The organism is Wolbachia endosymbiont (group A) of Portevinia maculata (assembly GCF_964028525.1).
Classification (GTDB): domain Bacteria; phylum Pseudomonadota; class Alphaproteobacteria; order Rickettsiales; family Anaplasmataceae; genus Wolbachia.
In genome coordinates this window covers 692,059-749,729 of sequence record NZ_OZ034786.1, presented here as the reverse complement: position 1 = coordinate 749,729, position 57,671 = coordinate 692,059, and the positions used below count along the sequence as shown (strand labels likewise).

Annotated in this window: 47 protein-coding genes, 1 tRNA gene, 2 pseudogenes and 1 riboswitch (1 of these 51 running past the window's edge); of the genes and pseudogenes, 26 read left to right on the top strand and 24 right to left on the bottom strand. The window is 35.7% G+C overall.

Features of this window, described 5'->3' with window-relative positions; translation table 11 throughout:
- The first annotated feature begins 15 nt into the window (after positions 1-15).
- A complete protein-coding gene (locus tag ABWU36_RS03785) occupies positions 16-1,467 on the top strand; it encodes a replicative DNA helicase (protein WP_253309169.1) in 1,452 nt (483 codons plus the stop codon).
- 124 nt (positions 1,468-1,591) lie between these two features.
- Entirely contained in the window at positions 1,592-3,076 is a 1,485-nt protein-coding gene (locus tag ABWU36_RS03780; protein WP_265016661.1) for a hypothetical protein, read from the top strand.
- Here ABWU36_RS03780 and metG read toward each other — a convergent pair.
- Positions 3,073-4,650 (bottom strand): methionine--tRNA ligase, encoded by a 1,578-nt coding sequence (gene metG, locus ABWU36_RS03775; protein ID WP_264687937.1) that lies wholly within the window; start codon positions 4,648-4,650, stop codon positions 3,073-3,075. The two genes, ABWU36_RS03780 and metG, sit on opposite strands and share 4 nt — an antisense overlap.
- Positions 4,651-4,789: 139 nt before the next feature.
- Between metG and ABWU36_RS03770 the strand changes: the two genes are divergently transcribed.
- Positions 4,790-5,260: a TrbC/VirB2 family protein gene (locus ABWU36_RS03770; RefSeq protein WP_264687938.1), complete on the top strand. Its 471-nt coding sequence runs from the start codon at positions 4,790-4,792 to the stop codon at positions 5,258-5,260.
- A gap of 25 nt (positions 5,261-5,285) precedes the next feature.
- Here ABWU36_RS03770 and ubiG read toward each other — a convergent pair whose 3' ends face one another.
- Complete coding sequence (gene ubiG, locus ABWU36_RS03765) at positions 5,286-6,455, bottom strand: bifunctional 2-polyprenyl-6-hydroxyphenol methylase/3-demethylubiquinol 3-O-methyltransferase UbiG (RefSeq protein ID WP_253309173.1); 1,170 nt, start codon at positions 6,453-6,455, stop codon at positions 5,286-5,288.
- Positions 6,456-6,630: 175 nt separating this feature from the next.
- Between ubiG and dnaG the strand changes: the two genes are divergently transcribed.
- Both dnaG and ABWU36_RS03755 read left to right on the top strand, forming a co-directional pair.
- The gene (gene dnaG / locus ABWU36_RS03760) at positions 6,631-8,379 is read left to right on the top strand and encodes a DNA primase (protein WP_264735691.1); all 1,749 of its coding nucleotides are present in this window, start codon (positions 6,631-6,633) and stop codon (positions 8,377-8,379) included.
- A gap of 184 nt (positions 8,380-8,563) precedes the next feature.
- Positions 8,564-9,646: an efflux RND transporter periplasmic adaptor subunit gene (locus ABWU36_RS03755; protein WP_264687940.1), complete on the top strand. Its 1,083-nt coding sequence runs from the start codon at positions 8,564-8,566 to the stop codon at positions 9,644-9,646.
- Between the two features lie 73 nt (positions 9,647-9,719).
- Here the strand turns inward: ABWU36_RS03755 and grxD are convergent, their stop codons facing one another.
- From grxD to ABWU36_RS03740, 3 genes are all read right to left on the bottom strand, one after another.
- Positions 9,720-10,043 (bottom strand): Grx4 family monothiol glutaredoxin, encoded by a 324-nt coding sequence (gene grxD / locus ABWU36_RS03750; RefSeq protein ID WP_164224629.1) that lies wholly within the window; start codon positions 10,041-10,043, stop codon positions 9,720-9,722.
- 15 nt (positions 10,044-10,058) lie between these two features.
- Positions 10,059-10,277 (bottom strand): BolA/IbaG family iron-sulfur metabolism protein, encoded by a 219-nt coding sequence (locus ABWU36_RS03745; RefSeq protein WP_253309175.1) that lies wholly within the window; start codon positions 10,275-10,277, stop codon positions 10,059-10,061.
- Positions 10,278-10,355: 78 nt separating this feature from the next.
- Complete coding sequence (locus tag ABWU36_RS03740; RefSeq protein ID WP_353273018.1) at positions 10,356-11,678, bottom strand: malic enzyme-like NAD(P)-binding protein; 1,323 nt, start codon at positions 11,676-11,678, stop codon at positions 10,356-10,358.
- A 126-nt stretch (positions 11,679-11,804) separates the two neighbouring features.
- On the opposite strand from ABWU36_RS03740, the gene pgsA reads away from it, so the two are divergent.
- The 12 genes from pgsA (at position 11,805) to ABWU36_RS03680 (ending at position 24,071) form a co-directional block, all read left to right on the top strand.
- Positions 11,805-12,347, top strand: coding sequence for a CDP-diacylglycerol--glycerol-3-phosphate 3-phosphatidyltransferase (gene pgsA, locus ABWU36_RS03735; RefSeq protein ID WP_253309177.1), 543 nt, complete (start codon positions 11,805-11,807; stop codon positions 12,345-12,347).
- Positions 12,348-12,447: 100 nt separating this feature from the next.
- Positions 12,448-13,224: a hypothetical protein gene (locus tag ABWU36_RS03730; protein WP_353273017.1), complete on the top strand. Its 777-nt coding sequence runs from the start codon at positions 12,448-12,450 to the stop codon at positions 13,222-13,224.
- Positions 13,225-13,454: 230 nt separating this feature from the next.
- The gene (locus tag ABWU36_RS03725; protein ID WP_353273016.1) at positions 13,455-13,727 is read left to right on the top strand and encodes a hypothetical protein; all 273 of its coding nucleotides are present in this window, start codon (positions 13,455-13,457) and stop codon (positions 13,725-13,727) included.
- Between the two features lie 60 nt (positions 13,728-13,787).
- Complete coding sequence (locus tag ABWU36_RS03720) at positions 13,788-14,495, top strand: outer membrane protein assembly factor BamD (RefSeq protein ID WP_253309179.1); 708 nt, start codon at positions 13,788-13,790, stop codon at positions 14,493-14,495.
- A gap of 59 nt (positions 14,496-14,554) precedes the next feature.
- On the top strand, positions 14,555-15,295 hold the full coding sequence (locus ABWU36_RS03715; protein ID WP_253309949.1) for a YebC/PmpR family DNA-binding transcriptional regulator: 741 nt from the start codon (positions 14,555-14,557) through the stop codon (positions 15,293-15,295).
- A complete protein-coding gene (locus tag ABWU36_RS03710) occupies positions 15,292-16,230 on the top strand; it encodes a M23 family metallopeptidase (protein WP_353273015.1) in 939 nt (312 codons plus the stop codon). Before ABWU36_RS03715 ends, ABWU36_RS03710 begins: the two co-directional genes overlap by 4 nt.
- A 7-nt stretch (positions 16,231-16,237) precedes the next feature.
- Positions 16,238-17,083, top strand: a complete 846-nt coding sequence (locus ABWU36_RS03705) for an SPFH domain-containing protein (protein ID WP_264688468.1) — start codon at positions 16,238-16,240, stop codon at positions 17,081-17,083.
- 76 nt (positions 17,084-17,159) lie between these two features.
- A riboswitch (TPP riboswitch) is annotated at positions 17,160-17,262 on the top strand.
- Positions 17,251-17,493 (top strand): SemiSWEET family sugar transporter, encoded by a 243-nt coding sequence (locus ABWU36_RS03700; RefSeq protein WP_253309181.1) that lies wholly within the window; start codon positions 17,251-17,253, stop codon positions 17,491-17,493. Its footprint overlaps the riboswitch before it by 12 nt.
- A gap of 13 nt (positions 17,494-17,506) precedes the next feature.
- Entirely contained in the window at positions 17,507-18,196 is a 690-nt protein-coding gene (locus ABWU36_RS03695; protein ID WP_353273014.1) for a thiamine diphosphokinase, read from the top strand.
- A gap of 1,173 nt (positions 18,197-19,369) precedes the next feature.
- Entirely contained in the window at positions 19,370-20,773 is a 1,404-nt protein-coding gene (locus tag ABWU36_RS03690) for a malonyl-CoA decarboxylase (RefSeq protein WP_264687944.1), read from the top strand.
- A gap of 79 nt (positions 20,774-20,852) precedes the next feature.
- Positions 20,853-22,649, top strand: a complete 1,797-nt coding sequence (lepA, locus tag ABWU36_RS03685; protein WP_353273013.1) for a translation elongation factor 4 — start codon at positions 20,853-20,855, stop codon at positions 22,647-22,649.
- Positions 22,650-23,729: 1,080 nt separating this feature from the next.
- Positions 23,730-24,071, top strand: a complete 342-nt coding sequence (locus tag ABWU36_RS03680; RefSeq protein ID WP_353273012.1) for a TrbC/VirB2 family protein — start codon at positions 23,730-23,732, stop codon at positions 24,069-24,071.
- Between the two features lie 43 nt (positions 24,072-24,114).
- Here ABWU36_RS03680 and ABWU36_RS03675 read toward each other — a convergent pair whose 3' ends face one another.
- The 3 genes from ABWU36_RS03675 to ABWU36_RS03665 all read right to left on the bottom strand — a co-directional run bounded on the left by ABWU36_RS03675 (position 24,115) and on the right by ABWU36_RS03665 (position 25,552).
- Positions 24,115-25,128 carry a pyruvate dehydrogenase complex E1 component subunit beta gene (locus tag ABWU36_RS03675; RefSeq protein ID WP_253309186.1) on the bottom strand — a complete coding sequence of 338 codons (1,014 nt, stop codon included), beginning with the start codon at positions 25,126-25,128 and terminating at the stop codon, positions 24,115-24,117.
- Positions 25,129-25,190: 62 nt separating this feature from the next.
- Entirely contained in the window at positions 25,191-25,358 is a 168-nt protein-coding gene (locus tag ABWU36_RS03670; protein ID WP_341816363.1) for a hypothetical protein, read from the bottom strand.
- Positions 25,359-25,429: 71 nt separating this feature from the next.
- On the bottom strand, positions 25,430-25,552 hold the full coding sequence (locus ABWU36_RS03665) for a hypothetical protein (protein ID WP_264687946.1): 123 nt from the start codon (positions 25,550-25,552) through the stop codon (positions 25,430-25,432).
- Positions 25,553-25,844: 292 nt separating this feature from the next.
- On the opposite strand from ABWU36_RS03665, the gene topA reads away from it, so the two are divergent.
- Positions 25,845-28,295 (top strand): type I DNA topoisomerase, encoded by a 2,451-nt coding sequence (gene topA / locus ABWU36_RS03660; RefSeq protein WP_353273011.1) that lies wholly within the window; start codon positions 25,845-25,847, stop codon positions 28,293-28,295.
- Between the two features lie 164 nt (positions 28,296-28,459).
- Here topA and ABWU36_RS03655 read toward each other — a convergent pair whose 3' ends face one another.
- On the bottom strand, positions 28,460-29,287 hold the full coding sequence (locus ABWU36_RS03655) for a rhodanese-related sulfurtransferase (RefSeq protein WP_353273010.1): 828 nt from the start codon (positions 29,285-29,287) through the stop codon (positions 28,460-28,462).
- A 129-nt stretch (positions 29,288-29,416) separates the two neighbouring features.
- On the opposite strand from ABWU36_RS03655, the gene ABWU36_RS03650 reads away from it, so the two are divergent.
- Entirely contained in the window at positions 29,417-31,015 is a 1,599-nt protein-coding gene (locus tag ABWU36_RS03650; protein ID WP_264687949.1) for an ABC transporter permease, read from the top strand.
- Positions 31,016-31,025: 10 nt separating this feature from the next.
- Here the strand turns inward: ABWU36_RS03650 and ABWU36_RS03645 are convergent, their stop codons facing one another.
- A complete protein-coding gene (locus ABWU36_RS03645) occupies positions 31,026-31,907 on the bottom strand; it encodes an Rpn family recombination-promoting nuclease/putative transposase (RefSeq protein WP_353273009.1) in 882 nt (293 codons plus the stop codon).
- Positions 31,908-32,248: 341 nt separating this feature from the next.
- Positions 32,249-32,650, bottom strand: coding sequence for a Co2+/Mg2+ efflux protein ApaG (gene apaG / locus ABWU36_RS03640; protein ID WP_253307374.1), 402 nt, complete (start codon positions 32,648-32,650; stop codon positions 32,249-32,251).
- Positions 32,651-32,746: 96 nt separating this feature from the next.
- On the opposite strand from apaG, the gene ABWU36_RS03635 reads away from it, so the two are divergent.
- On the top strand, positions 32,747-33,811 hold the full coding sequence (locus ABWU36_RS03635) for a 5-(carboxyamino)imidazole ribonucleotide synthase (RefSeq protein ID WP_253309191.1): 1,065 nt from the start codon (positions 32,747-32,749) through the stop codon (positions 33,809-33,811).
- A 512-nt stretch (positions 33,812-34,323) separates the two neighbouring features.
- On the opposite strand, the pseudogene ABWU36_RS03630 reads toward ABWU36_RS03635, so the two are convergent.
- The 5 genes and pseudogenes from ABWU36_RS03630 to ABWU36_RS03610 form a co-directional block, all read right to left on the bottom strand.
- Positions 34,324-34,536, bottom strand: a pseudogene (locus tag ABWU36_RS03630) (toprim domain-containing protein); the annotation flags it as partial.
- 87 nt (positions 34,537-34,623) lie between these two features.
- On the bottom strand, positions 34,624-36,639 hold the full coding sequence (locus ABWU36_RS03625) for a hypothetical protein (protein ID WP_410541970.1): 2,016 nt from the start codon (positions 36,637-36,639) through the stop codon (positions 34,624-34,626).
- A gap of 72 nt (positions 36,640-36,711) precedes the next feature.
- Positions 36,712-36,996 (bottom strand): annotated as a pseudogene (locus ABWU36_RS06825) (DnaJ domain-containing protein); the annotation flags it as partial.
- Positions 36,997-37,118: 122 nt separating this feature from the next.
- Positions 37,119-37,283: a hypothetical protein gene (locus tag ABWU36_RS03615; RefSeq protein WP_353273008.1), complete on the bottom strand. Its 165-nt coding sequence runs from the start codon at positions 37,281-37,283 to the stop codon at positions 37,119-37,121.
- Positions 37,284-38,045: 762 nt separating this feature from the next.
- Positions 38,046-39,080, bottom strand: coding sequence for an aspartate-semialdehyde dehydrogenase (locus tag ABWU36_RS03610; RefSeq protein ID WP_253307369.1), 1,035 nt, complete (start codon positions 39,078-39,080; stop codon positions 38,046-38,048).
- A gap of 140 nt (positions 39,081-39,220) precedes the next feature.
- On the opposite strand from ABWU36_RS03610, the gene ABWU36_RS03605 reads away from it, so the two are divergent.
- Positions 39,221-39,667, top strand: coding sequence for a hypothetical protein (locus tag ABWU36_RS03605; RefSeq protein ID WP_253307368.1), 447 nt, complete (start codon positions 39,221-39,223; stop codon positions 39,665-39,667).
- An 8-nt stretch (positions 39,668-39,675) separates the two neighbouring features.
- Here the strand turns inward: ABWU36_RS03605 and ABWU36_RS03600 are convergent, their stop codons facing one another.
- Positions 39,676-40,953 carry an APC family permease gene (locus ABWU36_RS03600; protein ID WP_253307367.1) on the bottom strand — a complete coding sequence of 426 codons (1,278 nt, stop codon included), beginning with the start codon at positions 40,951-40,953 and terminating at the stop codon, positions 39,676-39,678.
- A gap of 122 nt (positions 40,954-41,075) precedes the next feature.
- Between ABWU36_RS03600 and ABWU36_RS03595 the strand changes: the two genes are divergently transcribed.
- Positions 41,076-42,494, top strand: a complete 1,419-nt coding sequence (locus ABWU36_RS03595) for a hypothetical protein (protein WP_265017439.1) — start codon at positions 41,076-41,078, stop codon at positions 42,492-42,494.
- A 1,136-nt stretch (positions 42,495-43,630) separates the two neighbouring features.
- On the opposite strand, the gene ubiA is transcribed toward ABWU36_RS03595, so the two are convergent.
- The 5 genes from ubiA to ABWU36_RS03570 form a co-directional block, all read right to left on the bottom strand.
- The gene (gene ubiA / locus ABWU36_RS03590; protein WP_353273007.1) at positions 43,631-44,488 is read right to left on the bottom strand and encodes a 4-hydroxybenzoate octaprenyltransferase; all 858 of its coding nucleotides are present in this window, start codon (positions 44,486-44,488) and stop codon (positions 43,631-43,633) included.
- Positions 44,489-44,491: 3 nt separating this feature from the next.
- On the bottom strand, positions 44,492-44,908 hold the full coding sequence (locus ABWU36_RS03585; protein ID WP_164225054.1) for a ribosome-binding factor A: 417 nt from the start codon (positions 44,906-44,908) through the stop codon (positions 44,492-44,494).
- A gap of 9 nt (positions 44,909-44,917) precedes the next feature.
- A complete protein-coding gene (gene infB, locus ABWU36_RS03580; protein ID WP_353273006.1) occupies positions 44,918-47,242 on the bottom strand; it encodes a translation initiation factor IF-2 in 2,325 nt (774 codons plus the stop codon).
- Between the two features lie 9 nt (positions 47,243-47,251).
- Entirely contained in the window at positions 47,252-48,814 is a 1,563-nt protein-coding gene (nusA, locus tag ABWU36_RS03575; protein WP_264731488.1) for a transcription termination factor NusA, read from the bottom strand.
- Between the two features lie 88 nt (positions 48,815-48,902).
- The gene (locus tag ABWU36_RS03570) at positions 48,903-51,977 is read right to left on the bottom strand and encodes an efflux RND transporter permease subunit (RefSeq protein WP_264687957.1); all 3,075 of its coding nucleotides are present in this window, start codon (positions 51,975-51,977) and stop codon (positions 48,903-48,905) included.
- A 175-nt stretch (positions 51,978-52,152) separates the two neighbouring features.
- On the opposite strand from ABWU36_RS03570, the gene ABWU36_RS03565 reads away from it, so the two are divergent.
- Positions 52,153-52,716: a hypothetical protein gene (locus ABWU36_RS03565; RefSeq protein WP_253309365.1), complete on the top strand. Its 564-nt coding sequence runs from the start codon at positions 52,153-52,155 to the stop codon at positions 52,714-52,716.
- Between the two features lie 3 nt (positions 52,717-52,719).
- On the opposite strand, the gene ABWU36_RS03560 is transcribed toward ABWU36_RS03565, so the two are convergent.
- Positions 52,720-53,457 (bottom strand): glutamine synthetase, encoded by a 738-nt coding sequence (locus tag ABWU36_RS03560; RefSeq protein ID WP_353273005.1) that lies wholly within the window; start codon positions 53,455-53,457, stop codon positions 52,720-52,722.
- Positions 53,458-53,783: 326 nt separating this feature from the next.
- On the opposite strand from ABWU36_RS03560, the gene dnaA reads away from it, so the two are divergent.
- Positions 53,784-55,166 (top strand): chromosomal replication initiator protein DnaA, encoded by a 1,383-nt coding sequence (gene dnaA, locus ABWU36_RS03555; RefSeq protein ID WP_253309363.1) that lies wholly within the window; start codon positions 53,784-53,786, stop codon positions 55,164-55,166.
- 27 nt (positions 55,167-55,193) lie between these two features.
- Here the strand turns inward: dnaA and ABWU36_RS03550 are convergent, their stop codons facing one another.
- Positions 55,194-56,459, bottom strand: a complete 1,266-nt coding sequence (locus tag ABWU36_RS03550) for a metallophosphoesterase family protein (RefSeq protein ID WP_253309362.1) — start codon at positions 56,457-56,459, stop codon at positions 55,194-55,196.
- A gap of 190 nt (positions 56,460-56,649) precedes the next feature.
- On the opposite strand from ABWU36_RS03550, the gene ABWU36_RS03545 reads away from it, so the two are divergent.
- Both ABWU36_RS03545 and ABWU36_RS03540 read left to right on the top strand, forming a co-directional pair.
- A tRNA-Leu gene (locus ABWU36_RS03545) sits at positions 56,650-56,737 on the top strand.
- Positions 56,738-56,768: 31 nt separating this feature from the next.
- Positions 56,769-57,671, top strand: partial view of a GTP cyclohydrolase II gene (locus ABWU36_RS03540; protein WP_253309361.1) — the 5' portion only. It continues 180 nt past the right edge of the window; 903 of the gene's 1,083 nt are visible here — the first part of the coding sequence; it begins with the start codon at positions 56,769-56,771; its stop codon lies beyond the right edge, outside the window.

Sequence of the window (57,671 nt, the reverse complement as noted above, 5' to 3'; positions counted from 1 at the left end):
CTCTCAAAACTTAAAATGAATGAATTAGCTAGTCTCCTCAGTTCAAGAAGTGTAGATAAGGAAATATGTAAATTACCGCATAATTTAGAAGCTGAACAGATGCTTATTGGTGCAATGATTCGTGATAATAGAATCTGTGATGCAGTTGAAGACACAATCACAGCAGAAAATTTCTATGATCCATTACATCAAAGTATTTTTACGCAGATATCCAAAACCAGGAAACACGGTATAGTTGCCAATGAACTAAGCCTCAAAATGTTTTTTGAGAACGACCAAGCGTTTACCGAGTGTGGTGGGGTAGAGTACTTAGCAAAGCTTGCAGCAAAGGCAAGTATTGCACTTGATATCTATAGTTTGACTAGAATAATCCGTGATACTTACTTAAGGAGATGTTTAATTAAGCTCGGGCAAGAAATAGTTGGTGATAGCTACAACTACGATATTGAAAATCCTGCACAGGCGCAAATTGAACAAGCAATGACAAAATTGTTCAACTTAGCAGTAAAAAAACAAGGTGAGAAAACATATATAAAACTTGCAAGTTCAATTAAAGACGTAGTTGAGAAGATCAGCACACTGAAAAATAATCCAGAAGCGCTGGGCGTTACAACCGGACTTCAAGATCTAAATCAGCTTCTTGGTGGCCTACAAAAATCTGATTTATTAATTTTAGCTGCAAGGCCTTCTATGGGTAAAACAGCACTGGCGCTAAACATCGCACTTAATGCTTGTAAGATGTTGCAAAAAAGAGCAGATAAACAACATTATGTAGCGTTTTTCTCACTTGAAATGTCAGCAGAACAATTAACCGCAAGGCTGATCACTATAGATTCAGGGATTAGTTATTATAAGGCATTAACCGGGAGAATTAGTGATTTTGAATTGCATGAATTTATCAATGCTAGTACAGAATTATCTGAACTGCCTTTCATCATAGATGACACCCCTGCGCTATCAATTAGTGCCCTTCGCACCAGAATACGCTTGCTGTATCAATTATATAATGTAGAAGTGGTATTCATTGATTATTTGCAGCTAATCAGAGGAACAACAAAAAGAAGTAATGAAAATAGAGTACAAGAAATCTCGGAAGTGACGCAGGGTTTGAAAGCAATTGCAAAAGAGCTGAATATTCCCGTTGTTGCACTATCTCAGCTCTCTCGTTCTGTTGAGCAGAGAGACGACAAAAAACCACAACTTTCTGATTTGCGTGATTCAGGAAGCATAGAGCAGGATGCAGATATAGTGATGTTCCTCTATAGAGAGGAATATTATGAATTGAGAAAGCAACCAAGTGAAGGAAGCAATAAACATCGAGAGTGGCAAGAAAAAATGGAAAAAATTAGAAATATTGCAGAGCTTGTTATTGCAAAGCAGAGAAATGGGCCAATTGGCAGTGTGAAGCTATATTTTGACTCTAACAGAGGTTCATTTAAAGATTACACGGAGAGGCATAGTGTGTAGCTTGGCAGCAATCTTCTTGTTCCCAAGTTCATCAATTGTTTTTTTATGTAAAAAGTTAGCTTGACAACTTCCTTTAAATCCTTTTATATGGTATTATATTTTACAATATGTGAGGAATAATCATATGAGTAAAAACAATTTACCCTATTATATAGCTGGAACTCTGGCTGCTTTAACTTTATTAGCATCTGGAGTGTTTGCTGCAGCTCCTTATATTGGTTTCTTAGCTCCTGTTGCAGCATTAAGTGTTGGCCTGCCATTTATTATTGGTGGTGCTGTATTTTCTGCTGTAGCTATGGCACTTTCGTATAAAGCAATTAGTAAGAATAAAACTATTTCTGAGAAAGATGTTCAACTGACTGAGAAAGTAGAAGAAATATCTAAAAAAGATGCTCAACTAGCTAAAGAAGAAGATAAAGTACAGGCTCAAAAGCAAACAATTTCTGGGCAAAATGACCAACTGACTAAAAAAGAAGCGGAAGTAAAAGCTAAAGAGGAGGAAAATTCTAAGCAAAAAATTGAAATTAATAAAAAAAATGAGGAGATTGATAATCAAAAAAAAGAAATAGAAGAACTTAAACACAAGAAAACTTTTGTTCCGCAAGCAATGAAGAATATCAAAGAAGCATCTCAAGAAGTATTTGCATATGTAGCAGAAGCCTACAGTAGTGGGCGCGTTCATAGTACTATTAAGCAGCGCCGTAGTGATGTTGCGAATGACTTAAAAAATGTCGTAGGTAGTGCGAAAAATGCTTATGGCACATCAGTTGAGTATGTAAAAGGGAAATTTAATAGTGCTGGAAATAAATTAAAAAATGTTTATGGTACATCAGTTGAGTATACAAAAGGAGCACTTAACAGCGTTGGAAGCAGCTTGTACAGTAGATTTCATGGTACTAAGGTTTCTAGTTCGGAAGAGCAGTTTAAGCGTGAAGATGGATCTAAACCTAGTATGCAAGAACTAACTAGTTTGGATTACTTAGATCTTGCAGTTTCTTCCAGTGAGCAAAAGCAACGAGCTAATAGTTTGGATTATTTAAATATTGATAACGACGTTCCTAAGCAACCTGATCATTTAAGTATTGATGCTGCTAAAAGGTATTTAATGAGTCTTTCTGAGGATCAGGAGATATTTTATGATGCAGAATCTGGTGGTGAAAAAGATACTGAGACTTCTAGCCTGAAAGAGCAGTTAGATGAAAACAGTAAAGCAAAAGTTCCGTCAAGAATTTCTGATTTATGTGAGTCAGTAAAAGGAAAGTTTACCAGCTTTTGGAGTGGGGTACAAAGTATTTATAGTAAGAATGTTTATAATAGTTGTGCACTAGGTACTGATCTGTTGCATGCTCAACATAAAAACACCTTGGCTAATGTACCACAAGAAGAGGTTGTAAATAAAGAAGCTCAAAAGCCAGAAGAGCAAGCAGACCAAAAGCCAAATCTTCAAAGGGACAACAGCATAAACAATACGGAAGAAGGCGGTAAAAATAAAAGGAGTGGAGCCGCAAGAAGAAAAAGAAAACAAGCACGAGTAGAACAACCTATAGTGTATACAGTTACAACAAGTAATAAATATGATGTGTTGCTACCTGAATGCTTCCTTAGTTAAACATCAACCCTCAAAAAAACCGGCGTAGGTTTAGGCAGCGTAATGCCTGAACTTACGCACGTATCGCACAAAGATTTTAAACCTCGTTGCTCTTTCGGAATTTGCAATTGATCGAGTATCATTTCCGCTGACCTCGGGACAATTGGCTGCAATAAAGTGCCAATTATCCTGATGTATTCCAGTAGCTTATAAATTACTAAGTTCATGCGCTCTCTGTCAGTTTTGCTTAGTGTCCAGGGTGCACTTTTATCTATATAAGCATTGGCTTCAGAAGAGATGTTGATGATTAGAAGTATGATATGGTTAAACTCATACTTTGATAGGTGATTCATCACCTGATCGAGTATAGCTTTGCAACCTGGAAGACTTTCTTCACCTTTAAGTAGGCTTTGATCGATTGTTGGTACAATTCCAGAACATTGCTTGTGTAAAAATGAAATTGTTCTTTGTACTAAATTGCCTATATTGTTTGCAAGTTCTGAGTTTATGCGGCTGATCATGTTTTTCTTACTAAAGTTGCCATCCTGGCCAAAACTTGCTTCTCGAAGGAGAAAATAGCGTAGTTGATCAACACCAAACTCTTGAGCGAGGCCAATTGGATCTATGACATTACCAAGAGACTTGGATATTTTTTCTCCTTCGTTTAGCCACCAACCATGAACTGCAATTTGTTTTGGCAGTGGCAAATCTGCTGCAAGGAGAATCGCTGGCCAATACACAGCATGAAAGCGCAATATGTCTTTGCCGATTACATGAACGTTGAAAGAGTTGTCAGCTAGGTTTGCAGTGCTTGACACTGGAATCTGTATTTCTGGTTCTGCCCAAAACTTCTTATATTCTTCACCTTCAGTACTAGGGAAACCTATTGATGTAAGATAATTGGTTAATGCATCTATCCAGACATAGATTACGTGTTTGTCATTACCTGGTACTTTTATTCCCCAGTTAAAACTAGTGCGAGAGATTGAGAGGTCAATGAGCCCTGATCTTACAAACGATACCACTTCATTTTTTCTGCTCTCAGGAAAGATAAAATTTGGCTGATTTTCATATAGTTCTAGTAATTTATCCTGCCAATTCGACAAACGAAAAAAGTAGCTCTCTTCTTTTACCCATTCAACCTCAGCACCTGTTGGTGCTTTGCCATCTATCAGCTCTGATTCCTGATAAAATGCTTCATCACGAACTGAATACCAACCCGAATAGGAATCCAAATATATTTGTCCTCTCTCTTCAAGCCTATTCCATAAAGCTACCACTGCTTTTTCATGACGTTCCTCCGTAGTGCGAATAAAATCGTCATACTCAAAATTCATGAACTTAGCTAATTCTTTAAATGAAACACTCACTTCATCTGTAAATTCTTTTGGCTGCATTTCCTTTGCTTTAGCTGCTTTTTCTATTTTTTGTCCATGTTCATCTGTACCGGTGGTAAATTTGACATTTTTCCCAGCTAGTTTCATGAACCTTGCCACCACGTCACACAAGAGAGAAGTGTATGCATGACCGATATGCGGCTTATCGTTTACGTAATATATTGGCGTGGTGATGTAAAAACTCTCAAATCGATCCATGGTTTAGCATTTTGATAAAAATCAACTGAGTTAATTATAGTATTAAAAAGGCAGTAATAAATAAATATTGATTGGGTTAAGCATAATTTTTGAAAAAAGCTATTTACTGAAATTTTATTAAAATAAGAAACAATCAGGTATGATTATTGAAAGAACAATGGGAAATTTTCTTGTAATTCTATTTATAGTTTTCTATGCATTTGATGCACACGCTGATGGAGCAACAGATGTAATGTGTAATGTAATAGGTTACGTTCATGGAATAGGTGGACCAATGATTACAGTAGTAGTAATTGGTACAAGCTTACTTGCAATATTTGGAAGAATGCCTTGGCCTTCACTTTTCTCACTTGGTATGTTTGTTGCTGTGTTTTTTGGTGCACCTAAAATTGCAACAGCGATAACAGAAAAAAACGTTTGTAATTTTCTTGAAGATCAAATGCCGGTTCGTTGTCCTTATAAAGGTCAAACGTTGGTTCAAGGAAAGTGTGTTGCTGCTCCTGGATATGAACGTGTAGGTACAAGTTATTCTTGTCGTCGCGGTTGGGCGCTAACTAATAAAGGCTACTGTATAAAAGCTGGCCAAGATCCTTCAAAGTATTGGAAGTGAAAATGGTGCTTTTATAGAGTTAAATCTAACTACTCATCAAACCACAAAGTATATAATTAATATCCACACCTTTAGTTAAATTCCACTCACGCTTTATTACGTTGTACTCCATGCCAGCCATGTTTTGCAGCGTTACATTATTTTCTCTTAAGTGATTTGCAATTTCTGACGGCTTGAGAAATTTATTCCAATTATGCGTACCCTTAGGCAGCCAATTTAATATGTACTCTGCGCCGACTATTGCAAGACAGAAGGATTTGATAGTTCTATTTATTGTGGATATAAAGATTAGCCCTTCTGGTTTCAGCAATTCTATTGCTCTTCTCATAAAGAATTCTAAATTATCTACATGCTCGACTACTTCCATCAGCAGAACCACGTCGTACTTCTTGTCATTGCTTAGCTCTTCAATGCTGGTGTGCATATATTCTACATTAAGCCCTACTTTTTTCGCATGTGACTGTGCCACTTTGATGTTTTCTTCACATACATCTATTCCCACAACGTTAATGCCAACGCGTGCCATTGACTCTGACAAAATGCCACCACCGCATCCAACATCAAGCAATGATAATTCTTTCAAATTGCATTTTTTTAACTCTTTTATTTTCTCAATAATGTAAGATACTCTAACAGGATTCATCATGTGCAATGGTTTGAATTTGCCGTTCTCATCCCACCACTGGCCTGCCATTTTAGCGAATTTTGATATTTCATCTTCGTTATAAGTTTTTGTTTTTTTTTTCTTAGAGGTTATATTACTGAGTTTATCAAGGCGTTTTTTATGTCTGCTTTCTTTTGAAAATTCTGTTTCGAGGAATTGTTTGACTATGTCTTTTGCTAATCCACTCGCAGTAAACCCTGCACCAAGACACAGTACATTTGCGTTGCCATGCTCGCGAGCTAATTTTGCGATCTCAACACTGTTACATAAAGCAGCGTAGATTCCTTCAAAACGATTTGCCACAGTACTCATGCCCAAACCTGTACCACAAATTAATATCCCATAATTTGCTTTTTTGCTTGTTATATCTTCTACAACTTTAACAGCATAGTCTGGGTAATCTACACACTTTTGCTTAGCAGTGCAGCCTTGATCTACCGCTGTGTAACCCAGGGTTTCCAGGTAGGATTTTATTTCTGATTTTAATTCATAACCAGCATGATCTGAGGCAATTGATATTATATCTGACATATAAAAAGTTGATCTTGCATAACTTAAGGATATTTATATGGGTAATTTATTTTGATCTTTCTGTCAAGCCGTTTTAATACTCCTGATCTTTCGGGAGTCCTAAAGCTTGAAATAAATTTCGAGTCAGATGTGTATAAATTCTATATAATTTTTATCCTACTACTAATTCAATAAGATGGATCACATAGATATTATAAAATCAAAATTATTATTATCTGACATAGTAGGTAAAAAAGTCAGGCTAATAAAAAGAGGAGATAGTTTTGTTGGGCTCTGTCCATTTCATAACGAAAAAACCCCATCTTTTTCGGTGAGCAATACTAAGGGGTTATATTACTGTTTTGGTTGTTCAGCTAGTGGTGATGCATTTGAATTTATTTCACAAACTGAAGGATTAAGCTTTAAAGAAGCATTGGAAAGATTAGCATCGGTTACAGGTGTTGAACTGCCCAAAAGTCTTAGTATTACAAAAGGGGACAATAAACTATTTTTAGCGCTTGATTTAGCTGCAAATTGGTTTGCACAAAAAAATCAGGGCATTGTAGATTATTTAAAGCAGCGCAAGATTTTACCTGAAATCATAGATAAATTTAAGATAGGTTATGCACCAAGCTCTGGTTTGAAAGAGTATTTAAACTCTTCAGGTATTGAAGACAAAATTTTAATTGATATTGGATTAGTAAACAAAAATTTTCATGATTATTTTTATGACCGGCTGATATTTCCTATATACAACATTGCAGGAAGAGTTATTGGTTTTGGCGGACGTGCGCTGAGTTCTGAGCAACAGCCAAAATATTTAAATAGCCCAGAGAGTCAGCTCTTCAAGAAGAGGGAGAATTTATACGGATTAAACTTTGCTTTAAGCGAAATACGTAAAAAACAGCACATATTTGTTGTTGAAGGATATATGGACACTATAGCGCTACATCAAGCGGGAATTAGTAATGCAGTTGCTCCACTTGGTACCGCAATTTCTGCAGAACAGATAAAAAACCTGTGGAGATTTGCTAAAGAAATCTCCATCTGTATGGATGGCGATAATGCCGGATATCGTGCTGCTACACGAGTTGCGGAACTTGCTCTGCCAATATTAGAGCCTGGATACACGTTAAAGTTTGTGACTTTGCCGAGTAATAAAGATCCATACGATATATGTAACGAACTGGCATACAAGAAAGAAGACGTGTTGACTGCTCTTGACCATTCAACAAAACTGCATTCTGAATATTTATGGCGTCACATAATCGATAGCAACTTTCAAAATTATGAAAAACTTGCTCCGGAAAAATATTCAATTCTTGAGCACAAGTTCATGGAATATGTAAATACTATTAGCAACAGCAGTATTAGAAGGTATTATAGAGATTATTTTTACAATAAGGCTAGTGAACTAAGAAGTAGCTTCAAAAAACAGATTTTTAATAGTAAAACTAGAGCAACAAAAGGTGAGTATCTTCATAACAAATCTCCAGAGCTAATTGAGGCAGAGCAAAATCAGGCCATAATTTTGCGTATAGCCGTAGAATTTCCTGAAATCTTGAACCGTCCTATATTTTTTGAGCAATTTTCTCATTTTGAATTTACTAATGAGATGAAAAGATTACAACAGCGTGTAATTGATGTAATAAGTAACAAAAGCAAACTTGGTAAAGAGGCTTTGTTACAAGAATTGAAACAGTTTGACGTTATAAAGTATGTATTTGAAAAAACTAGTGTACTAAATAGCCAACTGAACGAGAGAAAATCTGCAGAAATTGTGTGGAATAATATAGTGTTACTAAAAGAATTAAATGCGTTACGAAAAGAAAGAACCGAAGCGAGGCTGAGCGGTAATCTTGACTTAGAGGAAAGGTTGATAGAACAAATAGAGCAAATAGAAAGTAATATACAAGAAATGCAAATGGAGTTTATTGAAAAGTAGGCTGCTACAGTTAATTATTTTTAGGTTGTTTGTCATTCTGCTGCTTTTTAACGGAATTTATACTGCCTCTTAGCAATAAAAAACTTACTTATTGTAGGAAAATCTTGTGTTTGTTCTCATATAAAACTATTTATGGAGTGACAATGGTGCATGTATTATACTTACATTTTTGATTCGAAAATTTATGCAGTTGTTTCTAACAAAATTAGTCAACAAATTCTATTGTTTAAAGATGAGAAATAAAGTAATCATCATTTCTAGTATTGCTTTTATTCTACTGTTTTTTATCAGCAGTGCATTTTTAAAAAAAGATCAGGCGGTTCATAGTGATAATGCAACTAGTAGCTTTTCAGTAAAAACTCAAGAATGTGCGCCGCAAAACCGCACTATATATTTAAATTTTTCTGGTACAGTAAATCCCTTACATAGAGCTAGCCTTGTCTCAAAAATAAGTGGTAAGATTATTGCTATTTATTTACCTGATGGTGAAAAGGTAAAAAGAGATGATGTAGTGTTAAAGATAGAAGATTATGACAGGATTGAGCAATCTCAGAAAGCCAAAGCTTTATTAAAGCAGCGTGAAATTGAGTATGATTCCTCTCACAAACTGAATAAAACAGGCTATGGAGCACAAATACAAGTAGAAGCAGCTTTTACTGCGTTACAAAGTGCAAAAGCTGACCTAAAAAGGCTAGAATTGGATTTAGAAAATACTGCAGTCAAATCTCCTATAGATGGTTATATTGATAAAATCAATGCAAACGAAGGGGATTTTGTTAATGCTGGGCAAAAAATAGCTGACGTGGTTGATTTCGATCAAATTCTTGTGGTGTTATACGTTTCGGAAAATGAAGTAAATAAAATAGAGCTAGGCAGCACAGCTCAAATTAGTTTACTGGACGGAAAAGAATTGGCAGGTGAAGTAAGTTTTATTAGTAAAATTGCTGAGCCTAAAACTGGGTCTTATAGGGTAGAGGTAAAGGTAATTAATAATAAAATGATATCCTTGCAGGGACTAACTGCCAACGTAAGACTACCTTCAGGCGAAAGATTTGCATATAAAGTTCCTTCTTCAGCCCTGAGCTTAAGTGACGAGGGTGCTCTTGGAATAAAGATTGTTGATGACAATAATTATGTAATATTTGTACCAATAGAAATTGTTGATCATGAGAGCGATGGGGTTTGGATAGTAGCAAATAACGAAGGTAAACCCATAAAGTTAATAGTATTGGGCCACCTATTTGTTAAGCCTGGTGATAAGGTTTAAGACATAAGATCCTTTTTCATAGCTTATACTACGTTATACCAATCCCAGCGTCTGGGCACTGGTTTCTTGGTACTTATTCCGCAATAATTTTTTTTTCCTTCAATAAATTTTGCAGTTCGCCTTTTTCGTACATCTCGCGAGTGATGTCGCAACCACCGATAAACTCTTCCTTTATATATAATTGTGGAATTGTTGGCCAATCAGAAAACTTTTTTATAGATTCACGTATTTCATCATTCTCCAACACGTTAATATACTTAAACTTCACGTTCAATTTTTTTAGGATTGACACGACGAGTCCAGAGAATCCGCATTGAGGAAAATCAGAAGTGCCTTTCATGTACAACACCACATCATTTTCCGCTATATCTTTTTTTATTTGTTCAAAACTGCTCATAAATTCACCTTATTTTTAAGTATTAGTTTCCAGTTGCAAGGCGTGTATAGACTGACCTTCCAGAGCTTTATATACCATTTTATGCTGTTCTATTTTTGTCTTTCCAAGAAAGCGCTTGGAGGTTATTTTTAAATGATAATGATCATCATCTCCAGCAAGGTCCTGAACCTTTATATCAGCGTCGGGGAACGATTGTTTGATGATCCTTTCTAATTCGTGAATTGCAATAGTCATTGATTTGCTTTAAATTACAATACTTTCATTATAAATCTAAAACGACTGGGTGCAATTGAATTATTGATTATATGGTTACTAATATTGTGAAGACAGTAGATTCAGCGTGTTAAGTGTACTAGCAAGGCGAGATTTCAATTGATTTTCATATTTACTCCAATCTTGTATTGCCTTTCTTGCAATACCTGAATCAACTGCGGCTTTTGCAACAGCAGGAGATACTATAGAAATTAATCTTGGGTCAAATGGAGTAGGTATTATATATTCACGTCCATAGCTCATTTTACGACCGCCATAGGCTGCAGATATCTCGTCAGACACTGGCTCACGGGTAAGCTTTGCTATTGCATCTGCAGCTGCAATTTTCATCTCATCATTTATTGTTGTTGCATGTACATCAAGCGCTCCTCTGAATATATAAGGAAATCCCATTACGTTGTTGACTTGATTGTTGTAATCTGACCTGCCAGTTGCGATTATTGCATCTGGCCTCACAGATTTTGCAAACTCAGGCCTTACTTCTGGATCGGGGTTGGCGAGAGCGAAAATAATCGGGTCTTTGCCCATACTCTTTAACATCTCTTCATTTAACACATCTTTTGCAGATAATCCGATGAATACATCAGCGCCTTTTATTGTATCAAGTAGAGAACGTTCGGAAGTATCAATTGCATATTTTTCCTTCCACTTATTCATGTCCTCGTTTCTACCTTTGTATATTACTCCTTGCTTATCACACAGCACTATATTTTTAGCGCCCATGGACTTTAGTATTTCTAAACATGCAATACCGGCTGCTCCAGCACCATTCATAATGATCTTAACGTCCTCTAATTTCTTTCCGACAATATCAAGAGCATTTTCTATACCAGCTGCAACAACCACTGCAGTTCCATGCTGGTCATCATGGAACACTGGAATATCCATCAGTTCATTCAGACGTTTCTCTATTATAAAACAATCGGGAGATCTTATATCCTCTAAATTTATCCCCCCCCAACTTGGCCCAAGGTACCTTACTGCATTGATGAAATCTTCTATATTTTCTGTACCAACTTCTATATCAACTGCATCAATATCAGCAAAACGCTTAAATAAAACAGCTTTGCCTTCCATGACAGGTTTTGCAGCAAGAGGACCGATATTACCAAGCCCAAGCACTGCAGTGCCATTTGAAATGACAGCTACAAAATTGCTTTTTGCCGTATAATCATAAACAACCTCAGGATTTTTAGCTATTTCAAGGCACGGAGCTGCAACGCCAGGAGAATAAGCAAGTGACAAATCATACTGGGTAGATAAAGGTTTTGTTGGCATGATTGAAATTTTACCAGGGTTACCACCTCTACTGTGATACTTAAGTGCCTCTTGTTTTGTGGTATTATCTAAATCATCGTTCATTCTTATATTTTAAGCTTGTAATTTTTAAGTATATGGAGTTTTTATAAATGTTCAATTGTAAACTATTAGCTTGTGAACTCTGTTGTACTTCTGTATAAGTTTACCTATTACGTAAGATGATATTACATGCTTAAGAAAAACGTGCCTAATTTGCTTACAATTTCTCGTGCACTTGCAATACCAGCAATAATATTAAGTTTTTATATAGAAAATAAATATGCAGGCCTGATAACAATATCAATCTTTGTGTTTGCGTGCATTACGGATTTTTTTGATGGTTACTTGGCGCGTGCGTGGAAAGTCCAATCAAAGTTTGGCAAGCTATTTGATCCAATTGCTGATAAATTAATAGTGGTTTCAACGATAATTATGCTAGTTTATAAGCAGAAGATAAATGATTTTACAATAGTACCATCGATTATCATCATCTGTAGGGAAATATTAGTTTCGGGTTTACGGGAGTTCCTTATAGCTATAAATGTTAGTCTACCTGTAAGCAAAGCTGGCAAAATTAAAACATTTTTGCAGATGGTTGCTGTAGTAGCGCTAATAATGAACGATTACGACACAACTCAATATATAGGTGCAATTTGTTTATGGGTTGCAGCTATTATAACTATGTGGTCAGGCTATAATTATATCCTAGCCGGCATCAAACAGGTTGACTGAATTTCTTGAGAAACAGTTAATATACAAAAGTAGTTAATACTTTCATAATATTGACTGAATAGTTAAAATCCTGTATAATATATTAGTTAATAGGGTTTATATGACTGATAACTTTAAGACTACGTTTTCTCCTGAAGATTTTTTTGGGGATTTTTGGCTGACAGTTGATAAGGAAGTCAAAAAAGAAAGGTCAGAACAAGAGTCATTAACACTAAAAGAAGAAGCAGAAAAAAAGAAGAAGCTAGAACAAGAGCTATTAACACTAAAAAAAAGAGAGCTATATAGACAATGTGTATCATTGGTAACAATGGTTCCATTTGCATTATTTATGGCTATTGAACTGGAAAAAATATGTAGCGATCAGGTATTACTTGGCGTGATAAGTGGCGCACTAAGCCACACTATATTACCTTCTATGGTCCTATCTCTTATTTGTACGCTATATTTAATTTACAATAATAGGAAAATAGCACAAAAAGAACGAGAGTTGGAGAATATTGAAAATGGAGAGGAAGTAAAGGAAAAAGAGCACAATATTTCTGATATAGGTCAGTGTTTGATCTATATTGAGGCTATAACAACTGCACTGATTATTGTAGGTATGATAATGGGTGAAACATCTTCACTTGAAGCAGCAGAGGATGCAATTTTATTTCTTGCCAATGCAATTGCTTTTCTTGTAACTCTTGTTTCTTATATTGATGAGCATGAAAAAAATAAGAAAAAGGAAACAGAAAAATCTAATCTTGATGAAAAATCTAGCAAGAAAACTAGCAATATGTCTGTAGCCGGATGGCTTTGTTGCATCGCTAGCTATGATGGATTAAAGATAAAAAAGATGGAGAATATCAGTAGCTTATTATTCTGGTATTTATAACAAGAACGGTCAGTGAATACCTAAATTTGAGTAAAAGAAATTTCACTACCACTCACTAATCCGGCTAAAATTCAAGAATTTCAATGCTTTAGCTATTTTCAATAGAATTAAGTTTATTAATATAAATAATAAATTACTATTCTTAAATTTGATCAGATTGATTGCAAAAAAACAAGATTTTCAATAGGTTGCTTATAATCCTAGCTATAGTTAGCCTTTCATAAGTAGCGATGCAACAAAGCCTAGCCGGATTGGCGCTTGCTGGTTCTTCTATATTTTTAATAAGAAGGATAATGTTAATGGCATTAGCATCGTCCTTAAATCCTGCTGTTGGGCCTACTTTAGGCTTGATAGGTATTGCACTTTTTATGGTTGTACAGATATTAACTACACATTCCTACAGCAAAACGCTGAAAGATCCAAAAGTGGAAGGACAAGGTAAATCGAGGAATGCAGGTAGTTCTGACCGTAGTTATAAAGAGGAAGGGCCGGCTATTGCCTAAGAAATTTATTTATTTAAGTAATATTTAGGTCTATACTTTATTTTGATCGAAAAAAATCTTATGTATAAGACTTTAATCACGTGCTTTATTTTCCTAATTTGCTCCTTTACACAATCGTATGCGGATGATCTTGAAAAAACTGAAGCTGAACTATATGAGGAAGCAGTTGAACTTTTTGACCAGAAAAAATATAAACAAGCTATTAGGGCATTTCAAAAGATAGAAGATTTGTACCCTTTCTCTTATTGGGCAAGGAAAGCAAAATTATTATCTGGGGTTTCTCACTATAATATGGGTAACTACAGTAGTGCTGCAAGTGATATGGATGATTATATATACGTTTATTCAAATGGTGAAGATTTGCCATATGTGTATTACTTAAGAGTACTATCTTATTACATGCAAATTAACAAAGTGCAGCTCGGGCAACAAGTTGCATATAAAACTTTAGAGCTAGCTACAGAGTACATTAATCTCTTTCCAGGCAGCGAATATGTAGACGAGATGAAGGAAAAAGCAAAGCTGATCACAGAGCATATATCAACAAAAGAGTACTCTATCGGTAAGTTTTACCTGAGGCGTGGTGAATATTTAGCAGCAATTAAGCGTTTCCAGAATATAGCAAGCTATAAGGATTCTAAATATTTTTCTAAGTCTATTAACTATTTAATAGCAGCCCATTCAGCTCTTGGCCTTGACTTAGAAGCTGAGCAGTATGAAAGTATGTTATTAGCAGAAAACCTGCAAGATGCCAAGCCAGAGGCTTGAAAATTTGCTTTAGCTTTTTCTATGCTTTGATATATAATTAGGTTTTTAACTATTTGAATATGGCTGGTCATTCACAATTTTCAAATATAAAACATCGGAAAGGCACTCAGGATGCAAAGCGCTCTCAAAAATTTACGAAGCTGATTAGAGAAATAACAGTTGCTGCAAAGCAAGGGCTACCCGATCCCGAACTCAACCCGCGCCTTCGCTCTGCTATATTTGCTGCACGCAAGGAAAATCTACCAAAAGATAAAATAGAAACAGCAATAAAAAATGCAACTGGTAACGTTGCTGGAGAAAATTATGAGGAAATCCAATATGAAGGTCATGGGCCTTCTGGCACTGCACTTATTGTCCATGCCTTGACTAATAACCGCAACCGTACTGCTTCTGAGGTACGTTATATATTTTCTCGCAAGGGTGGAAACTTGGGAGAAACAGGAAGTGTTAGTTACCTTTTCGATCATGTAGGCTTAATCGTCTATAAAGCAGAGGGTGTGAATTTTGATGATTTATTTAATTATGGGATCGAGTTAGAAGTATTGAATGTTGAGGAAAATGACAAAGAAGGATTACACGTTATAACTTGTGAAATAAAAGATTTTGGTAAAGTACGCGATGCCTTTTATGCAAAATTCGGAGAACCAGAACTTGCTCGTCTTTCGTGGCAACCAAAGGATCTAGTTGAAATTAGCGATAAAGAGTTGATCGATAAATTATCCACATTGGTTGAAGAATTAGAAGATAATGATGATGTACAGTATGTTGAAGGTAATTTTACTTTTGTTGATAAGCTATGAGGCTGGTAATATTTGTATTGCTTTGTATTTTACCAGCATATGCTACTGAAACATCAACAGATCTTGCACAGCCATTCCAGCATGGAATCAGAAAAAAAAAAGCTACTTTGACGACAGAAAGTGATGGAAAGTTGTTATTCATATCTAGTGACATAAAATCCTCTTTTTTTGACACGGAAGGGTTGGCGCCAAATACAGTGGTAAAATTGATCAACATATATAAAGATTTTGGTGTTGATTTTAAAAAAGACATTGTGCCGAAGAGTAAATTGGAGGTTCTTTTTGAGAGATCGCTCAGTAATCAGAAGACTGAAGAAAAGATTTTATATGCTTCACTGACAATAAACAAGAAAGCTATTAGTTTATATCATTATAAATCGCAAGACGGCAAAGAAAGGTATTTTAATAAAGAAGGAATAAGCTTAAAAAATGGCGAAATTTTTGCAAATCCTTTAAATGGAGATTATTGCATATCCTCAAAATTTGGCAATAGAAAGCATCCTGTTCGCGGTAAAATTGCTTTTCACAAAGGAGTGGATTATGCAGCTAAGCTTGGCACTCCCATATACGCTGCTGCAGAGGGTGTGGTAGAATATATAGGAAAGAATGGTGGCTATGGAAATTACATCAAAATAAAACACAAAAATGAATATTCAACCTGTTATGCGCATATAAGTAGATTTAGTGGCGATATAAAGTTAGGCTCTAAAGTAAAACAGGGGCAGGTCATTGCCTATGTTGGTAGCACTGGTGTTGCAACAGGACCCCATTTACATTACGAAGTTATATATAACGGCAAACACATCGATCCGCTTACGATAGCGCATGAAACTGAAGTAAAATTGCCTGATCATGAATTAAGAGAGTTTAAACTATTTGTAAATAAGATAAATAAAACGATCAACAGAGAGGGTTCAAGTGAAAAAGAAGTTTAAAGACAATATGGATAAGAATACGATAAACGATAGAAATTTAAGTCAACTCCGGTTTTTTCCTGTACTAATAGCGCTAGGATTAATTTTATCGCTGCTTTTTTTTGCATATGACAGCACAATTGCGCTTGGAGTTGCTGCTGTTTCAATTTTGACTTTTCTTCAAGGATTTTTTATTAATGACCCTAATGAAGCAAGAGTGATAGAGTTTTTTGGTCATTATATTGGAACTTATTTTAAGTCTGGAATATGTGTAACGCTTCCCTTTTCAAGCAAATATATAGTTTCCCTAAAATTTCAAAATATCAACACAGAAAAAATAAAAGTGAATGATGCAAATGGAAGTCCAATAGAGATTTCTGCAGTAATTGTTTGGAGAGTAAACAGCCCTGCAAAGGCGTATTATAATGTTAACAACTATCACGAATTTGTTTTTGTACAAAGTGACTCAGTAATAAGAGAATTAGCAAGCAATTATCCGTATGATAGCGAAAGCGATGAGGAATCTTTACGTAAAAATTCTGATAAAATTTCAGATGAATTGCGGTCAATGTTACAACAAAGATTAGATATTGCAGGAATTGAGATTACAGAAGCAAGAATATCGCATTTGGCGTATTCGTCCGAGATTGCACAAGCAATGTTAAGGCGTCAACAAGCACATGCTATCACTTCGGCAAGAAGGCATATAGTGCAAAATGCAATAGGAATTGTCGAGGAAGTAATAGCTCATTTTGAAAAAAACAAAAGCTTACAATTAGATGGCAAGCAAAAGGTTCAATTGATAAATAATTTGTTGGTTGCCCTAATCTCTGAGCAAGATGCACAACCGACGATTAGTTTGGATAATAATTAGCATAGAAGCCGATTGGGTTTCATGAATGCAAGTCACTATTAATTTCTTGATTAATAGACTAAATGATGTTATAAATTACACGCATTAGGGGTGCTCTAGAAAAGCTGAGAGTACATAAAGTACAACCCTTTGAACCTGATATTGTTAAAGCAAGCGTAGGAAAATGTATGTATATAAATATTGAAGAATGCTTCGGCTTCATTGCGTTAATTGCATCTCTAATTGGATTATCACCTCAAGTATATAAAGCATATATCACTAAAGTTACTCGTGATGTATCGATGCTAATGTTAGTAAACTATCTTATTTGTTCATTATCTTGGATTGGCTATGGTCTTTACCAGAGCTCAATTTTTGTGGTGCTTAGCAATATTGCTGGATTAGTGATTAGCATAATATCAATTATTTAAAAATGTTACTACGATGCAAAACCTGCACCATGATCATGTGCTGCACTGCAGTACACAACAACAATATCGTTCTATTGTAGTGCTAAATGGAGAAATACCGAGCTCATCGTTTTTTAAACGAGATATACCTATTATTGCTGTAGATGGAGGAGCAAACAAGCTTCTATCAATTGGCGTAAAACCTGATCTTGTAGTAGGAGATTTGGATAGCGTAAATCTGGATTTACGTGCTAATTTGAATACGATATATCTACCTGATCAAGATTATTGCGACTTTTCTAAAGCAATGGCTCACTTAAAAACAGTAAAGTTATTGCCATCAATAGTAACGGGTATTACTGGAGGAGTAATTGATCACATACTACAGAATATTAACATTTTTCTAAGTACGGGCAGTATCTTTTACACACCTTCACCTCCCATGGTAGGTTACATCCTACAAAAAAGTATTACCCATTTTTCTTTGCCGAAAGATACTAAAATATCTTTACTTGGTATACCGAGAGCTCAAATATCAACCAAAGGATTAAAATGGGAACTGCATCTTAGCAACCTTGCTTTTCCAGGAAAGAATTCTTGCTTTAATCGAAGTTTAGGCAGTAAGTTATCTATAGAAGTACACAGTGGTATATGTTTGGCGATGGTTTATTTAGAAGCAGTAGATGGTGCTGCAAGACATCATGTGCGTCAAGTTAAGAAGTAAATAGACTTCTTGCATAACCCAAACTAAGTAGAAAAAAGGTATCATCCAAGTAGCTAACACTGGTTCCTTTATGACGTGTCATTCCAGTGTCAGCTACTTGAATGACAGCAGTCCTACGTCATACCGCCGCGGTATCTCTAGATCCCGCTAATAAGCAGCGGGATGACGAATTGCTTAACCGTCATACCGCCACGAACCGTCATACCGCGATTCATTCGCGGTATCTCATCCGCTAACACGTAGCGGAATGACGAATTGCTTAACTGTCATACCGCCGCGAACCGTCATTCCGCCGCGAACCGTCATTCCGCCGCAGACCGTCATTCCGCGATTCATTCGCGGTATCTCATCCGCTAACACGTAGCGGGATGACGAATTGCTTAACCGTCATACCGCCACGAACCGTCATACCGCGATTCATTCGCGGTATCTCTTAGCATAGATCCCGCTAACAAGTAGCGGGATGACGAGATGCCACCGCGAACCGTCATTCCGCCGCAGACCGTCATACCGCGATTCATTCGCGGTATCTCATCCGCTAACACGTAGCGGGATACTTGACCTTTACAGGGATGACGGTTGTCGTTCAGCTACAAATATTAAGAAATTTACCAAGCGGAAAAAAAGGCAAAAGAAGCCCCGTGGTGCGAGTTTTGACTCTATATTACTGTAAGTGGCGCTGTAATAATGTGCTAACGCTTAAAATAAGCGCGATTTGGCTGAATGTAGAAAAAATTTAAAAGACATGCAGCCGCTATAATTTTATGTAATCCGCCAAAAAATACCCTAAGTTTTTTACTGAATTTTGTCATTGAGCCTGCAGGTCAAAAACAAGTTTTGAGTCATAAATACCCTTATTATCATAATAAGGGGGCTGGCGGAGTTTGTCAAGGAAGTTTTTTGTTTCTACTGAATGACAGTTGTGGCTTGGGAGGTAGTGCAAGAAGTCTATTGTATTACTGAATTATTAATAATTCAGTAATAGTGCCTGCTATGTAGCTAAAATTTTCCTTTAACTTAAGCTATATGTAGCTAAAATAACTTGGGTTTACCGACGATTTGACAAACGACAAATTCGTCATCACGCTGCTTGTTAGCGGGATCTAGAGATACCGCGGCGGTATGACGTAGGGAAACCTGACTTGCATTAGCCATGTATAATAAAGGGAATCTATGACAAAAGAATCATTGGTAAAAACTGATATAGTGAAAGTTGAAGACAAAAAAGCGGTAAGAAGCTTTTTTAAAATACTAGGTGGAGTGGCAGATGCTGTAAGATCGTGGATTGGTAACATCGGTCCTGATTTAAGCAACAGTCGCGATATCGATAGTTTAGTCTTGAAGATGAACGAGTGCTTAAACCCAAAGGGAGGAGAGGTTTCAGCACGTAAGAACGCTGTATCTCTTGGTAACCTGTACTTGAGCTTATCAGAGAAAGGTAAAATAAAATTTCTACAAACCCTGGCAGAAAAATTTAATCCGAATAAAGCGGAAATAGATGAGAAAATTAAAGAGTATAAGAAAAACCAAGATCCCGAGTTAAACTATAAATTTGAACAGGATTTAATAAAAATTCTTGAATCACCGCGTTCTAAAATATTGAAGCAATTTATTTCTCTACCAGAAGGCCTCAAGTTTATTGTTGATATGCGTTCTGATGTGCTTAAGCTAAAGAACCAATATAGAAGCTTGAATCCACTAGAGAATGAATTAAAAAATATACTCTATACTTGGGTTGATGTTGATCTACTCGATCTTCGTCAAATCACCTGGGATTCACCTGCATCATTGCTAGAAAAACTTATAAAATATGAAGCTGTGCATAAAATTTCCTCTTGGGATGACTTAAAAAACAGACTAGATTCTGATCGTCTCTGTTTTGCTTTCTTTCATTACAAAATACCAAACGAACCTCTAATTTTTGTAGAGGTTGCATTGGTGAATAAGATTGCAGATAGCATTCAACACCTTTTAGATGAATCAGTACCTTCAAGTGATCCAAGTAGTGCAAGCACTGCTATATTCTACTCAATATCAAATACTCAAGCAGGGTTATCTGGAATCAGCCTTGGTAATTTTTTGATCAAAAGGGTTGTAGAAAAGCTATCGCAAGAGTTTAAAAGTATAAAAACATACGCAACTCTTTCTCCAATACCTGGCTTTACGAAATGGCTAAAAAACAATCTAAACCAAGATGTCACTTTATTGGGCAAACTAAATATAAAACAATCTAGTGCAGAAATTTTAGAAAGTGCAGAGCAATTAAAAACTAACGTTGAATGTACAAATGAAACTAAACAATGCATGCTTAAACTGTGTACATATTATTTACTAAAAGTGAATAATAGTAATGGAAATGCTTATGATCCGGTGGCACATTTTCATTTAAGCAATGGCGCATCAATAAAACAATTAAACTGGATGGCGGATACTTCTGAAAAGGGTATTAGTCAGTCGGCTGGAATGATGGTGAATTATCTGTATGAGTTGCCTAAAATAGATAACAATCATGAAAACTATATGGTTAATAAAGTGATTTCCTGCTCGAAAAAAGTGTCGTCTATGTTGAAGGAGTAAATAGTCTCTTAATAAATAATTGCCCTCACAACACTTAAAATGTAAAATAGTTTTACTAATTAAGTATAGTAGGCCATAAATGAACAACATAAGAAATTTTGCAATAATAGCGCATATAGACCACGGTAAGTCAACGCTTGCTGACCGTTTAATAGAGAAATGTAACGGCCTTGAAGCAAGAGAAATGATCAATCAAATACTCGATTCAATGGATATAGAGCGTGAACGTGGCATTACAATTAAAGCACAGACGGTAAAACTCAATTATACGGCAAACGACGGTAATCAATATTGCCTAAATCTCATGGACACCCCAGGTCACGTTGATTTTTCTTATGAGGTAAGTCGAAGCTTAGCTGCATGTGAAGGTTCACTTTTAGTGGTAGATAGTAGCCAGGGTGTTGAAGCTCAGACTCTTGCAAATGTATATAAAGCTATTGACAACAATCATGAAATAATAGTTGTACTCAATAAAGTTGATCTCCCTGCTGCAGATCCAGAAAAGGTAAAACTCCAGGTTGAGGAAGTAATTGGCATTGACGCAAGTGAGTCAGTTTTAATATCAGCCAAGACTGGTCTTGGAATAAGGGATGTATTAGAAGCTATAGTGACAAAACTTCCAGCTCCTCAAGGTGATGTGAATGCTCCACTACAGGCAATTTTAGTTGATAGTTGGTATGACACTTATTTGGGAGTAGTAATTTTAGTACGAATTAAAAATGGAGTGCTAAAAAAGGGCATGAAGATTGTTATGATGTCTAATAACTCTACATACCAAGTGGACAATATCGGTATTTTTACTCCTAAAAAAGTAATGACAGGTGAACTCTCAGCAGGTGAAGTTGGTTTTATCACTGCTTCAATGAAGGAAGTTGCAGACTGTAGAGTGGGAGACACTATTACTGAAGAGAAAAGACCGTGCAGCAAGGCATTGCCTGGTTTTAAAGAAGTGCACCCTGTGGTATTTTGTAGTATTTTTCCTAATAAAACGGACGACTTTAAATCTTTAAGAGAAGCACTGGAAAAATTACATTTGAATGATGCAAGTTTTACTTTTGAAGCAGAAACTTCAAATGCGCTAGGCTATGGATTTCGTTGTGGTTTTTTGGGAATGTTGCATCTTGAAGTTATTCAAGAAAGGCTCGAGAGAGAATTTGATTTAGATCTAACAGCAACTGCACCGAGTGTTATATATAAGGTTACAACGCAAGGTGGTGAAGTTCTGAGCATTCATAATCCTAGTGACATGCCAGATCCAACAAAGATTGAAATGGTAGAAGAGCCGTGGATTACTGCAACTATAATGGTCCCTGACCAATATTTAGGTGAGATTCTATCATTATGTGAAGAGAGGAGGGGAGAACAGGAAGATTTATCTTACATTGGTAACACAACAACAGCATTGTTAAGATATAAGTTACCACTGTCTGAAGTTGTTTTTGACTTTTATGATCGATTAAAATCAATTTCCAAGGGGTATGCAAGTTTGGATTGGGAAATTTCCAGCTATCTGGTAAGCCAAATAGATAAATTAAGCTTTTTAATTAATGGAGAGCCCGTAGATGCACTGGCTTGTATCGCTCACAAAAGCAGAGCAGAAAAAAGGGGGCGTGAAATATGCGCACGCTTGAAGGATCTAATACCACGTCAGCAATATAAAATCGCGATTCAAGCGGCAGTGGGCGGGAAAATTATTGCCAGAGGAACGATTAATCCATATAGAAAAGATGTAACAGCTAAACTCTATGGTGGAGATGTAACGCGAAGAATGAAACTACTTGAAAAGCAAAAGAAGGGTAAAAAAAGGTTGCATTCTATAGGGAACGTAAATATTCCACAGAATGCTTTTATTCAAGCTTTGAAGATAAGTGATTGATCTTAAAAGACTTCTTGTATAGTTTTTGGCAACAACCGTTAGAAACGAAAAAACTTACTTGACAAACTCCGCCAGCCCCCTTATCATGGTACTGGAGGTATTCAGTTATCTTCATCTGTGCAGATTAAACAGCAAGAAAACAACGTATTGGCGTCTTATTTTTAATTTTTTGCACTATGTGCACCTTATGTCTTCACAACATTTCTGGGTTTTTACCTATATAAGCTGAAACGCGCTTATAAGTCGTTTAAGACAGTATAGTACGCCAATTTGCAGGATTAGAGAGTGACAACTAGCTAACACGGGGTTTCTTTTGCCTTTTTTTCTGCTTAGTAAATTTCTTAACGTTTACAATTTTGTTATAAAAGTAGCTAAATTGGAGCGTTGAGAGTAAAAAACGCCAATTTATAAAGTTAATATAGATAATTAGCCAACCATGGGGTTCCTTTTGCCTTTTTTTTCGTTTGGTAAATTTCTCAAACATTTATGGCTAAAGTAATTTAGGTTCACCGACAACCGTCATCCCGCTACGTGTTAGCGGCTAAGAGATACCGTGAATAAATCACGGTATGACGTAGGATTGCTGTCATCCCGCTGCTTGTTAGCGGTATCTAGAGATACCGCGGCGGTATGACGGTTCGCGGTGGCATCTCGTCATCCCGCTACTTGTTAGCGGGATCTATGCTAAGAGATACCGCGAATGAATCGCGGTATGACGAGGGAGAACAGTTGCTACTTGTTAGCGCCGCGGCGGTATGACGGTTCGTGGCGGTATTACGGTTAAGCAATTCGTCATCCCGCTACGTGTTAGCGGGATCTAGAGATACCGCGGCGGTATGACATAGGACTGCTGTCATTCCAGCGCGTGACGCTGGAATCTAGAAAAAAGAAAACGGATCCCAGTGTCTGGGCACTGGGATGACATCGTTTACTATGTGATATCGTGCCATATTACAATGTTCGTGCAGTTGTGTGTCAACTACTTTTGTGGCACCGTTTGTTATTCAATCTTTATGCTAGCTTTACTAAAAATTATAGTATTTTAGGTATAATTGCAATATCTAAATTTAAGGTATAGGGATGAACCCTAGGAAAGTTTTTAATATTCTTTTTATAGTATTATTTATTTCTTTTTCTTATGTTGGGAGTGCTGCCGCTGACACTAATGCTGATACAACTGCTCAAGTAATATGTAATATTATTGGCTACGTTTGGGGAATAGGTGGACCGCTTATGACCGTAGTGATAATAGGTGCAGCTTTGCTTGCGATATTTGGTAGAATGCCATGGCCAGCTCTTTTTGCACTCGGTATATTTTGTGCTGTATTTTTCGGTGCTAAAACTATTGTGACAAAAGTAATGGGTGGTATAGGTGGAAATACTTCTTTGATGGACCAATGTGGAGTGGACAAACAGAAATAAATTCCGATAACATTTTGCCAGTAAATTGCTTTTATATATTGTATTAGAAGTTAAAAATTATTTTTTTTCTAAAACAGACCTGATGCACGGCTTCAACTATATCTTCCACTTGTGGTAATGCTTTTTTTTCTAGATTTGCAGCGTAAGGTAAGGGGATGTCCTTGCCAGTTACGCGCATAACTGGAGCATCAAGGTAGTCAAATCCTTGTTCCATAACAACGGCTGACAGCTCTGCTCCTATTCCTGCAAATGGCCATCCTTCTTCTACACTAACTAACCTATTAGTCTTCTGAATAGAGTTAATAACAGTTTGAGTGTCAAGTGGTCTTAAGGTTCTGAGGTCAATAACTTCAGCTTCTATACCTTCACCTGAAAGTAAATCTGCTGCGTTTAAAGCATCCATTAATTTCAGTGAGAAAGCAGTGATAGTTACATCCTTTCCTTCCCGTATAACAGCAGCCTTGCCTATCTCAAGTAGATAATCTTTATTTGACAGCTCAGAGTCAGAAACTTCATGTTCATGTCCGTAAGCTATTTCGTTTTCTAGAAATATTACCGGACTCAGGTCACGAATTGCAGCTTTAAGCAGACCTCTGCAATCGGAGGCAAAGTAAGGTGCTATCACTTTTAATCCCGGTATATGCGAATACCAAGATGCAAAGCATTGAGAGTGTTGTGCAGCAACTCTTGCTGCAGCACCATTTGGCCCACGAAATACTATGGGGCATCCAAGTTGTCCACCTGACATATAATTTGTTTTTGCTGCAGAATTCACGATTTGGTCGATAGCCTGCATAGAAAAATTAAAAGTCATAAATTCGACAATTGGCTTTAATCCAGCGAATGCTGCTCCAACAGCAAGGCCAGCAAATCCATGTTCGGTAATAGGCGTATCAACCACTCTATTTTCTCCAAACTCTTTCAGTAATCCTTTTGTTACTTTATAGGCACCATCATACTCTGCAACTTCTTCACCGATGATCAACACGTCAGGGTCGTTTTGCATTTCTTCTCTGATCGCTGTGCATAAAGCTTCTCTTACACTTAAGGTTGCCATTTATAAACTTTTATAGACTTTAACTAAAGTAACTATATCAGAATTACTAGGAAGCGTACAAATTAAGTTTTACAAACTGACCTTACCCAGATGATATGAATAAGTATTACTTGGTTGAAAGCAAGAGAAGATAATAACTTCTCAGAGTGGATAGGTGGCAGTTCTTTTGAGGCACTGTCTGCTCTTACATGGAGTGTAGGAAGAAGACCTCGTGACCCAGATTCTGCCACCGATGAGGCTCAGTCACCTTTTGATAGCCTGAAGATGGCTTTATGTTTCCTGTTTCTTTTTTCCTTTTCCTCTATAAATATATTGTTTTTATATTCAGTTTAAATATTTCACTAATTCTTTTTATCGTCATTGTTTTTTCATCAACTGCTTTGAGAACTCGTTCTCTGAGGTCTTCACTATATGGGCTTGGCATTTTTCATCTCTTTAATATGCCATTATAACCTATTCTATCCTTCAGGTAAACCTTTCTTGGGTTAGCTATAGCAGTGGGAATAGCAGTTGGAGCTTATTGTCTGGTTGCTGCTGCAATCATATACTATTGTAATAGACCTTCAAATTCACTTGAAAATAGCAAGGTCTAAGGGTTTTCTGGAAACCATGAACAACCTACTCTGTAAAATTCACAAGACCTATTAAAATATTTTTTTACTTTTCATCGTATATTTCTCAACATATTATCTTTAAATACTAAAATAATTAACAATATGGCATTATTAATAGTTGAATCACCTGCGAAAGCAAAGACAATAGGCAAATATTTAAGTAAAGAGTTCAAAGTAGCTGCATCCTTTGGACATGTGAGGGATCTTCCAGCAAAAAACGGTTCTGTCGATCCGGATAATGATTTTGCTATAAAGTATGAAACCATTGAAAAAGCAGAAAAGTATATAAAAGAGTTAGTAAAAGCAGCGAGTAAAGCATCAGATATATATCTTGCAACAGACCCAGACAGAGAAGGGGAAGCAATGGCTTGGCATGTGATAGAGACATTAAAAGAAAAGAAAGCAATCAGTAATGAAAACAACATTTATAGAGTAGTCTTTAATGAGATAACAAAGAGAGCAGTTCAAGAAGCAATAAAGAATCCACGTGAAATTAATATGGACTTAGTGCGCGCACAGCAAACACGCAGAGCTTTGGATTATCTAGTTGGATTTAGCTTGTCACCGCTGCTGTGGACAAAATTGTCGGGAAGCAAATCTGCGGGGCGAGTTCAATCTGTTGCATTAAAGCTTATATGCGAACGAGAAGATGAAATCAGTAAGTTTATAACACAGGAGTATTGGAGCATAAAGGCAGAAATGCAAAATAGCAAAGATGAGGCTTTTTTTGCTATGCTGAGTCACTATGACAATAAGAAGCTAGAAAAATTTGATATTAAAAATGAAGAAGAAGCAAAGAACTTAGTCAGGGAGATTGAATCAAGGCAATATGCTGTAAGCACAGTAGAACGCAAGCAAGTTAAGAGAAATCCGCTTCCTCCATTTATTACCTCTACTCTACAGCAAGATGCAGTGAATAAGCTGTATTTTAATGTGAAAAATGTTATGCGCATAGCGCAAAATTTATATGAAGGTATCGATATTGGTGGTGAAACTGTAGGGTTGATAACTTACATGCGTACAGATGGGTTTCATATTGCAGATGAGGCTATAAACTCAATTAGAGGGTCAATTAAGTCGTTATATGGTGATAAATATTTACCACAGTCTCCTCGTAAATATGTAAAAAAGGTCAAAAATGCTCAAGAAGCACATGAAGCAATTCGTCCAACTGATATCAATAGAACGCCGGGTAGTATTAAGGATTACTTAACGCCAGAGCAATTTAAATTGTACGATTTAATCTGGAAAAGAACCATTGCAAGTCAAATGGAATCGGCGATTCTTGATCAAGTGGTAGTTGAAATTAGTTCTACTGATCAGAAAGTGATTCTGCGAGCAAGTGGATCAAGTATATTCTTTGATGGTTTTTATAAAGTCTATCAAGATAACATGGAAGCCGAAAATGAAGGCCTGCTACCTGCCATGAAGGAAGGGGAAGCGTGTAAGCTGATTTCAGTTGAGCCAAAACAGCATTTCACTCAACCGCCACCTCATTATAGTGAAGCAAGTATCGTTAAAAAAATGGAGGAAATCGGTATAGGCCGTCCATCAACTTATGCGACAATTATTTCGGTATTGCAGGATCGTGAGTATGTTACACTGGATAATAAAAGATTTATTCCAAGCAGTCGTGGTAAGATCGTTACCATATTTTTAGAAACTTTTTTTCAGCGTTGTGTAGAGTATGATTTCACAGCACAAATGGAAGAAAAGCTTGATTTAATCTCAAATGGACATGCAGATTGGAAAAAAGAATTGAGCCACTTTTGGGTGCCATTTTTTGGTCATGTAAATTCTGTCAAGCAAATGACACATGATGAAGTTTTCAGCGGCATTCACGATTTGGTAGTTAATTGGTTTTGTTCAGAGGAAGGAAAAGAAGAAATAGGTAAGAAATGCCCTGCTTGCTCTGATGGTATATTAAAATTGAACTTTGGGCGAGCAGGAGTGTTCCTTGGATGCTCTAACTATCCTGAATGCAACCATACAAAAGAAATTACAGGTAGTAATGACAATTTAGAATATCCAAAAAGTTTAGGTGTAGATGATATAACAGGCCAAGAGGTAGTAATTAAAAAAGGTCCTTTTGGGCTTTACCTTGAGTTTAATAGTGAGTCCAAAAAGAAAAAAACAGTTTCCATACCAAAGGATCTAAATGTTAATGATATTGATCTGAATACCGCTACTCAGTTACTTTCCTTGCCAAAAGTAATCGGAGAACACCCTGAGACCGGAAAGGAAATAAAAATAGGCCTTGGACGATTTGGGTACTATATTTTTTATGATGGTAGATATTTTTCTCTTAAAAAAAGCTCTAAAGAGGTGCTGAATACAGAATTGAGCGAAGCTGTACAAATTATTGCAAACAGTCCACGCAAAGAGTTAAAATCTCTCGGGGTTAATGAAAAAGGAAAAGAAGTTTTCATCTGCAACGGTAGGTACGGATTCTATATAAAATGCGATAGAACAAACGTTGCTTTGGGTAAGAATGCAGATATTGAAAGCATAGATTTGAAGAAGGCTTTAGAGTTGATTAAGGGTAAGAAATAGACTTCTTGCATAACCATATGCTCTTTATTGTCATTCCAGCGCGCGACGCTGGAATCTAGAAAAAAAGAACCTGGATGCCAGTGTCTGGGCACTGGCATGACACCCTTTCTGGTAGAGGTTGCTCTCAAATCACAACGTGCATACAACTGCAGCGGCATGATGTTTTATTTATTATAGCTATAACACTGAAGTTTACAATCAGAACAAACCACTTGGCCACGTGGAACTGACTTCAGCTTGTCCGTTGAAACTTGATTTGAGCAGAATATACATTTTATTGTGTTGCTTGGAGTAAGTGAGTTGTCAACAGTAATTCTATCATCAAAAACAAAACACTCACCTTCCCAATTACCATTTTTATTATAAGTTTTTTCAAGGTAAGAAAGAATGCCGCCTTTCAGGTGGTATACATTGTTAAATCCAAGATTTTTCATGTACGCTGTTGATTTTTCGCATCTAATCCCACCAGTGCAGTACATAGCTACTTTCAGGTCTTTACTCTCAGAGAAAGACTTTGCCCACTCAGGAAAATCGCGAAAACGCTGAGTATGTGGATTGATTGCATTTTTAAACTTGCCTAATTTCACTTCATACTCATTTCGTGTATCTATTACTAAAACGTCAGGTTGAGAAGTAAAATCATCCCAATGCTCTGGATCAACATATTTACCCTTAAGGGAAATATCAAGATTGCCTACACCAAGATTCACAATCTCTCTTTTTAATTTTACCTTCATCTTGCTAAATGGTTGATATTCTGCTGCACTCTCTTTCCATGTAAGGTCCTTTAGCCTATAATCAGAACGTAGAAAATCGAATATTTTATCAATCGCGTTTCTTTCACCAGATACGGTTGCATTAATACCCTCTTCTGCAAGGAGTATAGTACCCTTTAATTCAATGTTGTCGCATGCAGTTTTTATTTCGTCTTTCATGTCATAATAATTAGAGAGTTCTACAAAGTGATAGAAAGTTGCAATGACGAAGCTCATGATTATTCACTTATCAACTAAAAACATGATATACAAAATTATAAAGATATTCAATAGTACGGCTGTTAATTACTGGATATCTTCAGTTTTTACATATAACATTTTAATATCAAATATAGATCCAAATTAATGTTTTTGAGAGTATTTAAAAATATATTCTTATTTTTAGTAAGTATATTATTCGTCTGTCCTATACTATCGTTAATATCGATTCTATTTACAGAATCAGCAAATTCTGGATGGGTAATCAGCACACTTTTCCCTGAATATATACTGAGTACGCTAATTTTGATGATAGGAGTGGGGGGGATATCCTTCATATTTGGAGTGATTCCAGCATGGCTCACCACATTTTTTTCATTTCCTGGAAGTAAAATTTTTGAGATTGCTTTGTTCTTTCCGATATCGATTCCTGGATATATAGTAGCGTTCGTCTATGTAAATACACTAGAATTTTCAGGTCCGGTGCAGAGCTCATTAAGAGACATTTTAGAGTGGAGCAAAGGTGACTATTGGTTTCCTGAAATAAAATCCCTAGGTGGTGGAATATTAGTAATGGGATTTAGTTTATATCCATACGTTTATATGCTAGTCCGCTCAAGTCTAAAGAATGTTAGTAACTCAGTCACTATTGCGTCAACACTTGGGTTCTCCTCATTACAGAGCCTGTTTTCTGTCATCATACCTTCCATACGTCCATCAATTATAGCTGGGTTGTCCTTGGTACTAATGGAGGTAATTACGGATTTCGGCACACCACAGTTTCTTGCTATCGATACTTTTACGACAGGAATATATCGCACCTGGTTTTTACTGCATGATAAATATTCAACTACTGTTTTAGCAGTTGCAGAATTGATTTTCGTTGCAACACTAATAGCTATCGAAAAGAAACTACAAAAAAAAGGAATATCTTACTCTTCAATCAACGCTAATGCAGATTATCACAACAAACGGAGTGTAAGTGGCACTATACCATTGATCTTTGCTTATCTTATGTGTGTATTGCCGATATTAATAGGTTTTATTTTGCCAATGATTCCGCTCATATATTGGAGCATAGAGAAGGGGTTTTTCATATACGAAGCAAGGTTCTATAATATAATAGCAAATAGCGTTAGTTTATCATTTATCACCGCATTAATCTCAATTAGCATTGCAATAATGATTGGATATACGGCGCGTAAAAGTAAGGTAATCAATAATGTAGCACGTCTCATTTCTTTAGGCTACGCAATTCCAAATGCAATTATCGCAATTAGCATAATAATATTTTTAAGCAGAATATCTTCTTTCATTACTCAATATATTGTGGAAATTAGCTTGGTAGGAACTATTGGCGCATTAGTTTACTCATATTTATTTCGTTTTTTTGCTATATCTTTCAAGGCGGTAGAATCAGGGCTCAAAAAAACACCAAATGAAATTGAGTGGACTGCATATACCATGGGTCATGGGCCTATTTCCACATGTTTGAATGTTCATATCCCTCTCATCAAGAAGAGTATATTATCGGGATTTTTGCTCGTATTTATGGATACTATCAAGGAGCTCACAGCAACACTCATTATAAGACCATTTAGTTTTGAAACTATATCAACTAGAATATATGAACTTGTAAGCGATGAGCGCTATAGAGAAGCTGCCCCATTTTCGTTGATAATAGTTATAATAGGCTTAATCTCTACAATAACCTTATTTACACTTGATGATAAGGATAAAAAATAAACGTAACCGTTCACAGATTTCCACTTAATTCTTCAATCTCACTAATAGAAAGGCCAGTAAACTTGACAATAGTGTTGACATCAACATTATTAGCCAGCATTGCTTTTGCGACTTCAATTTTCCCTTCAATTTTCCCTTCAATTTTTCCTTTCTCTTCAGCAAGATCAAGTCTGTATTCAAGAATGGCTTCTTCTTTCCGTAGATCCATTATTCTTTCTTCGTAAGCTACTAAATCTTTTTCGTTCCAACGAAACTTGTCTAATTCATCATATGCTAGCTTTATTATTGGCGCTTTTTCTGCTATCTCTTTTAAGTCCTCTTCTGTTGTTTCTTCTGCGTATTTAAAAAAGAAACACCACCTTTCTACTATACTTTCTAACTGCTCTACTTTACTTTTTGAAAATTTGGGCAATTCTATAAAGATAAATTGAAAATCTTTTAAGTAATGGCCGTTAGTTTTTATATCACGTATATTGTGAGTAGAAATATAATCAACTTCTTCAGGAAGTAAGTTACAATTTGATATAGCAATAAAGAAGACTTTCTTTAAATCAATGTAGTTGCCAGATTTATCTAATTGTCTTGAGTAGGCTTTAGCGGCATATAATTGAGCGCGTTTTTCGAAGCCCTTGTCTCTAGCGAGCTGCATTTCTGCTATATATCTATTTCCGTGAGAATCCTTGCAGAGAACATCAACAATACTTTGTTTATCAGAGGCAACTTCGGGATCCATAATAGTGCTAAGAAACTCAACTTCTTGTATTGCATTTATCTCAGTAAACCCTAAAATATCGTTCAAAAAGTGGATCAGGATATTCTTATTTTTTTCCGTTTCAAAGATTTTTTTGAAACACAAATCATTGCGAGGATCGAGAAATTTTGAAAGAGCCATGGCAAAAATGCTTGAAAATATTAATAATTATACACTATTATTAACAATTATTCAACCATATTTTTGAAGATAGCTATAGCTATGCTGCCGCGGTATCTCTTAGCATAGATCCCGCTAACAAGTAGCGGGATGACGAGGATGCCGCCGCGAACCGTCATAGCGCCGCGGCGCTAACTAGTAGCGGAATGACGGTTTTTCAAATTGTCGGTAAATCTAAGTCAGTTTAGCTATAGGCAGCAATTTTCTGTATTTATTTTAAATTGAAGAAAGCTCAAATGAAAGATCATGTTTTGCTAAAAATCACAGAATGCAGTCTGGTTACAAATAAACTATTTTGATAGTTAATGGGGTCTAGTTTTGACGTATGGACTATCCAAAGAAAAGGGTGGTATCATAACCTCAAAAATTTTTATGCTTTCTTCATTCAGAAATTCATACTTACCCTGCATTATTCCTGACGGTGCATTTAAGTATGTTCCACTTGTGTATTTAAATACCTCTCCAGATTTTATCACAGGTTGTTCTCCGATAACACCAACTCCGGCAATTTCATTTATTTTTCCCTTATAATCTATTATTTGCCAATGACGACTTAATAATTGAATAGTTGATTGGCTTTTGTTTTTTATCTTAACGTTATACATCCATATATAGCAATTTTCATAAGGAATGGATTGCTCTTCAATATAAATTGGTAAAACTGTAACTTCAACAAAGTTGGTAGTTAGTGTGTACTCTATCATTATAGAATATTCATGATAAAAAGATAGTATTTTAATTATATACTTTTTTCATAGATTTTTCAAGTATACTTTAATTAGGAAATATCAATTTATAGTATGAACGAACCAGATGCGCTTAGCAAAAAAGTAATAGGAATAATAGGTGGTGGACAATTAGGTAAAATGACTGCTATCGCTGCAACAAAACTTGGACAAAAAACACATGTTTTTGCCAGTGCTAAGGACGATCCGGCTTGCTCTGTTGCTGATGATTTCACAATAGCAGATTTCTCTGATAAGAAAGCGCTTGAATCTTTTGCACAGAGTGTGGATTTGGTCACTATTGAGTCTGAAAATATTCCATGTAGTGCAATTGATATCGATGTAAATTTTTATCCGGGTAAAAAAGCGTTACACATTGCGCAAAATAGGCTTAGAGAGAAAGATTTCATTAGAAGCTTGAGTATAAAAACTGCTGAATACAAAAGTATACAAAATTATAATGAGCTACTGAAAAGCAGTAGAACTTTTGGCTATCCAACAAGGCTGAAAACAACAGAAATGGGTTACGATGGAAAAGGGCAATATGTGCTTGAGAATGATTCTGAAGTGAAGCAATTTGCTTCCTTTGATTGGAATACAGAGTACATTCTTGAAGCAAGTGTTGATTTACTGAAAGAGGTTTCAATAGTCATTGCAAGAGATAAAAACGGTAAAGTAGCTTTTTTTCCTATAGCAGAAAATTACCACGTTGATGGAATACTTGATACTTCAACAGTGCCAGCTAAAATAGATAGCAAATTAACTCAAGAGGTACAACGAGCTGCAAAGAAAATAGCAAATGCGCTCGATGTAATAGGAATTCTGGCTATTGAATTTTTTGTTACTAAAGATAACGAATTGTTAGTTAATGAACTAGCTCCAAGACCTCACAATTCTTGCCACTGGAGCTTGGATGCATGTAACGTTAGTCAATTTGAACAGCTGGTTAGGATAATATGCGGGCTACCTATGCAGGAAGTAGTATTACGCTTTCCTTGTATGACGAAAAATATAATAGGTAACGATATATATGATTCTCATAAGTATTTGAGCAACGAAAAAGCTAGTTTAACCATATATGGAAAAAAAGAGGTTAGAGATAAGCGTAAAATGGGACATGTCAATATAGATTTAAGTTAATAGTTTTTCTACGTCATTCTGCCACAACTGTACGAACATTGTGATATGATGAGATGTTACATAGTAAACGGTGTCACTCTAGCACATATTTGTACGAACATTGTTATTTGAGCACACCAGGAAGGATGTCATTCAAGTAGCCCCTTTCTCGTCATCCCGCTACGTGTTAGCGGGATCTCATTTCACTTTATGAGGGTGTCATCCAAGTAGCTGACACTGGTTTCCATCCAAGTAGCCCCTCTTGTCATCCCAGTGTCAAGCACTTGGATCCAAGATTGGATACTGAGTTGGTGAGTATAAAAGTGTTGTGTTATGGCTAACGCTGACTCTACGTCATACCGTGACGGTATCTCTAGATCCCGCTAACACGTAGCGGGATGACGGTTGTCAAGGTTTCATCCCAGTGTCAAGCACTGCCTTTGTGTTTGTACGAACATTGAGATATAAGAGTCAAGAAAAAAGATGTCATCCCAGTGCCCAGACACTGGGATGGATCTGTTGCAAGGTGATGTTTTACTCGCTTGCTTTGCCAGCTCTTTTACATATTTTTCTGCTTTCTCAATAATCTCATACTTTATGGCAAAATCATTATCTGGATCAACAGAGCCGTTTTTTGCTGGAAGATCTCTCACATGTCCAAAGGATGCAGCTACTTTGAACTCTTTACTTAAATATTTGCCTATTGTCTTTGCTTTCGCAGGTGATTCAACTATTAATAACGCCATATTGTTAATTATTTTAGTACTTAAAGATAATATGTTGAGAAATATACGATGAAAAGTAAAAAAATATTTTAATAGGTCTTGTGAATTTTACAGAGTAGGTTGTTCATGGTTTCCAGAAAACCCTTGGACCTTGCTATTTTCAAGTGACTTTGAAGGCTGATTACAACAATATATGATTGCAGCAGCAATAAGACAACAAACTCCAACCGCTACTCCAACCGCCAACATTTCTAAGTAAACTGCAATAGTTATTCCTAAAGCAACTCCAGCTATTGCCAGTACAGAAGCAGCTATAATAGTTCTCTTTTCACTTCGTGGAGCAGCAGCATTTGGTTTACTTGGTTGTTGATTATTGTTTTGAATACCAATTTTTTGATCTGAAACTTCAAGCTGCTCCTGTTCAGGAGTTTTTTCTTTTTCTGGGTTGCTTAGCTGTACACCATCGCCTTGAGTATTATTTGCTTGATCTGAAACTGGTATTTCAGGTTGGCTTAGCTGCTCCTGCTTATTTCCTGGTGTTTTTTCTTCTTCTAGGTTACTTGGCAGTACATCATCGTCTTGATTTACTTGATCCAAAACTTCAGGCTGCTCCTGTTCAGGAGTTTTTTCTTTTTCTGGGTTGCTTAGCTGTACACCATCGCCTTGAGTATTATTTGCTTGATCTGAAACTGGTATTTCAGGTTGGCTTAGCTGCTCCTGCTTATTTCCTGGTGTTTTTTCTTCTTCTAGGTTACTTGGCAGTACATCATCGTCTTGATTTACTTGATCCAAAACTTCAGGCTGCTCCTGTTCAGGAGTTTTTTCTTCTTCTTGTTTTATTCCCAAAACTTCTAATGAATTTTTAAGAGCAGCAGATTTTTCCTCAGCAGAACAATTAATATCTTCCTTCATATTTTTACCTCTTTCTACCAATAGGTCTATTGGGGACTTGTCATTATTGTCCTTAGCATCAATTTTTGCCCCACCTTTTATTAATGCTTCTAATTTGGGATAAAAACGTTTATTTACTTCTTCAAGCTGAAAACTCTGACCTACCTCCTCAACGCTGTTGCAATATTCTGAAACAACGTAATGCAGCAAGGTTTGCCCTAAAGAATCAGGAGTATTTAGATCTACTCCATTTTCAATTAAAGATTCTATAGTAGAAACATCACAACATCCTTTAACTAATGCGTTTTTGCCACTGCTATCCTCTTCCATTAAGTCAATGTTTGCTTTATTTTCGACGTGTGGATAAATATTATGCTCTACAATCTTGTGTGATATAGGAATACCGTTTGCATCCTTTAATCCTATAATTCCTTTCTCAACAAAAACATTCATCATTGAATAGTATGCTTTCTCTGTTTCCACGCGATCATAATAAAAGATGTAATCAGTCCATAAACTCTTTCTATGATTATCTACAAACTGGTCAATACACACATCAAGTGAAGTTACGTGTTCACTATTTGAAATATCGTAACGTACACCTTTATCTATAAGTGAGTGAAAAAAGGAAACAGCATTCTTAAGAGATATAATTACACTCTCTCTTGCACAACCTTCCCTAAATTCCATTGAGTTCATTTTTGACTGGCATTGATCAAAAAGCTTAATTATATTTTTATAGAGAGGACTTGTATTACAACTGATGTTATTATCTTGTGTATCTTTCTGAACATTAGGGTTACTACTATTTTCGGAAGAAGACTTCTTAGAAGAAGGTTGACCAAAATTAAAAGCATCAAAGTTAAATAACGTCTTTTTTAGAACAAAATCATCAGAATTAGGGTTATTAAAATACTTAAAGAAATCATGGAAAATCGTATTCCCGTCACTATCTTGCACATTAATATCGTCCACATCTAACTTCCCTAACAGCAAGCCTGCGGTTTTATAAGAATTTAATTTGATAGCAAGACGTAAAGCGTCAATAAGAGATACTTTTGCTCCTTTGCTAATCAAATAATCAACAATTTGCTCATGATCTTCTTTAATTGCATAATTAATCGGAGTAATACCAATATATATGCAATCATACTTAATATTAATATCGACACTGAACTTTTCTACTACTGTGCGTACAGATTCTAGATCACCTGCAAGAATTGATTGGTACAAAAAGTGGTATGGTTGCTTCCTTATATAATCTGCAAATAAATCATCAGATTTTGCTGTATTTTTCTCTTCACAACCACTTTTATCATATTCTTTTCTTTTTTTCTCGTTGGATAACACTTCATATGCCTTTTGAACCTCTAGAAATGGCATTACAAGATCTTGCATTTCTTTCGATTCGGACTCAGATAAAATACCACCACCACGTTGCTTTTCTGACAATTCTCGATATCTTTCTTTTTTTTTAGGTGGGAGTTTATCAGGATGATATTTCAGTGCTAATTTTTTATAAGCTTTGTTTATTTCTTCCGGAGTAGCATCTTTATTTACTTCTAGTATTTCATAGTAGTTCCTAGCCATATATACCCCAACTCACAAATAATATATATTAGCATCATATGACATAAAAATCAAGTGAACTCACCCAGGAAAAGTAGAGATGTAGACAATACTGGAATTTCTATATACTATAGCTTCCTACTTCATACCGCCACGGCGCTAACAAGCAGCGGGATGACGGTTGTCAGGCTAGTACCTTCTCCTGTCATCCCAGTACCTTCTTCTGTCATCCCAGTACCTTCTTCTGTCATCCCAGTACCTTCTTCTGTCATCCCAGTGCCTTCTTCTGTCATCCAAGTAGCTAACACTGGGATCTCATTTTACTTTATGACGGTGTCGTCCTAATACCTTCCCCTGTCATCCAAGTAGCTAACACTGGGATCTCATTTTACTTTATGATGATGTTATGAAAGTAGCTGACACTGGGATGACACCTGTAGCCCTACGTCATACCGCGATTCATTCGCGGTATCTCTTAACATAGATCCCGCTAACACGTAGCGGGATGACGGTTGTCGGTGAACCTAAGTTACTTTAGCTATAAACATTAAGAAATTTACCAAACGAAAAAAAAGGCAAAAGAAGCCCTAGTCATTGTCTATTTTCAGTATTGGCGTTTTTTAAGTCTTAAACACTGCAATTTAGCTGCTTTTAAATGCAACTCACCTACACCGCAAGTGTTTAAGAAATTTACCAAGCAGGAAAAAAGGCAAAGAAAACCCAGAGTAGCTAGTATTCAAATTCTCCCTTGTCAATTTGACGTTTTTTGCTGTCTTAAACGCTTTGTAAGCGCGTTTTGGCTTATATAGGTAAAAACCTAAAAATTTTTAAAGACATGCGATGCACGTAGTGCGAAAAATTAAACATGAGACGCCAAATACCCTAAGTTTTTTGTCATTAACCTGCACAGATTGCGAAGATAAATAAATAGCTTCACTATCATGATAAGGGGGCTGGCGAAGGGTGTCAAGTAAGTTTTCGTAGCTCTCATGGTTTAAAAAGCTGGATTCCAGCGTCACGCGCTGCCATGTGGTATACAAATTTCCTTCGAATTACAACGTACGTGCACTCTATATGCACTTGATTGACAAATGCTCTCTTATCAAAATCTCAAGAATCTGCACTATATTTAGTGCTGCACCTTTGCGCAGGTTATCAGCCACTATCCACATATTTAATCCGTGCTCAACAGTATTGTCTCGTCTAATACGCGATACATATACAGCATTCTCCTGTACAACATCAATTTGAGTTATGTATTCACTGTCTTCACGCCTGTTGTATACTAAAACTCCACTATCTTCGGCTTCACTTAGCACTTCACGAGCTTGTTCTTCAGTGATATGTTGACCAAATTCCACATTTACTGCCATAGCGTGGCCGATAAAGACGGGTACCCTTACACAAGTTGCAGTAACTTTTATATCTTCCTCTAAAATTTTTTTTGTCTCCTCTTGCATTTTCCATTCCTCTTCTGTAGAACCATTCTCCATGAATTTCCCTACATGGGGAATGCAATTAAACGCTATTTGCTTGGGGAATATCTCGGGCTTTTTAGTCTCATTCATGAAGATTTTTTTTGTCTGGTCATAGAGCTCATCCATTGCTGCTTTGCCTGCGCCAGAAGTTGATTGATAAGTTGAAGCAACGATTCTCTTTATTTTTGCTTTCTGGTGTAATAGATGTAGTACTAGCAGCATCTGTATTGTAGTACAGTTTGGGTTGGATATTATGTTGTGGTTTTTATATTCCATAATTTTTTCTTTATTAATCTCCGGAATAATGAGTGGCACACCCTCTTTCATTCTAAAATGGGAAGTGTTATCTATTACGATGCACCCAGCCTCAATTGCAGTCGGTACGTGTTTCTCAGAAACATGAGATCCGGCACAGAAAATGGCTATATTAACTCCAACGAAGTCATAATTCTCAAGGCACAAGACAGTTAATTCTTCATTACCGAAACTCACCTTCTTCCCTTCTGATTTTTTCGACGCAAGTGCAATAACAGAATCTATTGCCTCATCTTGAAACTCAGCAAGCGTGCTTAATACCTCACGCCCTACTCTTCCGGTTGCTCCAATAACAGCAATTTTGTATCCCATATAGATGAACCTCTAACTTTAAAGTTCTATTATATTTTTACTGACAAAATTTACAATTGTTTTAATATTTTTACCTTGCAATTAATTGTAATTTAGCTATTATTATGCAATATTAGTAATATTACATAATAAAGTGAAAGATGAATAAAGAATACAATGAAACTAAGGTTAAACCTGCAATGTCTACACCTCAAGAGCCTGAAAGAACCAATGGATTAAAGGCTCAAAATGTTCTTTCGAAAAAAAGAAAGCCTGCAATAAATTTTGATGATAAAAAGTATGGTGTAAAAAACCTTAAAATAGACCAACAGTTCCTAAATAAAAGACAAGAATCTTCAAAGCTAAGAGATTTCTTAAGATCAATACCAATAATAGGGAGATTTTTAGCAAGGATTTTCACACCTGAAAAAATAGAAATCATCAGTAACCCTATATATGACAACATGGAAGCATATGAAAAATCGCAAGCAGGTCACTCCAGTAAGATAAAAGATGAGACTAGTGTAGATGATGAACACGCAAAAGAAGTAGATAGTAAACTTGAGAAGGGTAATGTTGAACAAGTGGACAATAAGAAAAGTCGTTAAACTCTATTTTATTGTGCAGGAGCTCTGCAGTACCAAAATAAATAAATGGGTATGCCACTTGCGGTGAATAAGCTTGCGATCAGCAAGGTATTCACAGAAGTTTCAAATATTACCCAGCAGCAAAAGGTTGTTGCTATACTGCCAATTAAAAATTTGTAATAGTTTTTCTCCTTTATAATAACCTTGAGAAAAGCAAGACTGCATGCAAGGTAAACAAATAAAAATGAAACTACAGAAAAGTCGATAATTGATGTGATCTGTTTAGCAAAATTGTTGCTTGAAGTGAGAATTAGTAGAACTGAAGTGCCAACGGAGCTGATTGTTATGCCCCAGAAAGGAGAACCGTGCTTGTTTCTTTTAGCAAAGAACTGTGGCATCAGTTTATCTTCTGCAAGGCCAAGGGCCACTTGTCCACTAGCTAGTACCCAAGCATTTAAACTGCCAACACAAACAATAAAAGCAACAATAGAAATGATCAAATGCCAATTACCAGGAAACATAATTTTTATTGCGTCAACATACGGCGCTTTTGAATTAACTAGATCATTGCCGTTTATCAATCCCATGATTGCAAGGCTATTAATGAAATATATAACTGCAACAGAGATTGTGCCAAGTACTATGGCTCTTGGTATAGTCTTTGCTGGATCATTGACTGATCCTGCAGGTGCTGTTGCTGATTCAAGTCCAATAAAACACCATAGAGTGAGTAGTGTAGAGCGAGCAAGGACTTGAGACATCGTGAGGGTTGATATTTCCTCACTTATGATAAAATTATTCCTATCAAAGAAAAACAACGCTGTTACTGGTATAGCAAGCAGTGCGGTAATTTTGACAGTCATCAATAAAAGCTCAACACATCCAGCAGCAGTGACACCTCTTAAATTTATTAGTGTAATGATCGTAAATAATAGTATTTCTAAAAATAAGCGTATATTTTGAATATCTCCATGAAAAAGCGAAGTAAGATAGCCAATACTTGCAACGATTACTGCTGTCGTGCTAACCCATGAAATTACCCAATATGTCCAACCAACAAAGAAAGCTGCAGCAGGGCCAAAAGCATGCTTTACATAAACGTGAGGACCACCCGTTTCTGGAAATTTTGCACAGAGTAAGGCAAAAACCAAAGCAAGAGATATAGCACCAAGCCCTGATATCACCCAGCTTACAAGGCTGTACATGCCATATGGAGCAAGGCTAATTGGAAGCATAAAAATTCCAGAGCCAATTTGGCTACTAATCACTAAGGCAAAAATAGCCCAAAAACCTATTTTATTTGACACAATAATTTTTATCTAAATAGACTAACGATATAACTGAAGCTCAGAAATTTCAATCGATCTTTATAAAAACTTGCATTTTTTAAATTTATGCATATAATGAAATAGATTATTAGGAGAAGGCTATGAATCCGAGGTTAAAAACATTTTTGGTTGTTTGTGGGTATGTTTTATTAATTGGTGCTGCTATTGGAACATTATTTTATCATGATTCTCTGCTTAAGATCTTTATTAATGCGCTTTATGCATTCCTTCTTGCCAAAACTTCAAGTGAGGTATTAGCTGCTTTTGGAACACTTGCAATTTCTCTTGCTGCCTGTGTTGCATGCTATGGCATACATAAGCTCTGTTCTATCTTTACAGAAAAAATTACAAGCAACTATCAGTCTTTCAAAAATAAAAACAGTGATGATAGTATTTTTTCTGAAGTATATAACGACCCAACAATAGGGTTGAAAGATAAGATTCTATTTTTCTCTATATATTTAATATATTACATTCAATTACCATTTTTGTACTGTGCATCGAAAATATCTGCCCTTAATGGGTGGCTGCTACTGAGTACTAGAAGAGAAATACCAAGTAATCACATATTTCTTGTGCTTATAAATGCTGTATTATTAATTCCAGTAGCACTTCTTGAATTGATAAAGTATCCATTAGTGAGGCTTTTCTCACCTTTGGGTTTGAATGTAAAGCAGCTAAGCTTTTTGTTTAATGTAAGTGATGTGGGCACTGGCAGTCAAAGTGTTCACACGAGTAGTTTTGAACATAGTATTTTCCAATGCGCTCAAGAGTTAAAACAGAAATTTGGAGCTCAACCAAATGTACTCAATAAAGAGTTTGAAGACTACATAAATAATTCAGATGAGCTTACAACTGAGCAAAAAGAGCAATTAAAACTTTATCTTAACTTTAATGGTTCCAATGGAGCAGCTTATAGAGAATCAAAAACTAGCCTTACTCTCACGCAAGCTGCAAATTTAGTTTTGACTGCAGCTAAGGATCAAAAGTCAGATATAGATTTTCTAAAGTGCATGTTACTGATACGTTTCAAAGAGGGAAATGGTAAGTGCAATCTAGGAATGTTCAATCGTATTATTTATTCACTCAGTTGTCTTGAAGCTAAAAATAACTTTACAGTTGAGGTAAACGCTCAAGTGTATGAGAGAATGCCAAGCATTACAGAAAAATTCCTGAGAAGCTGTAACAATAAAAAAATTACAGTTTTAAAGGACAATTTTGATAATTTTTATTCTGATGGTGATATGGATCCTCAAATAAAAAGCAACATCAGTAAACTGATAGAAGAAGCAAAACAATCTGTCTTTAATGAATTATATGTGGATTATTACAATAGGTATGGGCAAGATGTTGGAAGAGGCCCTATAAAGCATAAATTAAAAGAGTTAATTACAAGCGATGATGTAAAAGAAGCAATAAGCGCTGTTATAGATGGTATAGAAATTCCTCCAGTACCACCTACTTATCTTGAAAGAGTAAAAGCATTTTTTGGAGGTCATGCAAGGTCTTCTGCTGCTTAGTAGTGCTATAGCAGAAAACTTTTTTATTTTAACTAAAAAAATTACTTCTGCATATTCAAAGCCTTATTATAATGACAATTAGAGATATTTAGAGAGCTCAAAATCTATCTCCGTCTGCAGACTTTTCATCTAAATTTCAGTTAAAAATGTGGCGTATCTTCTTCAGCGTGTATACATATACTTAATCTCTGCCCAATGTACGTTGCATTTTTTCTGAATCTTGTTCATATGGGGGATTCTATGTCTAAAATTCCAGACACTTGACTTTAGCTAAAAACCATCTGGCGCCTATGGTTTTTTATAGTTTTGTCTTCCCTTTTCTGAATGGTTTGCAAGCTGCTGTAGCTAACCAAGAAAGGTTTCCCTACGTCATACCGCCGCGGTATCTCTTAACCGCTAACAAGCAGTGGGATGACGAAGTTATCGTCATCCCACCGCGAACCTTCACATCGCCGCAGACCGTCATACCGCCGCGGTATCTCTAGATCCCGCTAACAAGCAGCGGGATGACGAAGTTATCGTCATGCCACCGCGAACCGTCATATCGCCGCAGACCGTCATACCGCGATTCATTCGCGGTATCTCTTAGCATAGATCCCGCTAACACGTAGCGGGATGACGATTCTTCAAATCGTCAAGGTGTCATCCGAGTAGCTTGACTACTTGGATCCAGAAAACTTAACTTTAAATAAGTGGCTGCATAATAAAGACTAGATTCCAGCGTCACACGCTGGAATGACACCATTTTCGGTCTCTTAAATTGCTTTAGCTACAAACATTAAGAAATCTACCAAACGAAAAAAAGGCAAAAGAAGCCCCGTGGTGCGAGTTTTGACTCTATATTACTGTAAGTGGCGCTGTAATAATGTGCTAACGCTTAAAATAAGCGCGATTTGGCTGAATGTAGAAAAAATTTAAAAGACATGCAGCCGCTATAATTTTATGTAATCCGCCAAAAAATACCCTAAGTTTTTTACTGAATTTTGTTATTGAGCCTGCAGGTCAAAAACAAGTTTTGAGTCATGAATACCCTTGTTATCATAATAAGGGGGCTGGCGGAATTTGTCAAGGAAGTTTTTTCGTTTCTGCGAGCTACCTGAGTTTATTGACTTCATTAGAGCCAAAACTCTTGAGACCTAGGTGATAATTCTATCTAAAAGGATGCCAAAAAAGAGAAGCAACCCTACGTAGGAATTATTTTTAAATATGGACATGCATTGACTGGGATCGTCAGGATTGAAATTTTTGTATTGGCGGTGAAATATGAACCCTACAGCAAGTAGAGCAATATAAAAGATGTTATTTAATGATGATAAGATACCAGCATATAGCCACGTCATAAGAGATATTAAATAAAATCTTTTCAACCAAGATTTTGTTGTATCACCAAAATATAATGCGGTAGATTTCATTCCGAGTTTTTCATCATCTTTTTTATCTTGATGAGCGTATATGGTGTCATAGCTAAGTGTCCAAAAGACGCATCCTATATAAAACAGCAAGGATTCTATACTGATCTGGTTTATTATTGCTGCTGAGCCCATGAGCGATCCCATATTGAAGGTAAACCCTAAGAACAATTGTGGCCACCAAACATACCGCTTTAATAAAGGGTAAGTAGCTATCATACACATTGAGATTATTCCAAGTATGAGTGTGGTTTTATTAGTTAACAATAAAATTACCAAGGCGATAGATAGTAGCAGTGAGAGTAAAACCAAAGCCTGCTTTATGTTTAATGCACCACTTGCAAGTGGCCTATATTTTGTTCGTTCAACGTGCGCATCTATTTCCCTATCGAAAATGTCATTGATTATGCACCCTGCAGGTCTCATTAAAAATGTACCTATAGTAAATAAAACAAGGAGAAAAAGAGCCTGATACGATAGAGAAGTTGAGGCTAAAAGAATACCGCTCAAACTGGGAAATAGCACAAGCCACAAACCTGTTAAACTGTGCAGTCTCATTAATGAAAAGTAACGGTTGAAATACATTAATTAAGTGTGATTATGTAATATTTTGCTTACATTAACAAAATTATCGAACGCTAAATCAGGCTTGAAAACTAACTCAGGTATAAATCGCAAATCAACATAACACAATATAGATTTACGTATTGACCATGCAGATTGGTTCATTTCATTAACAACAGTGTTAATATCACAATTATCCTCAGAAGGATCTCCAGTGCGTGATGCTGAAATCCATGTACTTTTTTCTGAATCTGAGTAGTCAGCTACTTGGATATTCAATGAAGATAACACAATATATACATCTGCTTTTTTCAAATCTTTACTTAATTTTACGTCAGATACCGCTACATTTTTATTGAACACCTTACCTTCCATTAGGACTCTTGATATTGCTCTATGCAATACCGATGCTATTTTTAGGTTTCTAATTTCCTTTTTCATATCCATCTACTATAACACCCTTTCTTCTTGCACTAATTGATAAGCTTCCAAAATATCTCCAACTTTAATATCGATATTACCCTCTAGTGATACTCCGCATTCAAAGTTTACACCTACTTCTTTAACATCATCTTTAAATCTACGTAGTGCTTTTAACTTTCCTTCATGCACCAATTTGCCACCACGCACTACCTTAATTAAAGAATCTTTTCTTATGACTCCATCACTTACGTAACATCCAATGATATTACCAGCTTTAGATACGTTAAATATTTGCCTCACAGATGCAGAACCAACACGAACCTCTCGTGTAACAGGCTTTAACATTTTAGTTAAATACATTCTCATGTCGTCAATGAGCTCGTATATTATGTTATAAATATGTATTTCTACACCTTTTTGTTTTGCCAAGTCCCTTATTTTTGAGTCCACTTTTACATTAAAAGCTAAAATTACTGCACTTGATGCTTCTGCAAGCAGCACATCTGAATCTGTTATCCCTCCTACTGCTTTGTGTAGGATATTTAATTTCACTTGGTCTTTACCGAGTTTATCAATTGAACTTGATATCGCTTCAATAGAACCAGTTACATCGCACTTTAAAACTACAGATAGTTCTTCTGTTTCACTGTTATTACGACTGAATATATCTAAATTATTGTCGTCTAAATCTTCTTTCTTTTTCTTGATCAACTCTAGCCTGTATTCAACAATTTCACGCGCCTGCTTTTCAGAATTTACAACAACAAATTTATCTCCAGCATTTGGCACACCATTTAGACCAGTAATTTCAATTGGAGCGGAGGGTAGTGCTGCTTTTTCTCTTTGACCAAGGTGATTAACCATACTACGTACTTTGCTGTATGTTGTACCAACTACCAATATATCACCAACCTTTAACGTTCCTTCCTCAACTATCAATGTAGCTGATATTCCTTTCGCTTTATCTATTTTGGATTCTATTACCCATCCAAGTGCTCGACAATCTTCTATTGCTTCTAGCTTCATTAATTCAGCGATTAACAAAATCGCCTCTTCTAGTTTATCTAAATTAGTTTTCTTTTTTGCTGATACTGGCACAATCATAATATCACCACCAAGCTCTTCAGAGATGAGATCATATTGAGGCAAACTATTAATTATTTTTTCTACATCACCAGGTTCAGATTTATCAATTTTATTAATAGCAACTATAATAGAAACATTTGCTGCTTTTGCATGATTTATTGCTTCAACTGTTTGTTTCATGATTCCATCGTCAGCTGCAACTACTATTACAACTATATTAGTAATATTGGCACCACGTGCACGCATCGCAGTGAACGCTTCATGTCCTGGTGTATCAATAAAAGTAATTTTTTGCTTATCTTTTGTCGTTATTTGATAAGCACCTATGTGTTGAGTTATGCCACCTGACTCTCTTTCTGCAACATTAGATTCACGAAATGCATCGAGCAATGAGGTTTTACCATGATCAACGTGTCCCATAAAAGTGACGACTGGTGGTTTAGGTTCTTTAGACAAGCTTTCCCTGTCTTCTATGAAAAATAAATCCTTTTCTCTGTTGGTATCGCTCACTCGTTTAGCCGTATGATTGAATTTTTCCACTATTTCATATGCTATATCTGGATCCACCAGATCATCTACTCTATAACTCTCACCGACTTCTTCTTTGAACATTTTTAGCACACTCTTGCTATCTTCTGCCATACGAACAGATAACTCCCTGATAGTTATTTTGTCTGGTATAATAACTTCTCTTGATATATTTTTACCCTTAGTAAACTTTGACTTTCTACTTCTTATACCAAATCTTTGCTTAAATACAGGGGGTTGTTCAGTTTTTTCATCTATTGCCTGTGTAATTACCAGTTTAGAATGCTTAGAATATATATCTTTGTTGACTTTAGAAGACTTTTTATCGTCGCTCTCATAGTCAATATTATCTTCTCTTAGTTCAACTAAGTGAGTATTACTTAAAACTTTCTTATTTATTTCTTTAGATAAAGTGTCCGCTTCATTTTTCTCGTCAATCTCTTTATTGCTGTCTTCTTTTGCTGTTTTCTCTTTTTCTTCTCTCTGATTTCTTTCTTTCAGCAAAGCAGCATTCTGCACAGCATTAATGCGGAAAATTTGTTCTTTCTCTGTTAAAGAACCTAATTTACTCTCGTCAAATAAATTATGTTCTTCTGCATCATGAGATTTTTTTCTTCTTTTTTTTACTATTGTAGCTCCAGTACTTGGGCTAGCTGAAGAGTTTAAATTGAGGTCTAATTTAAGCTTGCTTAAGCCTTGGAGCGTTAATTTTTTATTACTGATATCTTCATTATTCATATTATTTTATTATATTAACCCAAGCTTTTTACGTGCTTCTATGATTATTGAGTCTACTGTATCTTTTAGATTTTCTTTACTATCAGCTGAGGAAGAGAGTATGCTGCAAAACTCATAACTTGATAAATCTGCTATGTCCTCTAAAGTCTTAATATCATGTTTACTAAGAGCAATTTTATTGTCTATTGATAAAGTTAAATTGATTACATCATCTTCCATACCTAGACTTTTTAGCTCTTCTATTTTTCTATCATTTTCTGCTTTCAGGTGCTTGTTTGCTCTGTTATGAAGTTCGTTTGCAATATCCTCATTAAAGCCCTCTATTGAAGAAAGCTCTTTAATTGAAGCGTTGGATATATCTTCTACGCTTGAAAAACCTTCTGTTACCAATAGCTGACCCATAATCTCTTCTAAGTTTAAAGCTTCAGCAAATAAAGCTGAACATTGACTAAGTTCTTTACTTCGCCTTTCTGATTCTTGCTGAGTGCTTAATATCTCAATTTTCCATCCAACAAGCTCTGAAGCTAATCTTACATTCTGGCCCTTTTTTCCTATAGCTAAACTCAATTGATCTTCAGCAACTATTAACTCTATGCAATTTTCATTTTCATCAATAATAACCTTCGATACTTCTGCAGGAGTAATGGCTTTAATAACAAATTGACCCAAATCTGAGGAGTAATTTATAACGTCAATTTTTTCACCATTTAATTCGTGTATAATAGTTTTTATTCTATCTCCCTTAACTCCAACACAAGCACCTACTGGATCAATGTTCTTGTCAGGAGAGAAAACAGCAACCTTAGACCTTGAGCCGGCGTCTCTAGCTATACCTTTAATTGTTACTAACCCGTCAGCAATTTCTGGTATTTCTTGATTTAATAATGCCTCTAAAAAGCCTTCATGAGTCCTAGAAAGAATAATTTGACGTCCATCATCAGAGCGCTTAACGGTCTGTATGTAAGTTTTAACCTTATCGCCTTCACGAAATGATTCACCACCGGTCAAATTTCGCAATGGAAGATATGCCCTAGTGCCATTTATGTCTATAATAAGATCTGAATATTCTACTTGTTTAACAATACCATACCTTATTTCTCCCACCTTATCTTTAAATTCCTCATATTGCTTTTTTGACTCTTCATCTTTAATTATTTGAGCAATCTTTTGCTGGGCAATCCTTGCTGAAGCAAGATCAGTGTTAAGAGAGAGCAATTCACTAACAGTATCTCCAACTTTTGCATCTCCTTTTATTAATTTAGCTTGTGTCAGCGTAATTGATTCATACTCAGTGTTCTCTTCTTCATTTGATTCGTCATCAATAACTTTTAGTTTTCTGTATGAAGTAACTTTGCCTGTATTTCTATCTATATTAACTACAATTTTACTTTTGCTACCATACTTTTGATAAGCCACTGCTTCTATAGCACTTTCTAGTGCCTTTATTACAACATTAAAATCTAAACCTTTTTGAAGTGAAAGTTCTCCTGCTGTTTTTATTACATCAAGGCTTCCAACTATGTTATTCTTGTTACTTTTCTGCTTAACACTGCTTTTACGATTAGCAATCATAATAAATAAATCCAATGTAATTAGTTATAATTATAGCTTCAACGGGCAAAGAACGCTATCTTAAATATTAAATGATTGCTAATTTAAGTCAAGTTTTTTCATGTCTTTGTATGACAAGCAACGCCGGAGTAAAGAATAAAGTTAAGACCGTTGCAGCCAATATTCCACTTGCTATGGTTGTTGAAATGTCAACCCACCACTGGCTTGATGGAGCATCATATGTGATTTGTAGCGTAAAAAAATTGATATTTAACCTGGTAATCATCGGTATTAAACCAAGAACTGTGGTTGCAACGGTAAGCAATATTGGCCTAACGCGAGAAATTGCAGCGTTTATTACACATCGCTTGATGTCATTTTTGTGTACCTTAATTTGGTGATGAAAGGCATCAAGCAATAGTATGTTATTATTTACTATAATTCCTGCCAAAGCAATTATCCCCACTCCACACATAACAACTACGAAAACTTGTTGGATAAGAAAGAAAACAAAAAACACACATGTTGTGGATAAAAACACTGCTGTCATTACGATAAATGTATGGTATACATTATTAAACTGTGTCACTAATACCAATATCATTAGTGTAATTGCTAATATAAAAGCCTTTAACAAAAATGTTCCTGATTTTTGTTGATCTTCTTTGTCGCCTTTAAAATCAATTTTTACTCCCTTGTCCCAATCCTGGGCAATAGAATTCTGAATGAACTTTACTCTTTCATTAACAAGATAGCCTGTATCCACATCAGCGGAAATTGTCACTGTACGTAATCCATCAATCCTATTTAGTTTGTTTACCTTTTTTTCGGGAGCATATTTTACTATGTTGCTCATAGGATGCGGGCCATTAACTGTATTGATAAAAAGATTATCTATAGTCTTCATGTTGCGGTCCCTTCTGGGGAAACGGAGTACAATATCGATTTCTTCATCCGTGTTATTTGGTCTATATTTTCCAATCAACACTCCATTTGTAACCATCTTTATAAAATCGCCAATGGTTGCAACACTTACTCCAGAACTTGTAGCCTTACTCTTATTAACACTCATATTCCACTCTATTTCAGGTGCTGATCTGCTATCTTGAATATTTATAAACCCGGATGAAGGTTGGTCCATAATTTTTAGAATTTTCTCTGCTGCTAAATTCAGATTGGATGCACTTCCGCTGAGGTTAATTTGTATTGGCTTGTCAGCCGACGGTCCTGACTTTTCCTCTTGAACATTAATTATTATTCCTTTCATGTCTTGCACACTGCTCCTTATATCGTTTAATATGTGCTTAGCTTTGCGCCTGAAGCGCCAATCCATAAGTTCTAGTTGAATTCTGGCGATAACGTTGTCTGAAAATGCTCCTGATCTAGCATAAGAAACATGAATTTCTTTTTCAACGCTCAAAATGCGTTCTTCCACTTCTTTGAGTATCAGATCTCGTTCTTTGGCTGATAAGCTTTCTTTTGCTTTAACACTGATTAAAATATTATCTGAATCCACTTTCGGAAAAAACTTCACTCCAGGACCAAAGGTAAAGTACAGCACACTAAATGAAAACAGGACGAATACAGTAGCACATATGAATTTTTTAGGATGATCTAAAACCTTCTCTAGCATGCGTATGTAAGCTCTTATTATAGACCCAGCATTTTTTATCTCACCACTTTCTATAGCACTCATTTTTTTTATTTCTTTTTTTGAAGTTATTGAAGGCTTACCAAATATTGCACCAAGTGTTGGTATAAAAACCAAAGCCATAATGAGCGATCCAGTCAAAGTTAGAATTATTGTAATTGGTATGTACTGCATGAATTTACCAACAGTATCAGGCCAGAATAATAGAGGAAAAAACACTGCTAATTTAGTTAACGTCGATGATAGAACCGGATAAAACATATCACGAACTGAAGTGTGAAAGGCTTCTACTTTGTCCATTCCGCAGATCATCTTTCTATCGGCATATTCGCTGATCACAATTGCATCATCAACCAGCATGCCAACAGCCATGATTAAACTGAAGAGCACAACGATATTTAAGGTTATGCCCATAAAGTAAAGAGCTATTATCCCAATGAGAAAGGAACCGGGTATCGAGAGTGCCACAAGAATAGCAATCCTTGTTCCCATAGAAAGCATCATTATGATCAATATTAACAACACAGCGAATATTATGCCGTTTTCCAAGTCATCAAGCACATCGCGGACGTTTTTTGACTGGTCATTTAAGTACACCACTTTTAAATTTTCAGGTAATTGATCTTTTGCCTTATCCATTAAGTATTTTACTTGATTTACTGTGTCTATTATGTTTTTTCCGTTACGTTTTGAAATTTCTAGCACGACACTAGGTAATCCATTAATGCGAGCAAACCCTTGGTGATCCTCAAACCTAGGGTATACTTTTGCTATATCTTTGATTCTCAAAACTGCATCGCCTTGAGATCTAATAGGAATATTCATAATATCTTCTATATCTTTTAATAACCCTGATATTTTAATCGAATATTTACCGGTATCATTTTCCAGTGACCCAGCTCCCACTAGTCTATTATTGCTTGATATAGCTTGGAATATTTCGTTTGATTGAATGTTATATTTTGTTAGAACTGTGGGCTCAATTATAACTTCCACTGTTTCTTTACGCATACCTGCCACTTCAACTTTGAGAACATTTGGCAGAGATTCTATTTCTTTCTTTAGCTTGCGTGCTATTTCAGTTAAGGCTCTTTCTGGCAAATTACCAATTAAGCCGACATTGAGTATCGGAAATAAGCTCAAGTTTATTTCATTGATTATCGGAGATTCCGCTTCAACAGGTAACTTCGATTTTATGTTTGAAAGCTTTGAACGGACATTATCGAGCACTTCTTTATTATCATACTCTGTTCCAAATTCGAGTATCATGTGAGCACCATCATTAGTTGCAAAAGCTCTCAATTCTCTTACACCTTCGATGGATCTTAGTTCATTTTCTATAGGCAGCACTAATAGCTTTTCACTATCTTGAGCAGAAATCCCAGGAAGTCCAACAAACACGCTGATTATAGGAATCTGTATATCAGGGTTACTTTCCCTTGGCATTTTTACATAAACGTATGAACCGAAGATAAAAATTACTATAAGTAATAATACCACCGCCCTGTTTCGCTCTATGAGTAAGCTCTGCATGTTGAATGTTAACTAAATATGTGTGTTTGTACAATATTATAGTCGAGATACGTTGCATATTAATTAATCCTTGTATAGCTTTAAAACTTTACGCAAATAATTAAAATTTTCGCAAAATTGCAAGTATAAGAAAATTTCTGTATAATAATTCTAGAACAGTATTTGAGAGGTTATTATGGTGGCAATTTTAAATGTAACAAAAGGCAAGAGAAAAGTTATTGTGTCTGGATTAGCTGGAGCTTTATCAGCTTTAATATTTTTAACAGCAATCCACATTGCCGCAAAGATAGCCATTATCGTTTCTGCTGCTGCAGTTACTTACTTATTACTTTTGCTGATTCATAAAATAAGAACTAAAGCTGAAATTACTCGTGTTTCAGAAGATGAAGGTGAAGAAAAAGATACGGAAATATCCGTAAAAGAACCAAAAAGAACTGAAACTGAGCTAGCAGAAGAATTAAAAAATAAAAGAGCACAAGAAGAAATGAAAAATGGACTACCTGAACATATGGATTTCAAAGGTAATTCACTTTCTAAAAGCACTAACGCTGATGATACAAGTCGGACTAAATACGCAACGAACTATATGGACTTAATGCGATCCCCTCCTATGCATATGAATGGATATGACAAAAAAATCAAAGAACTTACCAATGCTCCGAGGACTTTTTTCAGTGATAACTTAATGAGAATGCCAGAGCGGCTAACTATGGAAGATATTGTTAACCAACGTGGTTAGAGTTTATATCAAACTCTTCATCTTATATTGAGAATCAGATGCAATGCCGTAGACCCTATTTGGCGGAGCAATTTTGTTCTCTATACCAAAAACTATACCTTCAATTATTGCTGTGAGTACTTTTTCAAGGTTACAGTCTGCTCCAGGAACACGGTGCTCTAGGCGGCATCTTTTGGAATCGTTGCCAAAATAGGGAATTCTTATCGCAGCAGTTCTGTTATTTACTCCCCAACTAATCGTAGTTGGAGTGTGAATATCCGGGTACTGAAATCTTAAATATGAATCATCATTTGGAGCAAAAAACAACATATGTTTTTTCATCATTGCACATAATCCGCCAATACTATGAATCAAATAATCACTATACTTTTGCTCATTGATATAAAATAAGTTATCGTTATTTGAATTCACGAGATTAACATGCACATTTAATGTACTGCCTGCTCTATCCAAATAAGGCTTTGCTTTAAAAGAAACGTTCCCACCAAGTTTTTGTACTACTTCAGTAAGTAATTGTTTTGCTAACTCAAAATGCTTAATTAAATTGTCGGAGTTCGTATAACAACCACTTTTTATCTCATATTGATGTGTAGAATTCTCCTTCTCGCAGGAAAATTCAAGAAATGCTATTTTATTTTTGATGCTATTCAGAAATAAATATTCTTTTTCTATTCCTTCAATGTAAAACTCTAGTTCAATACCGAATACAGCATGACAACTCAAATTACTTAATATAATCATAAATTTGCTTCAGTAAATCTATATTAGGTTAGCTATATTTATATGAATACTTTACTTATTTGCCAGTAAATTTAACATCTTATTTATACATAATGTATTACTATTTTTAATAGCATGCTTCTAATCCTCGATACAAGCGACATTTACAAATTTTTCATTTTTTTGAAATAAAAATGATCAATTTTAGTGTTTTTATACCCTTTACAACTCATCAAAAAATCACCATAATTTTTAGTATGTATTAAGTAGTATTAGCTTTTCATTTTGCAGTAAGCTATTGATTATCTTATATTTTTCTAATTGTTGCTTTTTTCTTGGTATGGTATATGAACTTAACTAGCCCTAAGGTTTCTACTATGTTTTTTGATCAGATTATTACAGTAACGGATCACAATGTTACTTGGGAAAAAATCCAAAATTGTCTTTATAATCTTTATGGAGAAGCAACATATAACAGCTGGCTGAGTTCGCTAAAATTTGTCAGTAGCAGAAATGGGGAAGTTCTTTTATCCGTGTCAACAAGGTTTATAAAAGAGTGGATTACAGTTCATTACATGAAAAAAATATTATCATTATGGCAAAGCGAAGATAAAAGCATACGTTCTATTGATATTCAAGTAATTGAGGAAAGGAATTCAAATTTTAATGTTATACTAAAAAACAGAGAGGAAAGTAATCATAATCTTGGTTCGCCGCTGGATCCAAGGTTCACCTTTGATAATTTTGTAGTGGGAAAGCCAAATGAATTAGCATTTACGGCGGCAAAGCGTGTGGCAGAATCTATAGATCCAATATTAGGCAGCAATCCTTTGTTTCTATATGGTGGAGTGGGACTTGGTAAAACACATCTAATGCATGCTATAGCCTGGCACATAGTCAATTCCCCATCAGAAAAAAGAAAAGTAGTATATTTATCAGCAGAGAAATTCATGTACCAATATATTACAGCGCTGCGAAGCAAAGATATTATGTTATTTAAAGAGCAATTTAGATCAGTAGATGTATTGATGGTAGATGATGTGCAATTTATCAGTGGTAAAGATAGTACACAAGAAGAATTTTTTCACACTTTCAATGCATTGATAGACCAAAATAAGCAATTGGTTATATCAGCTGATAGGTCTCCTAGTGATCTTGATGGAGTGGAAGAAAGAATAAGATCACGACTCGGTTGGGGGTTGGTGGCAGATATTAATGAAACAACTTTTGAATTAAGGCTTGGTATATTGCAGGCAAAAGTGGAGCAGATGAATATGTATGTTCCGAAAGATGTCCTAGAGTTTTTAGCAAGGAACATAAAATCTAATATAAGAGAATTAGAAGGAGCATTAAATAAGGTTACCCATACCTCATTAATTGGAAGAAGTATGACGGTAGAATCAGCTAGTGAAACCCTAATCGATCTTCTTAGGTCAAATCATAGGTCAATCACAATAGAAGAAATACAAAAGAAAGTAGCTGAATTTTTCAATATAAAGGTTGCAGATATGCAATCCAATAGAAGACTTCGCAGTCTTGCAAGGCCAAGACAAATAGCTATGTATTTTGCCAAAAAATTTACGCAAAAAAGCCTACCAGATATTGGGAGAAACTTTGGTGGCAGAGACCATGCTACCGTTATACATGCAGTAAAACAAGTAGAAAATTTTATAAAGACCGACTCAAAATTTGCTGATGAAATCAATCGATTAAAAAAAATGTTTAAGTAGCGTTGTTAAAATAGCTAATAACAAGTCCTAAAATGAATCGACTATAGTTTTAATCCGTTTAAGTTTAAAATCTTCTGTTAGCTTCGCAGAATACATTTCCTTATTGTGTTGATTATAGAAGGTAAATTTGTGATCATCTAAGTTTAGTATTGCAAAGCCAAAACCGAAAAAGTTTCTAACCTCGTGTGCTAAGTAGTTTCTACCATTTGAATAGTCAAATTCTACATTTTGATAAACAGGCTCTTGATCTTGAGCGTGTAATAATGCACCACCGTTTCCAACTATAATCTGGTCTGGAACATTATCCATTAATAAAATCTGGGCTATATGAATGTGGCCAGAAACTATGGTAGTGACATTGCTTGGAAATTTATCTCCAAAAGCTTCAATTTGTGTAAGATTACCATGGCTTTTTAATGTCAAAAATTCTTTTTTTGGAGATCTCCAAAGCGGTTTATGAGTTAAAAACCACGTGGGCTTATCTTGTATCAATTTATCAAATTGCCTTTCAAAAGCATCAATTGTGCTTTGGGTTGTAAAAATATCCTCACCGGATGAAGAGTCGAAGATAAAAAATTTCATCGGTCCAGCATCTAAGGACCAACTAGAAACGAAGTTTCCACATTTTTCAGACGAAAAGGGGTATGAATCTAGATACCTGAACCATCCTTCATAAGCTCTATTACAACTCTCATGGTTTCCACGAACAAAAAGGAAAGGGGATTGTAATGAAATATCCTTTGCAGGCTCAAACCAATCAGCGTACCAAGCTTTTTTATTATATCCATAAATATCGCCACACTTTTTTGTATTTCTACATTTTGTTTGTCTATAATGATAATCACCAACATGGATAATTAAATCTGGTTTATGAAGGGCGATTGAATCTAAATTTTTTTTTAAAGGCCAGCTATCTACCGAATTACATTCCTGCTGAAATAACATATTTATTCTACAACCCGTGTCACCAATAAAAGCAATTTTATTAACCTTTTCTGGTAATATAGGAACTCGTAGATCCTCAATACTAATGTTTTTGGCACTTGTTTGTACTGTCAGTTCACAAACTGTTTCGTTATGATCACCATTGTTAATTGAGCTGCGATTCAGCATTTCTATTTCCTCGCCATCGACATAAACAATGGGACACATGTCATTGTCTGTAATTGCACGTATGCTTAATTTATTTTCTGGGATAACTTGAGACCATGTGTATAATATCTGTGCATGGACGAAATGAAAGCTAGTTATAAGAGAGAGAGCTAAAAAAATAAAGATATTAGCTACATTCATTTGTATAAAAACCTAAGTTAAAAATTAGTAGTAAGGTTGTCTTAAATGATTAAAATTTATAATCACAAAATTCATAATCAAATTATACAAGTAATTTCTAAATTATTCTAGTATCAGATTGACACTCTAGATGAAAAATTCTAAAATGATTAAATAATTTAAAATAATTATATAAAAACTAGAATATAGTGCGGCCGTGGTGGAATTGGTAGACACGCAGCGTTGAGGTCGCTGTGGCTCATAAGGCCTTGGAAGTTCAAGTCTTCTCGGCCGCACCAGTTTTTTCATAGCTGCTTAATATGGGTAAAAATGTTTATAGGAAATCAGAGTAGCAATAAGGTAGAAAGAGCTATCAGCGAAATCAGGCGCGGCCGGCCAATTGTAATATATGATAAAAGTAATTACCTATTGTTCGCTGCTGCTGAGGCTTTAGAAAGAGATTTATTTAATCAATACAAGCTTATATCAAGTAATGTATATGTTACTTTAACTTCAAGTAAGGTAAAATACATATCTCAGAATAAAGAACATAACAGCAAACGTCTGTTGGTGAATAATTTTGATGAACTGCTCCATTTAATAAACTGTTCAAAGGAAGATTGCATAAGAGAGTTGCAATGCTCAAAGACAATAGATGAATGTGCTATTGCCTTGCTTAAGTTCTCAGAATTATTGCCATACGCGTTAGTGGCTGATATGACTTTTGAGAATAACCATGAAATGCGAAATTGGTGCGAGAAAAATGACGTTATTGCACTGGACACGTCATTCATAAATAATTTTCAAGAAAATCAGGATGTATATGAAGTGTGCAAAACATCATTATTTTTAAAACAGACTCAAGAAGTAAATATCATATCTTATAGAACAGAAAGTGGTGGAAGAGAACATCATGCAATTATCATTGGCAATCCAGATAAAGATGGCGAACCATTAGTAAGAATTCATTCTTCGTGCTATACGGGTGACTTGTTAGATAGCTTATCATGCGATTGCAGAAGTCAGTTACATCAAGCAATTCAAATGATAGCTGACTCTGGAAGTGGTATTATATTGTATTTGATGCAAGATGGAAGAGGCATTGGTTTAACTAATAAGTTAAGAGCTTACAGTGTGCAAAGAGGACATAATCTTGATACTGTTGATGCAAACAGAATATTAGGTTTTGAAGATGATGAAAGGAGTTTTGCTGTTGCAGCTAAAATGCTTAAT

Coding starts and splice junctions, on each gene's coding strand:
- ABWU36_RS03725 (WP_353273016.1), top strand. CDS start 13,455: ATGCAACAAAGCCTAGCCGGATTGGCGCTTGCTGGTTCTTCTATATTT.
- ABWU36_RS03595 (WP_265017439.1), top strand. CDS start 41,076: ATGAATCCGAGGTTAAAAACATTTTTGGTTGTTTGTGGGTATGTTTTA.
- apaG (WP_253307374.1), bottom strand. CDS start 32,650: ATGATAGAGTACACACTAACTACCAACTTTGTTGAAGTTACAGTTTTA.
- ABWU36_RS03645 (WP_353273009.1), bottom strand. CDS start 31,907: ATGGCTCTTTCAAAATTTCTCGATCCTCGCAATGATTTGTGTTTCAAA.
- ABWU36_RS03740 (WP_353273018.1), bottom strand. CDS start 11,678: ATGAACGATGATTTAGATAATACCACAAAACAAGAGGCACTTAAGTAT.
- ABWU36_RS03680 (WP_353273012.1), top strand. CDS start 23,730: ATGAACCCTAGGAAAGTTTTTAATATTCTTTTTATAGTATTATTTATT.
- ABWU36_RS03585 (WP_164225054.1), bottom strand. CDS start 44,908: ATGAAAAAGGAAATTAGAAACCTAAAAATAGCATCGGTATTGCATAGA.
- dnaG (WP_264735691.1), top strand. CDS start 6,631: ATGGATCACATAGATATTATAAAATCAAAATTATTATTATCTGACATA.
- ABWU36_RS03695 (WP_353273014.1), top strand. CDS start 17,507: ATGCAAAACCTGCACCATGATCATGTGCTGCACTGCAGTACACAACAA.
- ABWU36_RS03675 (WP_253309186.1), bottom strand. CDS start 25,128: ATGGCAACCTTAAGTGTAAGAGAAGCTTTATGCACAGCGATCAGAGAA.
- ABWU36_RS03720 (WP_253309179.1), top strand. CDS start 13,788: ATGTATAAGACTTTAATCACGTGCTTTATTTTCCTAATTTGCTCCTTT.
- ABWU36_RS03700 (WP_253309181.1), top strand. CDS start 17,251: ATGTATATAAATATTGAAGAATGCTTCGGCTTCATTGCGTTAATTGCA.
- ABWU36_RS03665 (WP_264687946.1), bottom strand. CDS start 25,552: ATGCCAAGCCCATATAGTGAAGACCTCAGAGAACGAGTTCTCAAAGCA.
- ABWU36_RS03570 (WP_264687957.1), bottom strand. CDS start 51,977: ATGCAGAGCTTACTCATAGAGCGAAACAGGGCGGTGGTATTATTACTT.
- infB (WP_353273006.1), bottom strand. CDS start 47,242: ATGAATAATGAAGATATCAGTAATAAAAAATTAACGCTCCAAGGCTTA.
- metG (WP_264687937.1), bottom strand. CDS start 4,650: ATGGATCGATTTGAGAGTTTTTACATCACCACGCCAATATATTACGTA.
- ABWU36_RS03650 (WP_264687949.1), top strand. CDS start 29,417: ATGTTTTTGAGAGTATTTAAAAATATATTCTTATTTTTAGTAAGTATA.
- ABWU36_RS03710 (WP_353273015.1), top strand. CDS start 15,292: ATGAGGCTGGTAATATTTGTATTGCTTTGTATTTTACCAGCATATGCT.
- nusA (WP_264731488.1), bottom strand. CDS start 48,814: ATGATTGCTAATCGTAAAAGCAGTGTTAAGCAGAAAAGTAACAAGAAT.
- dnaA (WP_253309363.1), top strand. CDS start 53,784: ATGAACTTAACTAGCCCTAAGGTTTCTACTATGTTTTTTGATCAGATT.
- ABWU36_RS03785 (WP_253309169.1), top strand. CDS start 16: ATGAATGAATTAGCTAGTCTCCTCAGTTCAAGAAGTGTAGATAAGGAA.
- ubiG (WP_253309173.1), bottom strand. CDS start 6,455: ATGTCAGATATAATATCAATTGCCTCAGATCATGCTGGTTATGAATTA.
- ABWU36_RS03705 (WP_264688468.1), top strand. CDS start 16,238: ATGGATAAGAATACGATAAACGATAGAAATTTAAGTCAACTCCGGTTT.
- ABWU36_RS03605 (WP_253307368.1), top strand. CDS start 39,221: ATGAATAAAGAATACAATGAAACTAAGGTTAAACCTGCAATGTCTACA.
- ABWU36_RS03560 (WP_353273005.1), bottom strand. CDS start 53,457: ATGATTATATTAAGTAATTTGAGTTGTCATGCTGTATTCGGTATTGAA.
- topA (WP_353273011.1), top strand. CDS start 25,845: ATGGCATTATTAATAGTTGAATCACCTGCGAAAGCAAAGACAATAGGC.
- ABWU36_RS03565 (WP_253309365.1), top strand. CDS start 52,153: ATGGTGGCAATTTTAAATGTAACAAAAGGCAAGAGAAAAGTTATTGTG.
- ABWU36_RS03550 (WP_253309362.1), bottom strand. CDS start 56,459: ATGAATGTAGCTAATATCTTTATTTTTTTAGCTCTCTCTCTTATAACT.
- ABWU36_RS03610 (WP_253307369.1), bottom strand. CDS start 39,080: ATGGGATACAAAATTGCTGTTATTGGAGCAACCGGAAGAGTAGGGCGT.
- ABWU36_RS03635 (WP_253309191.1), top strand. CDS start 32,747: ATGAACGAACCAGATGCGCTTAGCAAAAAAGTAATAGGAATAATAGGT.
- lepA (WP_353273013.1), top strand. CDS start 20,853: ATGAACAACATAAGAAATTTTGCAATAATAGCGCATATAGACCACGGT.
- ABWU36_RS03730 (WP_353273017.1), top strand. CDS start 12,448: ATGACTGATAACTTTAAGACTACGTTTTCTCCTGAAGATTTTTTTGGG.
- ABWU36_RS03690 (WP_264687944.1), top strand. CDS start 19,370: ATGACAAAAGAATCATTGGTAAAAACTGATATAGTGAAAGTTGAAGAC.
- ABWU36_RS03780 (WP_265016661.1), top strand. CDS start 1,592: ATGAGTAAAAACAATTTACCCTATTATATAGCTGGAACTCTGGCTGCT.
- ABWU36_RS03715 (WP_253309949.1), top strand. CDS start 14,555: ATGGCTGGTCATTCACAATTTTCAAATATAAAACATCGGAAAGGCACT.
- ABWU36_RS03770 (WP_264687938.1), top strand. CDS start 4,790: ATGATTATTGAAAGAACAATGGGAAATTTTCTTGTAATTCTATTTATA.
- ABWU36_RS03655 (WP_353273010.1), bottom strand. CDS start 29,287: ATGAGCTTCGTCATTGCAACTTTCTATCACTTTGTAGAACTCTCTAAT.
- pgsA (WP_253309177.1), top strand. CDS start 11,805: ATGCTTAAGAAAAACGTGCCTAATTTGCTTACAATTTCTCGTGCACTT.
- ABWU36_RS03755 (WP_264687940.1), top strand. CDS start 8,564: ATGCAGTTGTTTCTAACAAAATTAGTCAACAAATTCTATTGTTTAAAG.
- ABWU36_RS03745 (WP_253309175.1), bottom strand. CDS start 10,277: ATGACTATTGCAATTCACGAATTAGAAAGGATCATCAAACAATCGTTC.
- ubiA (WP_353273007.1), bottom strand. CDS start 44,488: ATGTATTTCAACCGTTACTTTTCATTAATGAGACTGCACAGTTTAACA.
- grxD (WP_164224629.1), bottom strand. CDS start 10,043: ATGAGCAGTTTTGAACAAATAAAAAAAGATATAGCGGAAAATGATGTG.